This window comes from Dyella kyungheensis (assembly GCF_016905005.1).
Classification (GTDB): domain Bacteria; phylum Pseudomonadota; class Gammaproteobacteria; order Xanthomonadales; family Rhodanobacteraceae; genus Dyella; species Dyella kyungheensis.
This window is the reverse complement of sequence record NZ_JADIKC010000002.1, coordinates 1-54728: the sequence shown is the minus strand read 5'-3', so window position 1 is coordinate 54728 and position 54728 is coordinate 1. Positions and strand designations below refer to the sequence as shown.

Here is a 54728-nt window from a genome sequence, read left to right as displayed (position 1 = left end):
CGCCGGGCAACCGTCTGCGCGTGGCGCTGACCGGCCTGACCATGGCCGAGTACTTCCGCGACGAGAAGGACGCCTCGGGCAAGGGCAAGGACGTGCTGCTGTTCGTGGACAACATCTACCGCTACACGCTGGCCGGTACCGAAGTGTCCGCATTGCTCGGCCGCATGCCGTCCGCCGTGGGTTACCAGCCGACGCTGGCCGCGGAAATGGGCGTGCTGCAGGAGCGCATCACCTCGACCAAGACCGGTTCGATCACCTCCATCCAGGCCGTGTACGTGCCCGCGGATGACCTTACCGATCCGTCGCCGGCGACTACCTTTGCTCACCTTGATGCGACCGTGGTGCTGAGTCGTAACATCGCCTCGCTGGGTATCTACCCGGCCGTCGATCCGCTGGACTCGACCAGCCGCCAGCTCGATCCGGATATCGTGGGTGCCGAGCACTACGACGTGGCCCGCCGCGTGCAGGGCACGCTGCAGCGCTACAAGGAGCTCAAGGACATCATCGCGATCCTGGGCATGGACGAGCTCTCGGAAGACGACAAGCAGGCCGTGTCGCGCGCCCGCAAGATCGAGCGCTTCTTCTCGCAGCCGTTCCACGTGGCCGAAGTGTTCACCGGCTCGCCGGGCAAGTACGTGCCGCTGAAGGAAACCATCCGCGGCTTCAAGATGATCGTGGACGGCGACGTGGACCACCTGCCGGAGCAGGCGTTCTACATGGTCGGCGGCATCGACGAGGCCATCAAGAAGGCCGAGGAAATGGGCGCCAAGAAGGCCGCCTAAGCGGCCTCTGGGAAATAGAGAAGAGTGAAGGGTGAATAGGGAATAGCAACTGCACAGTGCGCTAGCGCGCCTGCTCTCCCCATTCACCATTCACCACTCCCCCTTTACTCGAGCGTAGCGAGAAAACCATGAGTCATACCCTCCGTGTCGACATCGTCAGCGCCGAAGCCGAGATCTTCTCCGGCGACGCGCAGCTCGTGGTCGCCACCGGCGAGATGGGCGAACTGGGCATTGCGCCCCGCCATGCGCCGCTGATCACCCGCCTGAAGCCCGGCCACGTGGACGTGGTGCTGGCCAATGGCGAGCGTCAGCAGTTCTGGGTGTCCGGCGGCATCCTGGAAGTGCAGCCGCAGGTCGTCACCGTGCTGGCCGATACCGCCGCACGCGCCTCCGACCTGGACGAAGCGGCCGCCCAGCGCGCCAAGCAGGAAGCGGAAGACGCCCTGGCCAATCGTACCGACGCGGTCGAGATCGCCGAGGCGCAGGCCAAGCTGGCCGAGGCCATCACCCAGCTGCAGGCGTTGGAGCGTCTGCGCAAGACGCTCAAGCACTGAGCGAACTGCCCGGGCAGCACCCCGCAGAACGCCGGCCCTGGGTCGGCGTTTTTGTTTATGCTGAGGCAAACAGCAAGGGGGCAACAGCATGGGTACGAGGCGTCAGCGCGGTGGATGGAAATGGTTGCCAGCGAGCCTCGGCATCGCGCTGGCTGGCTGTGCCAGCGTTCCGCCGACCGTTCCGGCCAAGCCGGCCGTCGAGGGCGACACCTCCTATCGCGCTGCGCAGAAGGACGATCTGCAGCACTACCAGCTTGCCCTGGGCCAGGTCTCGACCGGTGCCGTTCCCTCGCATCACCCGGCACCGGTCTACCCCGACGCATTGCTCGACCAGCGATTGCCGCCGGAGGAAGTGGAGGCACGCCTGGTGGTCAACGAAGAAGGCAAAGTGGCCGAGGTGCGCATCGCCGACGAAGAGCGCGCGGATGCGCACACCAGGCTCTTCGATGATGCTGTGCGCGCCGCCGCCATGCAGTGGACGTTCGAGCCCTTGCGCATCAATCAGTGGGCGTCCGACGCCAACGGCAACACGCACGAAGTCAGCAGCGAGGCACGTCCTTTCAGCCTGGACTACGTGTTCCGCTTCGCCTGGAAAGACGGCAAGCCGGTCACCGACGCCGGCGTGTCGCCCCGTGCCACACCATAGCCATACGGTCTACATCATCAGGCCCCTGGGGCCGCGTGCACCGGCTGTTATGCTCCGCCGCTAGTCGAAAACAGGTCCGTCCCATGCTCAAGACCACGCCACTGCACGTCATCGTTCTCGCCGCCGGCGAGGGCAAGCGCATGAAGTCGAAGAAGGCCAAGGTGCTGATGCCGCTGGCCGGGCGGCCGTTGCTTGCGCATGTGCTGGAAGCGGCGCGCGCCTTGCGGCCGCAGGCGATCCATCTGGTGTACGGGCACTGCGGCGAGCAGGTGCGCGCGGCGTTCGACGGCCAGGACGATCTGCGCTGGGTACTGCAATCGCAGCGTCTCGGCACCGGCCACGCGGTGCGCGAAGCCTTGCTGGACGTGCCGGACAACGTGACCGTGCTGGTGCTGTATGGCGACGTGCCGCTGACCCGTGCGCAGACGCTGGAGAAGCTGGTGCAGGCCGAAGGCACGGTAAGCCTGCTGGCCACGCGCGTGGCCAACCCCACCGGCTATGGCCGCGTGTTGCGCGACGGCAACTGCTTCGTGCGTGCCGTGGTGGAGGAGAAGGACGCCGACGACTCGCAGCGTGCGATCAACCTGATCAACACGGGAATCGTCGCCGCCGACGCGGTCGCGCTGAAGCGATGGACGTCCAAACTCGATCGCAACAACGCCCAGGGCGAGTACTACCTCACCGACATCTTCGCCATGGCCGCGGAAGAAAATCGCGCCGCCGCCTGCGTGGAATGCGATGACGAATACGAAGCGGCCGGCGCCAACAATCCATGGCAACTGGCCGAACTCGAGGCGCAGTACCGCTCGCGCGCGGCCAAGGCGTTGGCGCTCGATGGCGTGCGCATCGCCGATCCGTTGCGCATCGACGTGCGCGGCAAGGTCAGCGCCGGCATGGATGTCGAGATCGACATCGACGTGATCCTCGAAGGCCATGTCACCCTGGGCGACGACGTGCAGATCGGTGCGTTCACGCGTTTGAAGGATGTCTCGCTGGCGGCCGGCACCGTGGTGCAGGCCCATTGCGACCTGGAAGGCGTGGTCACGCACGGTCCGTGCACCATCGGTCCGTTCGCGCGCCTGCGGCCGGGCACGGAGCTGGCGGCGGGCGTGCACATCGGCAATTTCGTCGAGACCAAGAAAGCGAGCCTCGGCGAGGGCAGCAAGGCCAATCACCTGAGCTATCTCGGCGATACCGTGATCGGCAGCGGCGTGAACATCGGCGCCGGCACCATCACCTGCAATTACGACGGTGCCAACAAACACCTCACCGTCATTGGCGACCGCGCCTTCATCGGTTCCAACAGCGCCCTGGTCGCACCGGTGACGGTGGGCATGGATGCGACGATCGGCGCCGGTTCGGTGATTGGCAAGGACGCGCCCGACGGCGAACTCACCCTCGCACGTGCCAAGCAGGTGACCTTGCACGGGTGGAAGCGACCGCAGAAGAACAAATAGAAGCTGCGCTGGAACGCGGCGCATGGCAGTGACCGTCCGACAGGAGCGTCAAACGTATGCACAGAGCAAAAGCCCTGGCCGTTTTCCTCGGTACGCTGTTGTTGCATGGATGCGCCAGCGCCCCCGGCGATGCGGGCACGGTGTCGTTGTTCGATGCCGATGGTGCGCCGCGCTTCCATGCCTACCTTGCCTGCGTCAGCAAGACGGTGAATTGCGCCATCGTGGAAAACGCCTTCGACCGCTGGGCCGAAGCGCGCCATGTGACGCTGGATGCGGTGCCGCCGGAGAACGAAGCATTCGCGGCCAGGCCCTCGCCCGCCGCCGAACGGAACCTGCCCTATCGCGTGACGCTGCGCTACGCACCGGATCTTTCGGCACCGGATAACCCCCTGGGCGGGGGCAGCATGAAGCCGGAGATCAGTTACACCGCGACGATCCATGTGTTCGATGCGGTGACGGGCCGCCTGCTCAAGAGCGGGTCATACAAGGACCGTCAGATCATCGATGCATCGCAGGGATCGGCCAACCCATACATCGATGCCGGCGTGCGCAGTTTTATCGGACAGGTGGACCGTGCCTACGCGAAGGTCGCTTCACGCTAGCGCGCCATTTCCGCCTGTGCAAAGGCCAGTGGGACGGGGCTGCGCCACACGACTTTCGTTCGATTCGCATCGGCCCGATCTGCCTGTATAAGCTGCGTTCTTGCACAGAAGACAGGGGCGGGCGTATGCGCATTCGATGCCGTGGCGTTGTCTTGGTGGCCTTCGTGGCCGTGTTGAGCATGTTCGGTTCGCGGACGCGCGCTGGTGAAGGAGTGCGTGAGCTGCCTGCCGTGCCAGAGGGAGCGTCGGCGGCTGGTACGGACTACGCGCTGCGCACGGTCGCCTTTGGCGGCGCCAGCGTCACCCTGGTCGACGTGCACGGTGGCCTGGGCGATTGGACCAGGCCCCAGCTGGCTGACTTGTCGCCTCTGCCCGCCGCCACGCCACCCGGCAAGGATGCGGTGCAGTGGTTCTATGGCGGCGTGGCCGGCTGGATGGCCGTGCCGACGGGTTGGCGCCTGCAGCGGGCAGCCATCGGTGCCGACGCCAATGCGCGCTACACCTTTGTCGCGCCCGAGGGTGCGGCATCTGGGTGGGTAACCTACTCGGTGATACCGGCCTGCGAAGAATGCCTGCTGCAGGAGGCGGACGGCCTGCTGCCGAACGCGGGCGAGCAACTGGCCTCGCGGCATGATGCCTCGCCGGTACTGCTAGGACAGACCAATCCGGTGATGAGCTGGCAGTCGCGTCCGGACGATTGCACCGCGTTGTTCCGTTATCGCGCCAACGGCTTGACCGTGCACGCCGCGGTGCTCAGCAGTGTGCCCGTTTCTGCGCTGGAAACAGGCAAGGGCGACCTTGCGCTGGCCGATGTCTACGCCGCGCTGCCAGCGTCGAAGTCCGCGCTGGCCGACTTCATGGTGAACGGCTTCCGGCAGACGTTTCATGCCTGCCAGTCGCCGCAAGGCTGGTCGGGCTGATCAGGCGTAACGCCAGCCGTCGATTTCCACCAACAGTTCGCTGCGGCAGATGTCGCCGTGCAGCAGCAGTACCGGCACGCCGGGCAGGCGGCTTTGCAGGAAGTCGCGCACAAGTGGCGCATCGGTCGGATGCCGTACGTAGGCCTTGAGCGGCGACTGCGTGTCGAAACCGGCCGGCATGTTGGCGCTGGCCAGCAAGGTCTCGAGGTTCACCAGCGTTTCGTCCAGCTGCGCGAGCAGATCGTCCTGGTGGGCGGAGGCATGGCCGACCACGGCAGCGGTACCGGAAATCGCCAGCGCGTCCTGACCCGGCAGCGTCATCGCCCGGGCAAAGCTGGGCGGCGTACGGCCGTATTGCCGCGGATAGCGCCAGGCGCTGACCTGGCGGGGATTCTCCACCCGCCCGCCGGGTTCGTCGCAGGCCAGCAGGTAAACCTGCAGGCGTGGCGTGCTGGCGTGATGTCCGATGGCGGTCGCGGCAGGAAAGCCTTCCGCGAAGAAGTTGCCCATGCCTTCGGCGCGGCCTTCGCAGAACTGCTTGTAGCGTTCCGTATCGCCTTCGCCCTGGTTGATGTCCGCCAGGTAGTTCCAGATGCGCTGTACGTGGCATTCGCGGCGCGCGGCCACGAACGCGCAGAGCTGGTCGTAAGCCGTCGCCGCCGTTGCGCGCGGGCCGCCGTGGGTGTGCTCGTCAACGGTGATCGCCGCGAACAGCCAGCCATCGCCGCTCGCCCATTGCAGTTCGCCCAGGCGCCCGTGCGTCACCGGGCCATCGACCTGCCAGATCTCCAGCGGCGTGGGCGCGTCGAAATCTTCCAGGTCGACGTTGAGCCAGCGCGGATCGGCATGGCGCGCGGCACCCGTACCGAAGCCGAACACGGCCAGCGTGCCTGCTTCCTGCAACACCGTCTCCGGGTCGACCCACCGGTAGGACACCTGCGGCGCGCGGTGCAGCGCAGGCCTTACGTTTTCACAACCCTGAACCATGGGCATCCAACCGGAGAAACTGGGACGCTATGTTACACTGGCCGGCCTGCGGCTCTGGGGGAGAGACGCAAGAATTCAGGTACGGAAACGGCATGGCCGAGCAGAGCACCGCACAACATGAACTGGCCACGTTGATCGTGGACAGCCTCAACCTGGAAACCGTCACGGCGGACCAGATTGACCCTGATGCACCGCTTTTCGGCGGCGATCTGGGCCTGGACTCCATCGACGCCCTGGAAATTGCCTTGGCGGTGTCCAAGCGCTACGGCTTCCAGCTGCGCTCGGACAATCCCGAGAATCGCAAGATCTTCACCAGCCTGCGCACGCTCTCCGAGCACATTGAACGGCAGCGTGCCGTTTAACCAACATCGGGCATGATGCATTGCGCACGCGGCAGACTTGACGTCGTGCCGTCCCGTTGTCACGCAGGCTGAGCCACCCATGTCGTCCTTCCATCCAGCTTCACCGAAATCGACGTCGCGGCGCTGGATGCCGCTGATGTTCGGCTACCCGGTGCTGGCCATGGCCGGTGTGCTGACCCATCGCCAGGGCTTCTCGCTGGCGGCGTGCGCGTTGCTGCTCACGGTATTGATGATTCCCGCGCTGGCGACGCGTCGCCTCACGCCGTGGCTGGTCTGGACCGGCACCCTGGCGGGGATGGCGTGGCTGTGGCTGCACGGCATGGTCGGCCTGTTGCTGGAATGCGTGCCGATTGCCGTCAACGCGTTGCTGTCGTGGTTGTTCGGCCGCACCCTGCGCGCAGGCCGCACGCCGCTGATCGCCCGTTTCATCGAGGCGCTGGAAGGACCCGAACGATTGACCATGCCGGGCATCGCGCCTTATGCACGCCACCTCACCTGGTTCTGGGCGCTGCTTACGGCGGCGCAGGCGCTGGTGCTGGCCGTGCTGCTGCTGTGCGCGGAGCCGGGCGGCCTGCTCAGCTCGCTCGGCCTGGCCTCGCCGTGGCCGGTGCATGCAGGACTGGCGCAGTCGTACGTGCATGTGGGCGGCTATGTGTTGATCGCCAGCGCCTTCCTGCTGGAAAACGCGTTCCGCCGTTGGCATCTGCGGCATGTGCATCACCTTCGCCTGCATGAACTTGCGATGGGCCTGGCGGCACGCTGGCCGGCGCTGGTGCGCGGCGAGGATCCGGCATCGCGATGAATCACCAGGCTTTCCAGCGAGAATTTCGCGTGGGCGCGGATCACCCGAGCCTGCCCGGACACTTTCCCGGCTCGCCGCTGGTGCCCGGCGTGATCCTGCTCGAACAAGTCGCCCTGGCGCTGCGCGACTGGCGCGGCGAACGACTGGCACGCGTGCTGGAGGCCAAGTTCGTGGCGCCGCTGTTGCCGGAGCAGCAGGCGCAGGTCGCGCTGACCGAAGCAAACGGCCGCGTGCGTTTCGAGATTCGTCGAGGGGACGATCTGCTCGCGCGCGGTTCCATCGAGGGAACGACATGACTGAGCACTGGCAGAGTCGGCCAGAGGGCGGCGGGCGTTTTGCGCTGTGGCTGATTCGCAGCATCGCGTTGTACGGCGGCCGTCCGTTGGGCCGCCTGATCCTGTATCCCGTCACGCTGTACTTCTATCTGCGCCGCGGACCCGAGCGCGAAGCCTCGCGTCGTTTTCTCGAACGCGTGCTCGACAAGCCGGTCACGCCCTGGCATGTGATGAAACATATCCACTGCTTTGCGGCGACGCTGCTCGATCGCGTGTTCCTGCTCGCGCGTGGCGAGAAGGATTTCGATGTCACCGTCGAAGGCCTCGAAGAGCTCGAAGCCAGCTTCGCGCAGGGGCAAGGCGTGCTCCTGCTGGGCACGCATCAAGGTAGTTTCGAGGCCTTGCGCGCGCTCAGTTCGCGTCGCCCCGACACGCGCCTGCGGGTGGTGCTGGACAAGCAGAAGACACCGGCGATGACCCAGCTGCTCGAATCGCTGGCGCCGGATGTCGGCAACAGCGTCATCGATGCCTCCAAGGGCGGCCCGTCGATCACGCTCGCCATGGCCGAAGCCTGCCAACAGGGCGCGATGGTGGCGTTGCTGGCCGACCGCGGGCGCGAACACGAAGTGCTGCGCCGTACCGCCTTCCTCGGCGAGCCTGCGCCGTTCCCGGTCGGCCCCTGGCTGCTCGCGCACAGCCTGCGCGTGCCGGTGGTGTTGTGCTTTGGTCTGTACGAAGGCGGCAACCGCTATCGCCTGATCTTCGAGCCGTTCGCGGAACGCATCGAGATTCCGCGCCAGGATCGCGCCCAGGCACTGGACGCGGTGATCGCCCGCTTCGCCCGTCGCGTGGAACACTATATCCACGTCGCTCCCTACAACTGGTTCAACTTCTATGACTTCTGGCAGCAAGACGTGGACACTGCTGTGCGGCCTGATGCTGTCGCTGTGCGCGAACGCGTCGGCGCCTGAAGACGCGGCGACCGCGCGCGCCCTGGTCGCCTCGCTGGGGCGCCCTGCTCCGGCGCGCACGCCTTTTGCCGAAGCGCGCTTCATGAAGATGCTGGACAAGCCGCTGGTCGTGTCCGGACAGCTTGCCTGGCTGGGTGGCGACAAGCTCGAGCGCACGGTGGAACATCCCACGCGCGAAGTGTCGACCATCGGCGACGGCGAAGTGACACAGCAGCGCGAAGGCCGTTCGTCGCGAAGCTTTTCGCTCAAGCGCGCGCCGCAGTTGCAGCTGCTGCTCGACAGCTTCGTGGCGTTGCTGGGCGGCGATGCATCGCGCCTCGAGCAGGCCTTCACCGTGCAGCACAGCGCCGATGGCGCCGATCACTGGACGCTGACTTTGACCCCGCGCGACGCGAAACTCGCGCAGACGGTGAGCCGCATCGACATCGACGGCAGCGGCAACGAACCGCACTGCATGCGCATGCAGGAAGCCGATGGCGACGTCGCCATCGACCTGCTCGGCGCGTATGCCGCCAAGATGCCGGCGACGCCCACGCGGGACGCGCTAGCCGCTCTTTGCCAGGGCGGTTGAAGGTGCGTCGTGGCCGCCTGACGCTGCTGGTGTTGTGGCTGGCGACGCTGGCCGTGCTCGGCCTGTTCGTGACGCGGCACCTCACCGTCAGCACCGACCTGCGCAGCTTCATGCCGGCGCCCACCACGCCCGACCAGCGTCTGCTGATGGAGCAGGTGGGCGAGGGACCGGGCTCGCGCCTGCTGTTGCTGGCGATCAGCGGCAAGTCCGACGAACAAGCCGCCGCCTTGAGCCAACAGCTCGCTGCCGCCCTGCGCAAGGACGAGCGCTACGCGCAGGTGCTCAATGGCAGCTTCGACATCGGCGCGCTCGACGATGCCCTGTTGCCCTATCGCTATCTGCTCTCGCCCACGCTGGATCATCAAGCGCTGGACGCCGCGTATCTGCGCGACGAACTGGAGCAACGGCTGGACGATCTGTCGTCGCCTGCGGCGAGCATGCTGAAGGGCTTGCTGCCCCGCGATCCGACCCTGGAAGTGCTCAAGCTGGCGGAGCGCTGGTCGCCGCCCAAGTCGCCGGAGATCGTGCAGGGCGTGTGGTTTTCGCCGCAGCACGAAGCCTTGTTGCTGGTGCTGACGCACGCGGCGGGTTTCGATCCGGACGCCCAGGCGCAGGCCATCGACGGCATTCAGCGCGACTTCGACGCGTTGCCGGCGCATGCAGGCGCGTCGGTGGTGGTCAGCGGTCCAGGCTATTTCAGCGTGGTGGCAAACACGCAGACGCGCGGGCAGGCGGAATGGATCGGCCGCATCTCGACCGTGGGTTTCATCGTGTTGTTGCTGCTGGCGTACCGAAGCATCGGCTCGCTGCTGTTCTCCGCCCTGCCCATCGCCAGCGCGGCGCTGGCCGGCATCGGCGCGCTGGTGCTGCTGTTTCCGCAGGTGCATGGGATCACGCTCGCGTTCGGCTTCACCTTGCTCGGCGTGGCGCAGGAGTATCCGATCCGCGTGCTGAGCCATCGTCGCGCGGGCGAAAGTGCCGTGCAGAGCGTGCGCGACCTGTGGCCGCTGCTGCTCACCGCGATTGCCTCGGCTTGCATTGCCTATGCGGCGTTCTTCGCTTCCGGCGTGAGCGGCCTGCAGCAACTGGCGGTGTTCACCGTGACGGGCTTGCTGGTGGCGGGCTTCAGCACACGCTATCTGCTGCCGTACTTGTTGCCGGATCGTGTGCGCGACGTCGCCAACATGGGCTGGCTGATCCGTGCCCGCCGATTCGTCGACCGTCTGCCGCGACCACGCTGGATTCCCCTGCTGGTCGCCGTGGCGACGGTGCTCATGCTGGTGTTCGCGCAAGGCCCGTTCTGGCAGAACGACCTGTCGGCGTTGACGCCACTGCCGCGCGATCTGTTGCTGCGCGATGCGCGACTGCGCGAAGCGCTGGGCGCTCCCGACGTGCGTTACCTGCTGGTGCTGCAGGCGCCGGACGAGCAAGGCGTGCTGGCCCTGTCGGAGAAACTGGAGCCCGCCGTCGATGCATTGGTCGCGCGCCACGCCGTCGATGCGGTGGAGCTGCCGTCGCGCTATCTGCCCAGTGAAGCCGTGCAGCGTGCGCGGCAGCAGGCCTTGCCCGACCGCGCTGCGCTGACCCGCGCATTGGCCGAAGCGGAGCAGGGCATGCCATTTCAGTCCGGCCTGTTCTCGCCTTTCCTCGACGACGTGGAGAAGGCGCGCAGCCTGCCGTTGCTGACGCCACAGCAATTCGGGTCGTCACCGCTGGGACAGCGGGTCTCGGCGATGCTGATGCAGCGAGACGGCCATTGGCTTGGCCTTGGCACACTCAGCGGCGTGCACGATGTGGACGCGCTGCAGGCACTGGCCCGCGACAGCGGTGGCGATGTGCGCCTGTTGGACCTCAAGGGCGCCGCCGAATCGCTGGTGGTGGACTACCGGGCGCGCATTCTCCATGCCTTGCTCGGCGCCACCGCGCTGCTGGTCATCGCCATCGTGGTGGCGCTGCGCAGCGTGCGGCGCGCATGGCACGTGCTGGCGCCGATGACCCTGGCCACGTTCCTGGTGCTCGCCGTCGAGCGTGTATCGGGCGTGGAAATATCGCTCTTTCATCTGGTCGCGCTGATCCTGGCCGCGGGCCTGGGCCTGCATTACGCGCTGTTCTTCGAGCGCGATACGGGCGATGCGGCCGAACAACGGCGCACGCTGCACGCTACGCTGGTGTGTGTGCTGTCCGCCCTGCTGGTGTTCGGCATGCTGGCCTGGAGCACCATTCCGGTCTTGCGCGCGATCGGCCTCACGGTCGGCCTTGGCGTGGCGTTCCATTTCTGTCTTTCGATCCTGATGGCACCGCATGCTCGCCAAGACTGACTGGGCTCATCTGATTCCTCACCAGGATGCGATGTCGCTGCTGGATGCGGTGCTGTCGTGGGACGACACGCGCATTCACGCCATCAGCGAAAGCCACACCCTGGCTGAGCATCCCCTGCGCGGCGCATCGGGATTGCATGCGGTCCATCTTGCCGAATACGGTGCGCAGGCCATGGCAGTGCACGGCGCCTTGCTGGCGCGGTCGCGTGGCGTCGAACACGCGCGCCCCGGCCGCCTGGTGAGCCTGCGCGACATCGCGCTGGCCGTCGAATATGTGGACCCATCGCAAGGACGTTTGGACGTCCATGCGGAAAGCCTTTACGCCGATGATGCCGGCGCGCAGTATGCGTTTCGTGTCGAACAGGGCGGCCGCGTGCTGGCAAGCGGCCGTGCTGCCGTGATCCATCCCCTTTCCTGACACCGAGGTTGCCATGTCACAGGCCCACACTCCTCGCCGCGCGCTGGTGACCGGCGGCAGCGGTGATCTCGGCGGCGCCATCGCACAGGCACTGGCCCTGGGCGGCTATCACGTGATCGTGCATGCGAACGCCGGCCTGGCGCGTGCCGACGATGTTGCCGCAGGCATTCGCGATGCCGGCGGTACGGCGCAGTCGGTGACGTTCGACGTGACCGATGCAGCCGCGACACGACATGCACTGGAGTCCCTGCTGGCCGACGGCCCGATCCACGCCGTGATCAACAACGCCGGCGTGCACGAGGACAGCCCGATGGCAGGCATGTCCGAGGAAGCGTGGCGGCGTGTGATCGACGTGTCGCTGCACGGCTTCTTCCACGTCACGCAGCCCTTGCTGTTGCCGATGGCGCGCGCGCGCTTCGGGCGCATCGTGTCGGTCAGTTCGGTGGCGGCGCAGCTGGGCAATCGCGGCCAGGCGAACTACGCGGCGGCCAAATCCGCGCTGCATGGCGCCACGCGCTCGCTGGCGCGCGAGATGGCCTCGCGTGGCATTACCGCGAACGTGGTGGCGCCCGGCGTGATCGAAGGGCGCATGATCGGCGAGGAATTCCCGCCCGAACGCATCCGCGAGATCGTGCCCGCGCAACGCGCAGGCAAACCCGAAGAAGTGGCGGCGCTGGTGGCGTTTCTTTGTTCCGACGCGGCGGGCTACATCAACGGCCAGGTGATCGGCGTCAACGGCGGCATGGTTTGATGCCGGATGACGCTCAGGTCACTGCAGCGTCGAACACGATCGGACGCGAAGCACGCGAGCGGCGGTAACTTGCCAGCACGTCGCCGTGGCGAACCACCTGTCCGATGGTGTACACGGTGATGCGTGTCACGTCGCGCACCGGGCTGAAATGGCTGATGCGGAATTCGCCCTGGTAACGCGAGGCGATCGGCACCGATACCACGCCCAGGCCCTTCTCGCGTGACGCCGCAATCAGGATGGCCGCCTCGAACACGAAGTTCTCCGCCGGCAGGTCGACCAGGTCGAGCGCGGCGCGCGGATACCAGCGCTGCCCGCTCTGCGTGTCGGCCACCGGCTGCGCGCAAGCCCACGAGATGCCCCAGTCGGCCACCGCGTTGGCACGGCGGCGTCCCTTGGGTTGCTGTTCGCGTTCGAGCAGGCGCGCGCCGATCACGATGTGCTTGGGATAGCGCTGCGCCGCTGCGGCGATGCGCGGAATGTCGCTGGCCAGATGCTGGCCGTCGCCATCCATGGTGAGCACGGCATCGAAGCCCTGGCGCAATGCCTCGCGAAACCCCGTGCGCAAGCCTTCGCCCTTGCCCATGCGTTGCGGGTGGCGCAGCAGCGTCACCGGCATCTGGGCCACGATCTCGGGCGTGCGGTCGTCCGAACCGTCGTCGACCACGATGACCGGCACGCCCAGCGACAGGACGGACTGCACCACTTCGCCGATCGCCGCCTCTTCATTGAGGCAGGGAATCAGCACGCACCAGCGGACATCGGACGTATTCAAACAGCGGTCTCCAACGCAACCCTCAAGGCCAGGGTTTCGGCAGCGGCAAGGGTGCAGGCCCCTTCGCCCTTAGCGAGATTCTGCATCAGCGGCCATGCCGATGCGGCGATCGGATTGCTTTCGTACCATGCGCCGACCGCAGGCGCCGGACGTAGATCATGGCGGGCGTGCGGCGTCAGTTCGATGCCGAGGCTGACCAGCGTTCGCGGCGTCCGCATTGGCGAAAGCACCAGCGCAAAGCCGAACGAGCTGCGCGTGCCGCTCATTTCCCCGACCGGGCCGGTGCCCGCGATATCGCTGCACACCAGCAGCACCGGCCGCTGCTCGGTCATGCTCAGCGTGGCCGCTTCCAGCAGGCCGGCGCCCACCGTGGCGGCACCGGCCGAGATGGCGCTCGAGGTCGCATGGCAGCCGATGGCGATGGTCCAGTAGCCGGCGGGCGCGTTGTGCACGGAATTGTGGAAGCGCGTGGGCGAGAGTTCGGCGGGTGCGCTCGCCAGCGTGGCGCACATGTAGTCGGAAATCAGCTGATCGCCAAAGGAGGAGCCGAACACGCAGGGCAAGTCGCTCGCCGCGTGGCCGCTCATGGCCACCGCCTGGCCCGCGATCTCCACCGCCAGCAGCACGCTTTCCGGCGCGCGGCGCCGTTCGTTCGCCGGCAGGCTGGCGGCCGGCGGACGCGCGGTCGCAGCGGCCGGAGGCGCGCCATCGAGTTGCGCCTGCAGCGCGCCGAAATCGGCCAGTGCGGGCGACCACAGGCCGATGCCTTCGACGTGGATCTGCAACCTGCTCATGCCGGTGCCCTCCCGAAGGCAAGACAGGCGTTGTTGCCACCGAAGCCGAACGAATTGCTCAAGGCCACGTTGACCACGCGCTGCTCGCTCTGCAGCGCCAGTTGCGGGCCGCAGGCTTCATCGGGATGGGTGCAGCCCAGGTTGCCGGGAACGAGGTTGTGGCGAATCGCCAGCAAGGCAATCGCCGCTTCGAGGATGCCGGCGGCACCCAGGGTGTGGCCGGTGAAACCCTTGGTGGAACTGGCCCGCGTGGTGACAGGGAAGGCGCGGGCGATCAAGGCGGCCTCCACTTCATCGTTCTTCTGGCTCGCGGTGCCGTGCAGGTTGATGTAGTCCACCTGTTCGGCGTGCAGTCCGGCCCGTGCCAGCGCGTCGCGCAGCGCCAGCTCGGCGCCGAGCCCTTCGGGATGGGGCGTGGACATATGGTGGGCATCGCTGGATTCGCCATAGCCGAGCAGGCGGGGCGCGCCCGGCGCGCTATCCACGCGCTCGAGCAAGGCAAAACCCGCCGCTTCGCCGATGGAAATGCCGCAACGGGCCTGGTCGAACGGCCGGCATGGTTGGGGCGATACCAGCTCCAGCGCGTTGAAGCCGAACAGCACGCTGTCGCACAGCGTGTCCACGCCACCGACCACGGCCGCATCCGCCAGGCCGAGGCGAATCAGACGCTCGGCGCTGGCAAACACCTTGGCGCTGGAGGAGCAGGCGGTGGAAACGGTCAGGCAAGGGCCTTCCAGCCCCAGCGCCTCGGCCACGAAACCGGCCAGCGAGTGCGGCGCGTGGATCGGCGGGCGACGCAGCTCGGCCGGCATGCGGCCGTCGCTGTCGAGGTGGCGGTAGCCTTCCTCGGTCGCGCCAATGCTCGCGGTGGACGTGCCCAACACCAGCGCCACACGCGCCGCGCCGTAGCGCTGGCGTGCATCCAGTGCGCGCTCGAGGAAACCGTCCTGCTGCAGTCCCAGCCAGGCAAGGCGGTTGTTGCGGCTTTCCCAGGCTGCATGGGCGGCGGGCAGCGCGGCATCTTCGACGCCTTCGACACGGCCGATCCAGCACGCCAACGGTGCGCTGCTGAAGTCATTTTCACGTAGGCCGCCGTGGCTGGAAGACAAGGCGGCGAGATGGCTTTCGAGACCTTGGCCCAGCGCTGAAGTAACCGTATAGGCGCTGACGGCAAGGGGTTGGATCGGTCCTGACATCGCGCGAGCCTAACGAGCGACTGAAACATTTCCTAGTCTGGACAGGCCGTACGCTTTACGGCGTTCATGTTTGTCAGCAACGCTTTGACTCCCGCTTGCGCCTGGCGTGACGGCTGCGCGCGACGCGAAGCGGGCCCCGTGGGAAACTGCGCCTTCGCTTCCACCCTGCCCCGACCCGCCGTGCCGCCTATCACCGCCCCCCTCAAGCGTGGCCCCTGGCGCTATCTGAGCGACCGGGATGTATTGCACGCCGCCGCGGTGATGGTGGCCGCGGTCAGCTTGAGCCTGGGCCTGGTGTGGGTGGGCTATCTCGTTCATGTATGGCGGGTGGCGGCACGCAGTCCGGTGGTGCCGGCCCGGCCCATGACCGTGCTGGTATTCGGTCGCCGACTGGTACAGGACGCCCCCGAGAAGGACTACCAGGCACGCCTGCTGCGCGCGCTGGCGCTGATGCGCTCGCACGACACCGAGCATGTCCTGCTGCTGGGCGGTCGCAGCGGAGGCGCCATCAGCGAGGCGGCGGCCGGCCGCCGCTGGCTGGAACAGCACGAGCTGCCGCCGGGCGTGGTGATGCAGCTGGAACAGGCCTCGGTCGACTCGCTGGAGAACCTGCGCCATGCCCGCAGCCTGCTGCAGGAAGACGGGCCGGTGATGCGCGTGCTGCCGCCGGTGGCGCTGGTGACCAGCCGTTATCACCTGGCGCGCTGCCAATTGCTGGCACGGCGGCTGGGTTTTCCCAGCGTGCCGGTCGCGGCCGAAGCCAGGCTCGTGCTCAGCCGCCGCTATGTGGTGCGATTGCTGGCCGAGTCGGGTTATCTGATGTGGATCGATATCGGCGTGCGCTGGGCGCGCCTGATCGGGCACCAGCGCATCAGTGCACGCCTTAGCTGAAGACCCGGTGCGCCGCCGCAGCGGCGCATGCGCAGCGCTTGCTAAGCTTGGGATCTTCGAACGACGACGGACCGCCCGATGAGCCAGCAAGCCGACCAAGCCGAATTGTTCCTGCGCGAGCTGCAGGATCGCATTTGCGCGGCGATCGAACAGCTCGATGGCAAGGCGCGTTTCGAAGAAGACGCATGGACGCGCCCTGCCGGCGGCGGTGGCCGCACGCGCGTGCTGCGCGATGGCGCCCTGTTCGAGCAGGCCGGCGTGAATTTCTCCCGCGTGTACGGCAACCAGCTGCCGCCCAGCGCCACGGCGCATCGTCCGGATCTGGCGGGCGGCGGTTTCGTGGCCACGGGCGTGTCGCTGGTACTGCATCCGCGCAATCCGCACGTGCCGACCACGCACGCCAATGTGCGCTATTTCGAAGCGAGCAAAGAGGGCGTGGATCCGGTCTGGTGGTTCGGCGGCGGCTTCGATCTCACGCCGTTCTATCCGCGCGATGAAGACGTGCGCCATTGGCATACGGTGGCGCGCGATCTGTGCGCGCCGTATGGCGACGACGTGTATGCGCGCTACAAGCAATGGTGCGACGAATATTTCTATCTCAAGCACCGCGGCGAAACGCGCGGCGTCGGCGGGCTGTTCTACGACGATCTCAACGAAGGCGGCTTCGAGCGCTGTTTCGCCTTCACCCGTGACGTGGGCCAGGGTTTCCTCGACGCCTACCTGCCCATCGTCGAGCGCCGCAAGAACGATGCCTACGGCGAGCGCGAGCGCGAATTCCAGCTGTATCGGCGCGGCCGCTACGTGGAGTTCAACCTCGTCTACGACCGCGGCACGCTGTTCGGCCTGCAATCGGGCGGACGCACCGAATCGATCCTGATGAGCCTGCCGCCGCGCGTGCGTTTCGAATACAACTTCCAGCCCGAGGCGGAGTCGCCGGAAGCGCGGCTTGCGGATTACCTCAAGCCGCGCGACTGGGTGTAACGCGCGCCGATTGCCGGTTTATTCCGTCGGCATCTCGCCGCTGAACTTCACCGGCGTGGCGCCCTTCACCGGGCCGATCTGCGCGCTGTCGCTCACCTGAAGCACCACGTCGCGGCGAAATTCCAGCGTGCCCTGCACCACCGCATGCGGACCGATCACCACGTGCGGCAGACGGTTGCTGCTGCTCCAGCTCCAGCCGCCCGGCTTCTCGACCAGGATGCCGCCTTCGATGCGCGAATTGGCGCCCACGGTGACATCGCCGTTGGTGGTCTGCAGGCCGCCGCCCACGTGCGCGGCGTCGAGCTTGATGCTGCCGTTGACGTTGCCCACCTTGCCGGCGACGTCGGCGCCCTTCTCCAGATGGATGCCGCCGTTGGTGGTGCTCACCGTGCCGGTCACGCGCGAGCCCGAGCCGAGGTTGACGCCGCCGTTCACGGTATCGACCGTGGTGGCCTGCGCACGATCGCCGAGATCGACCGAACCGTTGACCGTACTGGCCTTCTGCACCACCGCGTTGTCGCCCACGCGCACCGCGCCGTTGACCGTGCTGATGTTGCCGGCGTGCTGGCCTGCTTCCACCTGGGCGGTGCCGTTGACCTTGTCGATATCGTTGTCGCTGGCCTGGGCCACGACGGGCAGGGCCAGGGCCAGGGCGAGTGCTAGCAGATGACGACGCATGATGAACTCCGTAAATGTGATGACCACCCTAGGATGCACCGCCTGGACCCAGGGTTTAGCATGACCTTCGACAGGGGCGCCGTGATTTGACGAGACCGGGGCGGGGCCTCACCATCGTGCGTTTCCCGCCACGAATTCCCGCCATGTACAAGCTCGTACTCATTCGTCACGGCCAATCCCAGTGGAACCTGGACAACCGCTTCAGCGGCTGGGCCGATGTGGACCTCACCGAACAAGGCATGGCCGAGGCCGCCGAGGCCGGTCGCCTGCTGAAGGCCGGCGGATTCCGTTTCGATGTCGCGCACACCTCCGTGCTCAAGCGCGCCGTGCGGACGCTGTGGGGCGTGCTGGATGCGATGGAGCAGATGTACCTGCCGGTGGTCACCGACTGGCGTCTCAACGAGCGTCACTATGGCGGTCTCACCGGCCTCAACAAAGCCGAAACCGCGGCCAAGTACGGCGAGGACCAGGTGAAGGTGTGGCGTCGCAGCTACGACATTCCGCCGCCGCCGCTGGACCGCGCAAATAACGAGTCGGTGAACGATCCGCGCTACGCCAACCTCGATCCCTCGATGATTCCCGACACCGAGTGCCTCAAGGACACCGTCGACCGCGTGGTGCCGTACTGGCACGACGTGCTGGCACCGGCGATCGCCTCCGGCCAGAACGTGGTGGTGGCCGCGCACGGCAATTCGCTGCGCGCGCTGGTGAAGTACCTGGACAACATCTCCGAAGAGGAGATCGTCGAACTCAACATCCCCAACGGCGTGCCGCTGGTGTACGAGTTCGACCAGGACCTCAAGCCGATACGCCACTACTACCTGGGCGATGCCGACGCCATCGCTGCGAAGATGGCGGCCGTGGCCAATCAGGGCAAGGCGAAGTAGATCCTGGCGCCATCGCGGGTGACAGGCGTCATCCGCGATGACTGCGTCTCGTCAGTCGTGCGGGCGGCCGCGGGCCGATAAGCTGCGTCGCATCCCATCCACAGGTGCCTGCGATGTCCCAGAACATGATCTATGCGCTGATGATCCCGCTGATCGCGTTCAGCGTATGGCGCCGCGTGCGCGGCAGCTTCGGGCGGCAACCGATCCGCCGCAAGCGGATGATCGGGCGCATCGTCTTCCTGGCCGTGATCATGGGCTTGTTCGGCCTGGGCGGCCTGCACAACCCGCGCTTGCTGGAAGGGCTGCTGGGCGGTGCGCTGGCCGGTGCGGCGCTGGGCGCGGTGGGGATCAAGCTGACCCGCTTCGAGCGCGATGCCGCCGGCAACGATCTCTATATTCCCAACCCCTGGATCGGCGGGCTGCTCACCGCGCTGCTGCTCGGCCGCCTGGCCTGGCGCTTCATGGTGCTGTCGCCGCTGCAGGAGACGGCCGTGGCACACAGTGGCCCTGCCATGGGCAACAGCCCGCTGACCCTGGCCATCCTCGGCCTGACGTTCGGTTACTACATCAGCTACTTCGCCGGCCTGCTGGTGCACCATCGCCGCTTCGAGCGGGCGCAGCTGGCCTGACGCTCAGAGTGCGTCGCCGTCCATCTCGCCGGTGCGGATGCGGATGACCTGCTCGAGCGAGCTGACGAAAATCTTGCCGTCGCCGATCTTGCCGGTCTTGGCCGAGGCCTGGATGGCCTCCACCACGCGGTCCACCTGTTCGTCGCTGACGGCCACTTCCAGCTTGATCTTGGGCAGGAAGTCGACCACGTACTCGGCGCCGCGATAGAGTTCGGTGTGGCCCTTCTGGCGGCCAAAGCCCTTCACCTCGGTGACCGTGATGCCCTGCACGCCCACTTCCGCCAGGGCTTCGCGCACATCGTCCAGCTTGAACGGCTTGATGACCGCAACCACCAGCTTCATGGGTTTTCCTCTTGATCGACCGAATGCCCGTCGCGGGCCAGGGAGCGGCATTTTGCCTGGAGTGGCGTGCCGCTGTCGTCTCGGAGCTCTCTGTAGGAAAATCCCTACACACACAAGTGGAGCATGCCGATAGTGGCATTTAAAGACATGAACCTAAACTCCACCCTGACGAGCTCGAGGTGCTATCCATGATGGATAGGCAGGATATCGATCAACTTGCCCAGCGTCTTGTTTCGTTGGTTCCATCTGGACTGGCTCAGGCGCAACAGGATTTGCGCACCAACTTCGGCGATGTTCTGGCGCAGGGATTGCGCCGCCTTGATCTAGTCACGCGCGAGGAGTTTGAAGTCCAGAGCCAGCTGTTGGCGCGCACCCGCGCCAAGGTCGAGGCCCTGGAGAAGCGAATCGCAGATCTCGAGGCTGGTGCGGGCACCTGACTGAAGGTGCGGCACGGGCCCATGTCCCGGGAGCCGTCCCCGATCCGTCACCCTCACCCCGAGAACGATCGGGGGCGGCTATTTTCTCTGCAGGCCGCTTGAGGGAGTTGCTCCGTGTTTCAACCTGGCAGCCACTCCCGCGCCGTACGGATCGTGCGAGCGCCATGAGTCTTGCCGTCACCCTCAGCCGAGCCCAGGAAGGCGTGGCGGCGCCCCAGGTCATGGTGGAAGTCCACCTCTCCGGAGGCCTGCCGGGCACCAATATCGTGGGTCTGCCCGAGGCGGCCGTACGCGAGGCCCGTGACCGGGTTCGCGTGGCCATCCAGAACACGGCGTTCGAGTATCCCAACCGCAAGGTCACCGTGAACCTCGCGCCGGCCGAGCTGCCCAAGGATGGCGGCCGTTTCGACCTGGCCATTGCCCTGGGCATCCTGGCCGCTGGCGGTCAGGTCCCGCGCGAGAAGCTGGACGATTGCGAATTCCTCGGCGAGCTGGCGCTGTCGGGCGCGCTGCGCGGCGTGTCCGGCGTCCTGCCCGCCCTGCTGCGCGCGCGCGCGCGCGGCCGGCGTGTGGTGGTGCCGCGGGCGAACGCGGCCGAGGCGGCGCTGGTATCGGACGCCGAGGTGCTGGTCGCCGATACGTTGGCCGATGTCTGCGGCTGGCTGCGCGGCGCGCAGGAGCTGGCGCCGCCCGGCGAAGCCGCCGGCATCTTCGACGAAGTGACCGGTCCCGATCTTTCCGACGTGCGTGGCCAGCTGCAGGCGCGGCGCGCGCTGGAAATCGCGGCAGCCGGCGGCCATCACCTGTTGTTGCTGGGACCGCCGGGTACCGGCAAGACCATGCTGGCCGAGCGCCTGCCGGGCATCCTGCCCCCGCTGAGCGAATCGGAAGCGCTGGAAACCTGCGCGGTGCTGTCCGTGGCCGGGCAGGAGGTCGATCCGAAGTTCTGGCGCCGACGCCCTTTTCGGGCTCCGCACCATACGAGTTCGGCCGTCGCGCTGGTCGGCGGTGGCGCGTTGCCGCGGCCGGGCGAGATCTCGCTGGCCCATAACGGCGTGTTGTTCCTGGATGAACTGCCGGAGTTCGGCCGCCACGTGCTGGACGTGCTGCGCGAGCCGATGGAGTCGGGCCACATCGTGATCTCACGGGCGGCACGCCAGTCGACCTTTCCCGCCCAGTTCCAGCTGGTGGCGGCGATGAACCCCTGTCCCTGTGGCTATGCCGGCGATCCACGCCAGCGCTGCCAGTGCACGCCTGACCAGATCCAGCGCTATCGCAGTCGTATTTCCGGTCCGCTGATGGACCGCATCGACCTGGGGATCGAGGTGCCGCGCGTTCCGCTCAACGAGCTGGGTGCGTTGCGCGGGCCAAACGACGAGGACTCCTCCACCGTGCGGGCGCGCGTGATCAAGGCGCGCCACCACGGCCTGATGCGCGCGGGACGGGCGAATGCCGAGATCAGCACGCGCGAGCTGGAACGTGACTGTGCGCTCGGCCCCACAGAGCGTCGCTGGTTCGACGGCGCGCTGGAGCGGCTGGGACTGTCGGCGCGCGCCTACCACCGCACGCTGCGGGTGGCCCGTACGATTGCCGATCTGGACGGCGGCGCGGCCTTGCTGGACCGTACCCACCTTGCCGAAGCCTTGATGTATCGGCGCTTCTGAGACGCCGGCTCATCCCTTAGCAGCTCCCGTAATATTTGAACTGACGGGTATTGACTTGGATCGCCGTCGGCGTATTATCTGTACTCGCTGGTTCTGCATTGAACTATGCCTGCCACCCCGGTATCGGTACTCCCTCCCCCTCCCCCGTCCGATACCGGGGCTTGGCCCTCCCTCCCAAGTTCCCCGCCGATTCCGATAGAAATGCGTCATCGCACGATGGACGCTGGCGTCGCTTGCGTGCTCCGATAGCTCCACGGCTACCGCACGAAGGACCGCGCATGACGCTCGACCTTGGACTCCTGCTGGTGTGCATCCTGGGCGTCGGATTTCTCGCTCAATGGCTGGCGTGGCGAGTGAAGCTGCCAGCGATCCTGTTCCTGCTGCTGGCCGGCATCCTGATGGGTCCGGTGATCGGTGTGCTGGCGCCCGACAAACTGCTCGGCCCGCTGCTGTTTCCCATCGTCTCGCTGGCCGTGTCGGTGATTCTTTTCGAAGGCAGCCTCACGCTGCGTTTCAGCGAGTTGCCGGATATCGGTCGCGCGGTGCGGGGACTGGTGACCTATGGTGCGGTGATCGCGGTGTTGATGCTTGCCGTCGCCGCGCACTACTTCGCCGGACTGAGCTGGGAGGTGGCGTTGTTGTTTGGCGCGCTGACCTGCGTGACCGGGCCGACGGTGATCGCGCCGATGCTGCGCACGGTGCGTCCGAATGCGCGCATCGCCAACACCTTGCGCTGGGAAGGCATCGTGATCGATCCGCTCGGCGCACTGTTCGCCGTGCTGGTGTACGAGGCCATCGTGTCGCGCCAGCAGGGCCACACGCTGGGCATCTTCCTCGCGGTGATCGCCAGCGGCGTGGTGATCGGCCTGTTGGCGGCGTGGACGCTGGCGTTCCTGCTGCGCCGGCAATTGATTCCGGAATATCTGCAGAACTATGGCGCGCTGGTCACCGTGTTGCTGGCGTTCTCGCTGTCCAATGCCATCACGCACGAGTCGGGCCTGTTGACCGTCACGGTGATGGGCATCGCGCTGGGCAACATGCGCGGCGTGCACATCGACGACATCCTCGATTTCAAGGAAAACCTCACCACCTTGCTGGTCTCGAGCCTGTTCATCCTGCTGGCGGCACGACTGAGCTGGCCGTTGCCGGACGGCATGTTGTGGGCGGGTATCGCCATCTTCATCGTGGCCCAGCTGATCGTGCGACCCGTCACCGCAACGATCGCCAGCATCGGCAGCACGCTGAACTGGCGCGAGCGCGCGCTGATCGCGTGGGTCGCGCCACGCGGCATCGTGGCGGCGGCGGTATCGGCGCTGTTTGCGCTGAAGCTCGATGCGCTGGGCATGGAAGGCGCAAAAGCGTTGGTGCCGCTGGTCTTCATCCTGATCATCGGCACCGTAGTGTTGCAGAGCGCGACGGCTCGTCCGCTCGCGCGCTGGCTGAAGGTGGCCGAGCCCGATCCCACGGGCGTGCTGATCTATGGCGCCGATCAGGCCGCGCGCGTGGTCGCACGCGCCCTGGCCGATGCGGGTTTCCAGGTGATCGTGGCCGATGAACATTGGGACGGCATCAAGCACGCGCGCATGGAAGGCCTGCCGACGTTCTTCGGCTATCCCGCGTCGGCGTACGCGGAACGCCATCTCGATCTCACGGGCATCGGCCGCTTGCTGGCCATGTCGACCAACCGCGAACGCAACGCGCTGGCCTGCGTGTACTACCGGCAGGAATTCGGGCGCGGCAAGGTCTATCGGTTGAGCAACGACAACGGCGACGCCACCGGCAGCCGCCTGCAAATGGGCGGCGATTTGTCCGCGCCCGCCTTGTTTGGCGACGGCATGACGCATGAGCGCTTTCTGGAGCGCCTCGCCGAGGGATGGCGGATCAAATCGACGCGTCTCACCAGCACCTTCGATTGGCCCAACTTCATCGAGCAATATGGTTCGCCCACGGTGCTGCTATTCGGCGTCGAAGAGAAAGGCGCGTTGCGCGTATCTTCGGCGAAGCGCGAACTCGAACCGCGTCCGGGCTGGACGGTGATCGCCCTGGTGCCGCCGCAGAGCGCATCGTGACGAAGGCGATACGCAGCGCACTCCTTGCGTGCATGCGTGGGGGCGCTGGACAGGGCCGCGCTCCCCACGCACGCGCCGACGTCCTTGTCGGCCTACGCGAGGCAGGCAAGGTCAGGCGGCGCTGGCCTGACGCGAGGCTTGGAACTGCGCCTCTTCGGTAGAACCCTTGAGCGCGGTGGTGGACGACTGTCCTTGCTGGATCGCCTGGGTTACGGCATCGAAGTAACCCGTGCCGACTTCACGCTGATGCTTCACGGCGGTGAAGCCCCGGTCGGCGGCGGCGAATTCCCTTTCCTGCAATTCCACGAATGCGCTCATCTGGCGACGGGCATAACCATAGGCCAGATCGAACATGCCGTAGTTAAGGCTGTGGAAACCGGCCAGCGTGATGAACTGGAACTTGTAACCCATCGCGCCCAGTTCCTTCTGGAAGGTGGCGATGGTGGCGTCGTCGAGGTTCTTCCTCCAATTGAAGCTGGGCGAGCAGTTGTAGGCCAGCAGCTTGCCCGGGTATTTCGCATGGATCGCCTCGGCGAACTTGCGCGCTTCGTCCAGATTCGGCTTGCTCGTTTCGCACCACACGAGATCGGCGTACGGCGCATACGCAAGACCGCGGCTGATCGCCTGGTCCAGGCCGGGACGCACGCGGAAGAAACCCTCCACGGTGCGCTCGCCGGTGATGAACGGCTTGTCGTTGTCGTCGATGTCGGAGGTAAGCAAGTCGGCGGCATCGGCATCGGTGCGTGCCACGATCAGGGTGGGCACGCCGAGCACGTCGGCGGCGAGACGTGCCGCGTTGAGTTTGTCGACGGCCTCGCGCGTGGGCACCAGTACCTTGCCGCCCATGTGACCGCACTTCTTCACCGACGCGAGCTGGTCCTCGAAATGCACACCCGCGGCGCCTGCTTCGATCATTGCCTTCATCAGTTCGAACGCATTGAGCACGCCGCCGAAGCCCGCTTCCGCGTCGGCCACGATGGGCACCATCCAGTCGATATCGTTCTGGCCTTCCGCATGATGCAGCTGATCGGCGCGCAGCAGCGTGTTGTTGATGCGCTTGACCACCGACGGCACCGAATTGGCGGGATACAGCGACTGGTCGGGATACATTTCGCCGGCGAGATTCGCATCCGCGGCCACCTGCCAGCCGCTCAGATAGATTGCCTGCAGCCCAGCCTTCACCTGTTGCATGGCCTGGTTGCCGGTGAGCGCGCCGAGCGCGTTGACGAAATCTTCCTTGTGCAACGACTTCCACAAGCGCTCGGCGCCGCGACGGGCGAGCGAGTGTTCCACATTCACGGTGCCCCGCAGGCGCGCCACGTCTTCCGCGCCGTAGTTGCGCTGGATGCCGTTCCAGCGAGCGTTGTTCTTCCATTCGAGGGCGATCTGATCGGCGGTGGGCAATGTGTTTTTCATGAGGTGACTCCGTTGCGTTGGATGTCTTCGACTGTGGGAGCGCACCCTGTGCGCGACAGCGGCCTTTCGGCATGGCGCTCCGTTGGTTTGTCGCGCACAGGGTGCGCTCCCACAGCGAGGGTTACCGGTCAGTCGAGACGCGCGTAAGCAGCCAGCGTCAGGAAATCGCCGAGTTCTTCGCCGTGCGTGAGTTGCTTGAGCAACGCCGCCGCTTGTTCCGCACGGTGTGCGACGGGACTCTTGCTCTCGATCAAGCGATGCGTGTGCTTCGCCAGTGCATGGTCGAACAGCGCAAAATCGATCGGCGCGTGATCGGTGAATTCAAGCGGCCCTCGATGCAGCCATTGCCAGATCTGCGAGCGCGCGATTTCCGCGGTGGCCGCATCTTCCATCAGGTGATGGATGGGCACGCAGCCCTGGCCGTCCAGCCACGAGGCGGTGTAGCGCAGCGCCACTTCCACGTTGTTGTCGAAGCCGGCGCGCGTGATGGTGCCGCTGCACGGCGCGATCAGCTGGTTGCGGCACACGTTGACGTCGCTGCGCATGACGTTGAGCTGGTTGGGCGAGGGCATGTACTTGTCGAACACTTCCTGCGCCACCGGCACCAGTGCGGGATGCGCCACCCAGGTGCCGTCGTGACCGGCCTGCACTTCGCGCAGCTTGTCCGCGCGCACCTTGGCGAGCGCGGCGTCGTTCGCAACATCGTCGCCCTTGATCGGAATCTGCGCGGCCATGCCGCCCATGGCGAACGCGCCACGGCGATGGCAGGTCTGGATCAGCAGTTCCGAATACGACTTCAGGAACGGCACCGTCATCAGCACCTGACTGCGATCGGGCAGCAGGCGATCACGATGCGCCCGGAACGTCTTGAGGTAGGAAAAGATGTAATCCCAGCGGCCGCAATTGAGGCCGACTGCACGCCCGCGCAAGGCGTGCAGGATCTCGTGCATCTGGAACACGGCGGGCAGCGTTTCGATCAATACCGTGGCTTTCATGCAATCGGGCGGCAGGTCGAGCGCCGCTTCGGCGGTGGCCATCACCTCGTCCCACAACGCCGCCTCTTCCATCGCCTGCAGCTTGGGCAGGTAGAAGTAGGGGCCGCGGTCGCGTGCCTGCAGCGTGCGTGCGTTGTGGAAGGCGAACAGGCCGAAGTCCACCAGGGCGCCGGACATCGGTTCGCCATCGACGGTGATATGGCGCTCCGGCAGGTGCCAGCCGCGCGGACGCACCACCAGCACGGCGGGATTGCCGTTGACGCGGTAATGCTTGCCCTCGGGCGAGGTGTATTCGATCGCGCCGTTCACCGCATCGCGCAGGTTGATCTGGCCGTCGATCTGGTTGGCCAGGGTCGGCGCCGAGGAGTCCTCGAAGTCGGCCATGAACACCTTTGCGCCGGAATTGAGCGCGTTGATGATCATCTTCCGCTCGACCGGCCCGGTGATCTCCACCCGGCGGTCGCGCAGCGCGAGCGGAATCGGCGCAACCGTCCAGTTGCCCTCGCGGATGGCGGCGGTATCGGTACGGAAGTCCGGCAGTTCGCCCGCGTCGTAGCGGGCCTGGCGGGCTTCACGGGCCGCCAGCAGTTCCAGGCGGCGTCCGTCGAACTGGCGGTGCAGCTCGGCCAGGAAGGCCAGCGCCTCCGGTGTGAGGATCGCGGCGTGTTCCGGGCGGACTCCGCCAGAGACCTGGGCCGGGGAAAGGGTGAGGCGTTCCTTGGGGACGGCCATGGCGAATCTCCGTGATGACGATGGGATGACACTAGGTCACGGAAATTAGGTTTGACAAAGCAAATGTTTCAATTTTTGCTATTGTCATTCTTAATGATCAATGCAACTCACTGAGTTGTAAGAGGCAAATATGGCCAAGAAGCCCCCGGTCGGGCCTAGAAAAACGCATTCCGGCATGTCCCGGCGACGTACGGATACGTATGGAAGTGGCAGCGAAGAGGGGCGTTTCTACTACAAGGGGAACCGCCAGAAGCAGATGCGGGCCTTCGTCTACACGGTGAAGCTGGGCACGCTGACCCGCGCGGCCGAGGCGCTGTTTCTGTCTCAACCCACAGTGAGCCTCCAACTTCAGGCGCTGGAGCGGGAGCTTGGCGTGCGGCTGCTGGAACGCAGGCGACGCCGCATCAACCTCACCGACGCGGGAGAGGCGCTGTACGAATTGGCGCGTCCGCTGGTGGAAGGCTGGGAGAATCTGGACCGCGACTTCCAGACCAAGGTAAAAGGCCTGCAGGGCGGCCGCCTGACCATCGCGGCGGGCAGTTCGACCATCCAATACCTGCTGCCCGATCTGGTGCGTCGCTACCGCGAGCACTTTCCCGAGGTGCAACTGCAGCTGGCCAATGTCACCGGCAAGGACGGCCTGGCGCTGTTGCGCGCCGATGAGGCGGATTTCGCCGTGGGCTCGATGCTCGACGTGCCCAACGACATCGCCTGGGCGCCCGTGCATCACTACGACCCGATGCTGATCATGCCGCCCGATCACCCGCTGGCCGCCAAGACCGCGGTGACGTTGCAGGACTTGTCGCCCTACGGCCTGATCCTGCCGCCGCAACGACTATCGACCTACCGCCTGGTCGACCTGGTGTTCCAGCAACGGCAGGTGCCTTTCCGGGTCGCGATCGAAGTGGGCGGTTGGGACGTGATCAAGGAATACGTCGCGATGGGACTGGGCATCTCCATCGTCACCGGCATCTGCATCACCGAAGCGGACCGCACGCGTTTGGCCGTCCGAAACATGAAGCAGTATTTCCCGCAGCGCAGCTACGGCGTGGTGATGCGCAAGGGCAAGTTCCTCAGCGCGGAGGCGAGGGCGTTCATCGATCTGGTGAAGCCGGGCTTGCTGACCCATCGCGATTACGATGAGTCGGGGCACTCGGAGCGTTAAGGGAACAACGTGCTATCCGAATTCTAGGGGGTGGCGGCCGATTGAAGCTGCTTTGCCCGCGCCTCCCAATAGAACGCTTTCCACGACGCCATGGCCGAGCGGAAGTGTGCTATCTTGCTTTCGTCCTGACCGTAGCTTTGCGAGCGCTCCATTTCCATAATGGTGAGAGGATCGTTAGCCACCTCGACTATGCCGGCCATATCAGATGCATACCGGGAAAAGAGCGCATTCCATTCGGCTGGAGCTGCACCTGCCACCATTGCTATGGCCATACGCTGCTTCGTGAGCCCCATGGGAGACGTTCGAATGCCGCCCCCTCCTGATACGAGATAACGTGTCCCAGCGGCCAAAAGAAAACGTTGGTCCGTAGATAAGGGCTGCCTTAAGGCGTTGGCCATGGCCTCGCGCAAAGGGCCGTGATCACCTTCATTTCGGGCCCTGGTCATAACGTCGAGATAAAGATTGAAAACATCCGCGGAAAAGGCGAGATACTTCTGGCCGTGCTCAGACAGATAAAGCCTGGCGATATCCTTTGACTGCCCGGGGCTAAGTCCCAACTGATAGCTGCGCGCGTAGCCGTCAATCGCTGCTTCTCGGCGATCCCGAAGAAATTGATCGAGGTGCTGAACCACGTCTGTCCGTACTCGAGCGGTCACCTCGCTCCATAGGGGATCTTTGACAGTCCAGTCGTGCTCGCCTCCGACTAAGCGGACGAGTACGTAAACATAGCTATCGATCTGGACATCGGATGTCCAAGACTTTGCTTCCTCGTCGACAACGATCCGGGCGAGCGCAGTAAAAGGGGCGGCTGTCGGGGCCTGGGGGCTGTTTGTGATATCGCTAATGTCCGTAGCGAGGAGAACGCTAGGAACAAGGAAGAGTACGCTAAAAAGGCGTGGCATCCAGGCCATGAAAATTCCTCACTCAGTATTGCGATGCTTGCCCCGATACGGCGTAAACAGCGCACGGATCTTCGCCATGTCCGCGTCCGGATCATCCGTGGCGCGCACCACCGGGCCGAACCTGAAAGTCTTGCTCGGGTAATCGAGAAACAGCGTCTGGATCGGCACGTTGGCGTCGTGGGCGATGCGCAGGAAGCCCGACTTCCACTGCTTGACCTTTTTGCGCGTGCCTTCGGGCGTGATGCCCAGCCACATGCGTTCCTTTTCCTGGAAACGCTGCACCATTTGGCCCACCACGTTGAGCGCGGCGCTGCGGTTGATCGCGATCATGCCGATCGGGCGCAGGATGATGCCCAGTGGGCCGTCCAGCACTTCGCGCTTGATCATGATGTTGATGTCCACGCCCAGGCCGATCTTCATCAGCAGGCCGTAGTAGCCATCCCAATACGAGGAATGCGGCGCGCCGATGATGATCAGCTTGGGCTCGTTCGGCAGCTCGCCGAGCAGCTTCCAGCCGGACAGGCGCAGCAGGCAGCGCGCCAGCCATGGCCAGAACCTGCTATTGAGTTTGGGAGCTTCGGGCGGGGCAGGGGGGAGCATCGGGGTGCTCATTCACGACTCCAGTCACGCGACCGTGTTTGCTTGATCTGGCCGCGCTGCTGCTTGCCGGCGAGCCGGCGCTCCTTGGAGCCGCGGGTGGGTTTGGTGGCGATGCGTGCCTTGGGCACCACGAGCGCCGCGCGGATGATCTCCACCAGGCGGTCGCGGGCGTCCTCGCGGTTGCGGCCCTGATCGCGGAAACGCCGCGCCTGGATCACCAGCACGCCCTCATCGGTGAGGCGGCGATCGCGGCGGGCCAGCAGGCGCGCGCGCAGCGGTTCGGGCAGCGAGGGTGAGTGCGCCACGTCGAAGCGCAGTTCGACGGCGCTTTCGGTGCGATTGACGTGCTGGCCGCCGGGACCGTCTGCGCGGAGGAAACGCTCAGTCAACTCGGTCTCGGGCAGGACGATGGAACGGCTGATCGTGAGCATGCGCAAAGTTTAGCGGGCCTGCGTGACATACCGCCACGACGCGGTGCGTCACAACGCGGGCAGGTCCCAGCCAAAGCGCTCGAGCAGGCCCTGGTAAGCGGCGTCCAGCGGCGCTTCCAGGCGCATCGGCTCGCCGCTGAGCGGGTGCGCGAAACTCAGGCGCCAGGCATGCAGCAGCATGCGGTGGCAGCGGAAATATTGCTTGTAGAGGCGGTTGTGATCGCTGCGGCCGTGCTGGCAATCGCCGATGATCGGATGGTGGATGTGCGCCATGTGCTTGCGGATTTGTCTGAACCGCCCCGTCTGCGGCTCGGCCAGCACCATGGCGTACCGCTGCTGGGGATAGCGCCCCAGTTCGATCGGCACTTCCACCGTGGCCAGGCGCCGGTAGCCGGTGCGGGCCTCGCGCCGCGGCCCATTGTCGCGGGAGCCGGGCAGGGCATAGTCGATCAACGCTTCTTCCGGCTCCGGCCAGCCGCGCACCACGGCCAGGTACTGCTTGTGCACGTCGCGCCCCATGAACTGCTCGCCGAGCGCAGCGGCGATTTCCGAAGATCGGGCGACCAGCAGCACGCCGCTGGTGGCGCGGTCGAGTCGATGGGCGAGATAGGTGATACCGCCCACCTGTTCGCGCAGCAGGTCGATCAGGAACTCCTCGGCGTTGCCGACCATCTTGGAGCGATGCACGGCGAGGCCGGCAGGCTTGTTCACCGCGATGAGGGCGTCGTCTTGGTAGAGGATGTCGAGCATGAACGATCCAGGCAGCACGAGATTCCCGTGCCTTTCATCAAAGACGTCATTCCGGCGCAGGCCGGAATCCAGTGGCGATCACTTTAGGTTCTCGCGATCACGCCTACCGGTCGAGACCGAAGCGACAACCGCGAACTGCGGCCACTGGATTCCGGCCTGCGCCGGAATGACGGTGAGGGGGAATTAGCGCTTAGGCCAGCCTGCCACAAAGGCGAGCAAACCGATCACGGCAGCGACGGGAGCCTGCCATAGGCTGTGCTCGCTCGCCTGCGTCCAAAGTACAGCGCTGCCCACCAACAAGCTCGAACCCAACAGTCCGAACGACAAAGCCCGCCGCGTGCGCTGCGCCTCGTCGCGCTGCTGCGAGAGCTCCGCCGGATCGCTTAGCGTGTGCCGCTCGCCCTTGGCCACCTGCCGCAAGGCATCGCGGACCAGTTCGGGGAACTGCGGAGCGGCGTGGAACCATTCGGGCAGGCGCTTGCGCACTTCCCGCAAGGTCCGGCGCGGGCTGTAGCGCTCACGCAGGATGCGCTTGAGCACCGGATGCGCCACCGCCCAGATGTCGATCTCCGGATCGAGCATGCGGCCGACGCCTTCGATATTGAGCAGGGTCTTCTGCAGCAGGATCAGCTGCGGCTGCAGCGTAAGTTCGTAGCGGCGGGCGGTCTGGAACAGCTTCACCACCAGTTCGGCCAGCGAGATCTGCGATAGCGGACGGGTGAAGTAGGGCTCGCACACCGTGCGCACGGCGGCGGTGAGTTCGTCGATGCGCACGGTGGACGGCATCCAGCCGGCATCCACGTGCAGCTGCGCGATGCGCGCGTAGTCGCGCTCGAACAGCGCGATGAAGTTCTGCGCCAGCCAGTACTGGTCCTGCTCCGGCAACGACCCCATGATGCCGAAATCGAGCGCGATGAAACGCGCATCGTTGACGCGCGAGGTGTCGACCCAGATGTTGCCCGGATGCGCATCGGCGTGGAAGAAGTTGTCGCGGAACACCTGCTCGTAGAACAGCCGCACGCCTTTCACGGCGAGTGCCTTGCGGTCGATGCCGGCGGCGTCGATGGTGGCGATGTCGTCGCAGCTCACCCCGTAGACACGCTCCAGCGTCAGCACGCGCGCGCTGGTGAAATCCCAGAACACCGCCGGTACGTAGAGATCCTGGCCGCTCTCGAAGTTGCGGCGGAGCAGGCTGGCACTGGCGCCTTCGCGCTGCAGGTCCAGCTCGTTCTCCAGCATCTTCTCGACTTCGGCGACCACGTCGAGTGGACGGATCTTGTCGGCATTGGGGTGCCAGCGTTGCGCCAATTCACCGAGTGAGCGCAGCAGCTTGATGTCGCGTTCGATCTGCTGGTCGATGCCCGGGCGCAGCACCTTCACCACCACGGCGCTGCCGTCCTGCAAGGTGGCCGCGTGGACCTGTGCGATGGATGCGGAGGCCAAAGGCGTTTCGTCGAAGCTGGTGTAGAGCGCGGTAATCGGCGCCTTCAGTTCCTGCTCGATGATCGCGCGCGCTTCGCTGCCCGGGAACGGCGGCACCTGGTCCTGCAGCTGCGCCAGTTCGTCGGCGATATCCGCCGGCACCAGGTCGCGGCGGGTGGACAGCACCTGGCCGGCCTTGACGAAGATCGGACCCAGTTCGGTCAGCGCGAGGCGCAAGCGTGCGCCGCGCGAGAGATGCGTGACGTCGGTACGTGGGCGCGCCACGAACGGACGGATCAGCTTGAGCGGGCGAAACAGATGCGCCGCATCGACCAGTTCGTCGAGGCGGTAGGCGAGCAGCACCGAAGCGACGCGCATCACGCGCGGTACCACCTTCAGGGGCATCGTCACGCGGCAGGTCCCTTCTTCAGGCGTTGCTCCAGGCGCGCGAGTCGCGCTTCGAGGCGTTCGCTGCGTTCGCGCAGATCGTCGACGCCATCGAGAAAACCTTCCACTTCGCCGGGCGCCGCTGCGACGCGGGCTTCGTCGCGCAACCAGTCGGCCGTATCGGTGGTGAGATGGCTGGCGGTTTCCTTGGCATGCGCGAGCCCGTTGCGCACGGCCTTGGCGAGCGGCACGCCGAGCACGTCGCCGAACGTGCGGGCGAACGCCTCTTCGAAATCGGGCGCGAACTTGCTGGCGAGTTTCTCCAGGCGGCGGGCGAGATCCGCGTCGCCGGCAATCTCCACCTTGCCCGGTGCCACCCCTTCGTCGTCGCGCTTCACCAGCATGGCGAGCAGGCTGCCCGGGGTGGCGGCGACGCGCAGGTGGTTGTCGTCCTGCGCCGGACCGACTTTCAGTCGTTCGCCTTCCACCGTCACCGACAGGGCAATCTCCGGACCGCGCAAATGCAGCTGCACGCTGCGGCCGTCGAGCGCGGATAGGCGCGCGGCCGTTTCAGGGTCGAGCGACAGCGTGTGATTGAGCGCGGTTTCCAAGGCGCGGCCAGCGAGGGTGCGCATCGGGCGGGGCAGCAGGGACATGAGGGATGGGGCAGTCATGTCGTCGATTGTAGCGGGTCGGGTCGTGGGGCTGATGTTGAGCTGCTTCATTTGCAGCGTTCGCGCGAGCACCCGCCCCTCACCCCGGCCCTCTCCCCGGTGGGGAGAGTGAGAAGTGACGTGCACCGCAAAAAAGCGAGACGACTAAAGAAAGCACGCTACGGCGCGGCGCCGACAAACCCCATTTGCCGCCACGCCTCATACACCGCGATGGCGACGGTATTGGACAGATTGAGGCTTCGACTGTCGGGGCGCATCGGCAGTCGCAGGCGCTGAGCTTTGGGTAGCGCGTCGAGGACGTCGGAAGGCAGTCCCGCCGTCTCGCAACCAAACAACAACGCATCCCCTTCGACGAAGCGCGCATCCACATGCGCGACACGTCCGCGCGTGGAAAACGCAAACACGCGTGGCTGGCCGATGCTTTCGAGGCAGCTGGCGAGGTCGTCATGCACGGCCAGCTGCGCGTATTCGTGATAGTCCAGGCCTGCGCGGCGCAGGCGGGCATCGTCCAGCTCGAAGCCCAAGGGGCGGATCAGGTGCAGCGAGGCGCCGGTGTTGGCGCACAACCTGATGGCGTTGCCCGTATTGGGCGGTATTTCCGGTCGGTAGAGTATGACGTGCAGCATCCAGCCATTATCGGGTCTATCCGTAGGCCCGTAAAACGGTGAGCGTCCGTGCTCAACCGTTGGAGAGGCGCGGGCACACCACGCCGTCGGGCGGCAGGGCGCAAGCGGTCGGGGCGATCAACTGGCCCGCGCTGCCGGCTGCGGCGAGGCGGATGGCTTCGGGCGAGGCGTTCACCATGGCGCTCAACACGAGTCCACACACCAGCAGGCAAGCGACGAACAGGCTGCGCAGCATCAAGGCTTCGAATTTCATGATCATGTCTCCGATGAAGGTGGGGTAGTCCTGCGATATACCTTTGGCAAGCCCCGTGCCAAGCCTTCGATCGTCCGCAAATCACTGTCTTTGTTGAGAATTATCCGGTATGGCTGGCGCGGTCTGGCTGTCCGCGGACAGCGGCCGGGCGTGGCCGGACAGCTGCGGACACCTGTCCGGACGATGTGTCGTCCCGGTTACATGTTCTTGCGTCGAACGAAGCGCCGTGGCGGTTGTCCACCATGCCATTGGTCATTTGCCAAGGTTTCGGGCCGTGGCTAGCCTCGGAACGTTCATTCGTCAAAGAAAACAGGAGTGTCGTGATGGCAAGAAAGCCCCTCGCCCTACTCGTCGCCGGAGTGCTCAGCATGTCGGCCGGTTTGCCAGCGATCGCGCTGCCCCAGGCTGCCGCTGCCGAAGCCACCCAGGCCATTCCGGACATCGCCTTTACCCGCTTCACGCTGCCCAACGGCCTGACCGTGGTGGTGCATGAGGATCACAAGGCGCCGGTGGTAGCCGTGAGCATCTGGTACCACGTGGGTTCGGGCGATGAGCCCAAGGGCAAGACCGGCTTCGCGCACCTGTTCGAGCACCTGATGTTCTCCGGCTCGGAGAATCACAAGGGCACGTACTTCCAGCCGTTCGAGCTGGCCGGTGCCACCGACATGAACGGCACCACCTGGTTCGACCGCACCAACTATTTCGAAACCGTGCCGACCACCGCGCTCGACATGGCACTGTGGATGGAGTCGGATCGCATGGGCCACCTGCTCGGCGCGATCGGCCAGAAGGAACTCGACACCCAGCGCGGCGTGGTGCAGAACGAGAAGCGCCAGGGCGAAAACCGCCCGTACGGCCGGGTGGACCAGAACATCCTGTCCAACACCTATCCGAGCAACCATCCGTACCAGCACGACACCATCGGTTCGATGGAAGACCTCAACGCCGCCTCGCTCGGCGATGTGAAGCAGTGGTTCCACGATTACTACGGCGCGGCCAACACCACCCTGGTGCTGGCCGGCGACATCACCGTGGCGGAAGCCAGGGCCAAGGCCGAGAAGTATTTCGGTGACATCCCGGCCGGTCCGCCGGTGCCGCGTCAGCAGGCGTGGATCACCCCGCTGGGCAAATCCACGCGTGGCGTGCAGCACGATCACGTGGCGCAGCCACGCGTTTACCGCACCTGGGTGGTGCCGCAGCTGGGCACCGACGATGCCATCCAGCTCGACCTCGCCTCCACCGTGCTCGGCGGTGGCAAGACTTCGCGGCTGTACCAGCGCCTGGTCTACCAGGACAAATTGGTCGATGACGTCTCGGCCAGCATTTCGCCGTTCGCGCTGGCCAGCCAGTTCCAGATCCAGGCCGACATCAAGGAAGGCGTGGATCAGGCCAAGGTCGAAGCGGTGATTGCCGAAGAGGTGAAGAAATTCCTCGCCGACGGCCCCACCGCCGATGAGCTGGAACGCGCCAAGATCGGCAATCGCGCGGGCTTCGTGCGCGGCCTGGAAAAGGACGGTGGCAAGGCCGTGATCCTGGCCGAAGGTCAGGTCTATCGCGGCGATCCGGGTGCCTACAAGAAGGACCTGGAGCGCGCCGACGCCGCCACGCCGGCGAGCGTCAAGGCCGCTGCCGACAAGTGGCTCAGCAAGGGCGACTATGTGCTGACCGTGCTGCCTGCCGGCGCCGACTTCAATCCGGACACCGAGGACGCCAAGGTGGTGGCGCTGGGTCCGCAGGAAGGCCGCCCTGCCGCCAAGCTGCCGGCCAAGCATGAGTACACCGTGGCCAAGAGCGCGGTGGACCGCAGCAGCGGCGTGCCGAAGGTGACGCAGTTCCCCGACCTGAAATTCCCCGAACTGGAGCGCGGCAAGCTCAAGAACGGCATCGAAGTGATCCTGGCGCAGCGCCACACCATTCCGGTGACGCATGTGCAGCTGATGTTCGACGCCGGTTACGCCGCCGACCAGGGCCGCAAGCTCGGCACCGCCAGCTTCACCACCACGCTGATGAACGAGAGCACCAAGGAGCTCGATTCGGTGGAAGTCTCCAAGCGCAAGCAGCGCCTGGGCGCGGTCACCCGCATCGGTTGCGGCCTGGACGCCTGCTCGGCCTCGCTCAATGCCTTGAACGATCAGTTGCAGCCCTCGCTGGCGCTGTTTGCCGACATCGTGCGCAACCCGGCGTTCAAGTCCGAGGACATCGAACGTATCCGCGGCCAGTGGCTGGCCGGCATCGCGCAGGAAAAGACCCAACCCACCGCGCTGGCGCTGCGTACCTTGCCGCCGCTGCTGTACGGCGCCAACCACGCCTACGGCATCCCGTTCACCGGCTCGGGTACGGAAGCGGCGATCAAGTCGATGCAGGCGTCGGATCTCGCCAACTTCCAGCGTGACTGGCTGCGTCCGGACAACGTGAAGATCCTGGTGGCCGGCGACACCACGCTGCAGCAGATCATCCCGCAACTCGATGCCGCCTTCGGCGATTGGAAGGCGCCGTCCAGTGCCGTGCCGAAGAAGAACATCGCCAGCGTGGCCGCCCAGGCCAAGCCGCGCGTGTTCCTGATCGACAAGCCCGATGCGCCGCAGTCGCTGATCCTGGCGGGTCTGTTGGCGCCTTCCAGCAAGGCGCCGAACGAACTGGCCATCGATGTGGCGAACGGCGCGTTCGGTGGCAGCTTCACCTCGCGCCTCAACATGAACCTGCGCGAGGACAAGCGCTGGGCCTATGGTGCCTTCAGCTTCATGCGCGATGCGATCGGCCAGCGTCCGTTCCTGATGTACGCCCCGGTGCAGACCGACAAGACCGCCGAGTCCGCGCACGAAGTGGCCAAGGAAGCGAACGAAGTGATCGCCGCCCGTCCGCTCACCGAGCAGGAAGTGAACAAGATCAAGGACTCCAATGTCCGCGGTCTGCCGGGCAGCTTCGAGACGGCGGCCGAGGTGCTCAGCGCGATGAACGAGATCGTCCAGTACAACCGCCCGGACGACTACGTGCAGACGCTCAAGGCCCGCACCGAAGCCGTGACCCAGCCCGATGCCGAAAGCGCGATCAAGGAGATCGTCCAGCCCAAGGCGCTCACCTGGGTGATCGTGGGCGACCTGAAGAAGATCGAGCAGCCGGTGCGCGCGCTGAATCTCGGCGACGTGCAGGTGATCGACGGCGACGGCAAGCCGGTGGCGGCCAAACCGTCGAAGTAAACGTGAGATTATGTGGGGAGCTGTTCACGTCCCCGGGTTAGGATGGAGGCCGGGCGGGAGACCGCCCGGCTTCTTCATTTCCACATCGCGGAGCTATCCATGCGCAAGACCCTGCTGTTGCTCGTTCCCATCGCTTTGCTCGGCGCCTGCACCTACGGCATCACGCTGGACGATGCCGGTAAGAACGTCCGCACGGCCTGGAGCGGCGATGTGTCCTCCTGCCGCGACCTGGGCAAGGTCACGGTGTCGGTGATGGATCATGTCGGCCCGATCGATCGCAACGACATCAAGGTGCGCGACGAGCTGGAAGTGATGGCGCGCAACGAAGCCGCCAAGATGCACGCCGACACCATCAAGCCGCTGGGCGAACCCACCGACGGCTCGCAGCCGTGGGGCGCCTACCAGTGCGGCAATGCCCAGCTGGCACCGGCGGGTCGGCCGGCGAATCCGGCCAACCCGAACCCGGCGGCGCCCGGGAGTGCCACGCCGAGTGGGTTCGAGACCTACCCGGTGAAGAACAACTAAGCGGACGCCGCCAACGCGTGCCGCTCCCGTCCCGGCCGATGACCGGGGCGACGGGCGAGCCACCCGGCTAAAGCAGCCCGAAAGGCGCCCTCGTGGCGCCTTTTTCACGTGCGCAGGTCGACGCTCTTGCATGCCGCCCGGGGCCGGCATAAAATTCACATGTATATATTACATATATGTACTAATTAAGGCGTGCGCCGTGAGCAGCTTCCTTCCGACCGAGCAACGCCTGACGGTGACCCGCCAGCGCTATCCCGCCTTTCCGCGGGACCCGGCCGTGCTCATTCGCCTGATCCGCCACATCTACAAGCGCGTGCACGACGACGCCAATGCGATGTTGCGGCCGTACGGCATCAATCATCCGGAATACAACCTGCTGATGATGCTCTACGGCACCGAGGGCAACACGATGCATCCCACCGAACTGGCCGACGCCGCCGGTGAGAAGCTCGCCAACATCACGCGACTTACCAACGAGCTGGCCGACAAAGGTCTGATTGCACGCAATGCGAGCGACGAGGATCGTCGCAAGGTCGCGCTCACGCTGACCGACGACGGCGTGGCGCTGATCGAAAGCTTCCTGCCCGATGTATGCGCGCTGCTGGAAGAGCAGGTGGAAGGCATCGCTCAGCGCGACATCGCGCAACTGGAACGCCTGCTCAAGAAGTTCCTCGATCGACTGGACCGAAGGGAGAGCGTTTGACCATGTCGGCGGTGCCTACTGAACTTGCGTCATGGAGCCACCCGCCGTGGTTGCGCGAGTTCGCCGTGGAGGAGGGGCACGCCTGGATCTTCGTGCTGAAAAGCCTGCTGGCGTTCTATCTCGCCGCCTGGCTGACCATGGTGTTCCAGCTCGAACAGCCGGCGACCACGATGATCACCGTCGCCATCGTGATGCATCCGCAAAGCGGCACGGTGCTGGCGAAGAGTTTCTATCGCGCCCTGGGCACCTGCACCGGCAGTCTGTTCGGCGTGTTGCTGATGGCGGCGTTTCCGCAGCAGCGCGAACTGTTCCTGCTCAGCATGTCGATCTGGGTCGCGCTGTGTGCCGGCGGCGCCGTGCTGTACCGCAACTTCACCTCGTACGGCTTCGTGCTGGCCGGCTATACCGCCTTCATCGTGGTGCTGCCGGCGATCGACCATCCCACGGCGGTGTTCGATTCGGCGGTGGCGCGCGTGAGCGAGGTGATGCTCGGCATCATCGTCTCCGGCCTGGTCAGCGATGTGGTGTTGCCGATGCGTTTGCGCGACCTGCTCCGGCGCATTTCGCGCGAGCACTACCAGCACTTCATCGACTTCGCGCGCGGCAGCCTCGGCGGTGCCATTCCGCGGGCGGACATGGAGAAGGCGCATCTGCGCTTCGTGCGTGCGGCGGTGCAGATCGAGGATCTTCGCTCGTCGGTGATCTTCGAGGATCCCGAGGTGCGCGCGCGCAGCAGCCGCATGCAGTTGCTCAACCTGCGCTACATGGCGGCCGCGACCAGCTTCCAGTCGCTGCACCATCTGATCAATCGACTCCAGCGCAGCAACCATCCGCGCACGGCAGCGGCGCTGATCAAACTGTATGCGCCCATTGGCGAAGCGCTCAGTCCCGCGCCCACCGAGAAGCCGATCCCGCGCTTGCTGGCCACGCGCCTGGAAGCCTGCGAAGCGAAGCTGCCGGCGCTCGCCGCCGAGTTGCGCGAGGATCTCCGGCAGGATCCGAACCTGCTGCTCGAGTTCGATAGCGGTACCACCCTGGTGCGTCGCTTTGCGGCCGAGCTGCGCGACTTCACCTCGCTGGAAGCGAGCCTGCGCGAAACCCAGGGCGTGGCCGGCGGATCGGTCGAGCGCGTGGATTTCAAGCGCGCCAACGACTACGCCTCACCGCTGATTGCCATCGTGCGCACGTTCTTCACCATGGCCACGCTGAGCATCTTCTGGATCGAAACCGGCTGGACCTTCGGCCTTAGCGCGCTGCTGCTGGCCACGGTCTTCAGCGGGCTGTTGGCCACGTCGCCATCGCCGCTGGTGGCCACCGCCAATACCTGGGTCGCCTACGCGGTGGGATTGGTGGCGGCGTATTTCGTGGTGTTCGAATTGATGCCGGGCAGCGACGGCTTCGTCATGCTGATCCTGGTGACCGCACCGTTGCTCGCCCTGGGGCCGTATCTCACCACGCGCAACGCGACCTTGCCGGGTGTGGGCGCGGGTTACTCGCTGGGCTTCGCCTATATCCTCGCGTTGAAGAACCCGATGGTCTATGCGCCCGAGCGCTTCCTCAACGACAGCATCGCCGCACTGTTCGGCCTGATGATGAGTGGCGCGGCCTTCATGATCATCCCCACCGTGATCGGCACGCAGTGGTTGCGTCGCCGCCAGCTGGTGCAGTTGCGTCGACAGGTGGTGTTTGCCGCTACCGCGCCGATGGACGGCATTCTCTATCGCTTCGAAAGCGTGAATCGCGATCTCTACCAGCAGATCGTGCAGTTCACCCGGCCAGGCAGCGAGGAATCGCGCGTGCTGTTTGCATGGGCGCTCGCCGTGCACGATGGCGGTCGCGCGGTGATCGAATTGCGCCAGGACATGTTGCATGAAGGACTGCCACCGCCGGTGAGGGAATCCATGCAACACGCGGTCAATGCGTTGGCCGATCTTTACGACGCACCCGACAGCGCGCGCTGGACGGCCGCCGACAGCGCCGTTGACCAGGCCATCACGCTCACCACGCAGACACTGCCGCAAGCGCGGGCCAGCTGCCAGCCGGCGCTGGCGGACCTGCTGCAGTTGCGCACGGCGTTGCGCGACGACGAGTCCGCGCTCGCTCCCTACATCGTCAAGACCGCGGAGATCGCCCATGCCCCGTGAAATCGCCCTTGCCGATGCCCTGGTACCGGGCCTGTTGCTGATCTACCTGGGCTGTCTGCTGGTGCTGTGGCTCATCGATACCATCATCGGCCGCTACGGCCTGTATCGCTACGTGTGGCATCCCTCCCTGTTTCGCGTGGCCGTGTTCTTCCTGCTGTTCGGCGCCGCTGGCCTACTCCTCTATCCCTGACCTATGAAACTCGAACCTCAAGCTGTGCTTCGTTTCGCCCTTACGGCCGTGGTGGTCATCGTGGCGATGGTGCTGTGCCATGCGCTGTGGCGGCACTACCTGTATGCGCCATGGACACGCGATGGCCGCGTGCGCGCCGAGGTGGTGCGCATCGCCCCGGACGTCTCCGGCCTGGTCACGCGCGTGCCGGTGATCGACAACCAGGAAGTGAAGAAGGGCGACGTGCTGTTCGAGATCGATCCGCAGCGCTTCCGGATCGCCGAGCAGCAGGCCGAAGCGAATCTCAACGCCGCCAAGGCCGCCGCGCGCGCCGCCGGTGCGAACATCGATGCCGTGCTGGCCAGCGCCGCCGCGCGCAAGGCCGAGTACGACATGCGCCAGGAACAGGCGCAGCGACGCCAGGAACTGGCCGAGGTGGTGCCGAAGGAAGAACGCACCGACGCCAAATCCGCCGCGATGACGGCGCGCGCCGTGTGGGAGCAGGCGCAGGCCAGCGGCCATCAGGCCAATGCCGCGCGCGAGCAGGCCGAGGCGGCGGTGGTGCAGGCGCAGGTGGCGCTGGATCGCGCCAAGCTCGATCTCGATCGCACCGAAGTGCGCGCGCCGGTGGATGGCTACGTCACCAACCTCGACGTGCGCGTGGGCGACTATGCGGCGACCGGCAGTCCGCGCCTGGCGCTGATCGATCGCCACAGCTTCTACATTTACGGCTATTTCGAGGAAACTAAGCTGCCGAATCTGCGCGTGGGCGATCCGGTGACCATCCGCATGCTCAGCGGCGGCGTCCATCTCAAGGGGCGCATTACCGGCGTGGCGCGCGGCATCACCGACCGCGACAATCCGACCGGGCGCGACCTGCTGGCCGACGTCAATCCCACCTTCAACTGGGTACGCCTGGCGCAGCGCGTGCCGGTGCGCGTGGATATCGACGAAGCCAGCGAACCGAAGGGCTTGATTCTCTCGGCGGGCATGACGGTGAGCATCGATGTGCAGCCGCGGCGTGTGCTCGATGACGAGCGAACGTCGCGATAGCAGTGCCATGGGTGCGCACGTGCGTGACGTTTGACATAAAAGTCACGAAACACTGCGGCCGCGCAGGCGAATGCTCCTCCATCATGGGGCTGGATTGATACCATGCCCCACTATGAATCGACCGCTGCCCTCGCCACGAAGCCTTGCCCGCCGATTGCTGTCCCTGCGGCGTCGCCCTGAGCTCGATCTGTCCGGACATGTGAGCTTCGCCGCGCCTGCCGAGGCGATCACCACGCTGGCGGGTCCGGCGGCGTTCCGCGAAACCCTGCTTGCGCTGATTGCCAAGGCACAGCGCCGCATCGTGCTGGTGGCGCTCTACCTGCAGGACGACGATGCAGGCCGCGAAGTGATCGAGGCGCTGCATGCGGCCCGCGCCGCGCATCCGGCCCTTTCCATCGAGGTCTATGTCGACTGGCATCGCGCCCGCCGTGGCCTGATCGGCAAGGGCAACAGCGAAGGCAATGCGACGATGTACCGCGACTACGCGCAGCGCCTGGGCGAGGGCGTAGTGGTACGCGGCGTGCCGGTGCAGACGCGCGAGTTGTTCGGCGTGCTGCATCTGAAGGGTTTCATCATCGACGATGCCGTGCTTTACAGCGGCGCCAGCATCAACGATGTCTATCTCGCCAGGCATGGCCGTTACCGGCTCGACCGTTATCACCTGATCCGTCACAAGGCGCTGGCCGACAGCATGGCCGCCTACGTGGACGGCCAGTTCCGCGATAGCGATGCGGTGCCGCGACTCGATCGCATGCCGCAGCCGCGCTCGCGCGATTTGCAGGAGCCGATCCGCCGCCTGCGCCAGTCGCTGCAACAGGCGCAGTACACCGGCACCGACGAGTTGCCGCGGCAGGGCGACGTCACGGTGATTCCGCTCGCCGGCTTCGGGCGCAACGACAATGCGCTCAATGAAACGCTGCTGGGCTTGCTACGCGGCGCGCAGAAGCGGGTGATCCTGCTCACGCCGTACTTCAACCTGCCGCGCCAGGTGCGCGTGGTGATCGGTCACCTGCTGCGGCGTGGCTGCCAGCTCGACATCATGGTCGGCGACAAGACCGCCAACGATTTCTATATTCCGCCCGAGCAGCCGTTCAGCCGCATCGGCTTGTTGCCGTACCTGTACGAAGCGAACCTGCGTCGCTTCGCGCGCACGCACCAGGGCGCCATCGACAGCGGACAGTTGAACCTGTGGCTGTGGCGCGACGGCGACAACACCTATCACCTGAAGGGCCTGTTCGTGGACGAGGAGACGGCCGTACTCACCGGCAACAACCTCAATCCGCGCGCCTGGGCGCTGGACCTGGAAAACGGCCTGCTGCTGCGTGACCCGTGGCGCAAGCTGGTGGCACAACACGAGGCCGAGTGGCAGGCGCTGCGAAGCCATGCGACACGGCTTGCGCACTACCGCGATCTTCCCGGTGCGCGCGGTTATCCGCCGGAGGTGCGCAAGTTGCTGCGTCGGCTGCGGCGCGTGCGGTTGGATCGCCTGGTCAATCGGCTGCTTTGACGGCCGCGGATTTTCTGTGGGAGCGCACCCTGTGCGCGACAACCTGACGAAGCGGGAGCGGCATGGCGCCGCGGTCGCGCACAGGGTGCGCTCCTACAGATTCAAGCATGGGGTATGTTGAAGCCGTGGGGGCCCTTTTGTGGGAGCGCACTTGTGCGCGACGGCCTGACGAAGCGGAAACGGCATGGCGCCGCAGTCGCGCACAAGTGCGCTCCCACAAGGGGATGGCGATTAGTTCGCCAGCCGCTCCAGGCGCATCGCCAGCCAGCGCGACACATCCGGCCACTCGCTGTCGATCACGCTGAAGCACACGGTGTCGCGCAGCGTGCCGTCCGGACGGCGCTTGTGTTGGCGCAGTACGCCTTCGCGGCGCGCGCCGAGGCGTTCGATGGCGCGCTGGGAGTCGAGGTTGCGGTGATCGGTATGGAATTCCACCGCCACGCAGCCCAGCGTTTCGAAGGCGTGCTGGAGCAACAGCCGCTTGCAGGCGGTGTTGAGGTGGCTCTTCTGCCAGCGCCTGGCATACCAGGTGTAGCCGATGGCGATGCGGCGCGGATCGGGCACGGAGTCGTAGAAGCGCGTGGTGCCGACGATCTGGCCGCTGCTCTTTTCGCGCACCGCGAACGGCAGCATCAGGCCGGCCTTTTGACCGTCCAGCGCCTTGGCGATGTACGCCGCCGCTTCGCCGGGCGCGGGTGCGCTGGTGAACCAGAGCGTCCACAGTTCGCCGTCGGCCGCGGCGGCTTCGAGGGCCGGGGCGTGGTCTGGCGTGAGGGGTTCGAGGGCGACGAAGGCGTCTTCCAGCAGGACAGGCGTCAGCGCGGACATCGGTACTCCGGAGAAGGGACGCTCAGGCGTCCAGGTCGGGGATGAGCTTGCTTTCCAGCCGCGCGATATGGTCCTTCAGCAGCAGCTTGCGCTTCTTCAGGCGGGTGATCTGCAGTTCGTCGCGGCTGAGCGACACGGCCAGGTGCTCGATGGCCACATCGAGGTCGCGGTGTTCGACGCGCAACTCGGCCAGCAAATGGGCTATCTCGGCTTGGTCCTGGACCTGCATGACGGGCGACTGGCTGGGGAAAACACTCTCAGTGTAACGCCGCCGGACCCCGGGCGGTCAGATCGCTACAATGGGAGGCCGTCCCGTTCCCGACCGACCATGTCCGCCCAGCCCGACGCCACCCGCAAGCAGCACTACGAGGCCGCCAAGCTGGCCAAGCGCCTGCGCCATCAGGTGGGCCAGGCGATTGCCGACTTCAACATGATCGAAGAGGGCGACAAGGTGATGGTGTGCCTGTCCGGCGGCAAGGACTCGTACACGCTGCTGGACGTGCTGCTGTCGCTGCAGGCCAAGGCGCCGGTGCGCTTCGAGCTGGTCGCGGTGAACCTGGACCAGAAGCAGCCGGGCTTTCCCGCGCATGTGCTCCCGGAATACCTCACCGCGCGCGCCGTGCCGTTCCATATCATCGAGCAGGACACCTACAGCACGGTCACCCGGGTGATCCCCGAAGGCAAGACCATGTGCAGCCTGTGCTCGCGCCTGCGGCGCGGCGCGCTGTATCAGTGGGCGGCCGCCAACGGGATCAGCAAGATCGCGCTGGGTCACCATCGCGACGACATCCTGGGCACGTTTTTCCTGAACCTGTTCTATCAGGCGCAGCTCAAGGCCATGCCGCCCAAGCTGCGCTCGGACGATGGCCGCCATGTGGTGATCCGTCCGCTGGCGTATTGCCGGGAAAGCGATATCGCCGAGTACGCGCAGGAGCGGCAGTTCCCCATCATTCCGTGCAATCTCTGCGGTTCGCAGGAAAACCTGCAACGCAAGGCAGTTAGGCGCATGATGGAGGACTGGGAGAAAACCCAACCCGGCCGCGCCGAGAATATTTTCCGCGCGCTGGGCAGTGTGCAGCCCTCCCAGCTCGCCGATCGAAACCTGTTCGACTTCGCCACGCTCGGCGCGCGCGAAGGTGTCGCCCGCGCTGATGCGCACGAGTGGCTTGCCGGTGCGCCGGACGAGTCTTGAATCCACAGTCAATCGAGTAACGCCGTGTTCGAGAGTCTGACTTCATGTGTTGAGTGCTCCGCGTTGCGCCTGAATTGCCATCAGACAGCCACCCGTGGCGAAGCGCTTGACTGGGTGTCAAGTCGAGCCATGGGTGGCTGTCTGATGGCAATTCAGACGCAACCCTCCGGGCAGGGGCTGTTTGCCCGCATGGCGGCGTCATCACTCAGTCGTGTATCGACATACACTCCTTCATTCTTCCTTGCCATGCGCGCAAACAGCTCCCTGCGCGGAGTACTCAACACATGAAGTCAGACTCTTTGTTTGCATCCGTTGAAATGACCCCGGGCGATCCGATCCTGGGACTCACCGAGGCCTTCGTGGCCGACACCCGTCCGGGCAAGGTCAACCTGGGCGTGGGCATCTATTACGACGAGCAGGGCCGCATTCCGCTGCTGCGCGCCGTGCAGCAGGTGGAGCAGAAGCTGGCGCAGGAAGCCAAGCCGCGCGGCTATATCCCCATCGACGGCCTGCCGGCGTACAACCTCACCACGCAGAAACTGGTGTTTGGCGAAGACTCGCCGCTGCTGGCCGCTGGCCGCGTGGCCACCTCGCAGACCGTGGGCGGCAGCGGTGCGCTGCGCATCGGCGCCGACCTGCTGAAGAAGGTGCTGCCGAACGCCAAGATTGCGATCAGCAGCCCGAGCTGGGAAAACCATCGCGTGGTGTTCAGCTCGGCCGGTTTCGACGTGGTCGATTACGCCTATTACGACGCCGCCACGCACGGCCTGGATTTCCCCGGCATGCTGGCCGACCTGGGCAAGCTGGAACCGGGCACGGTGGTGTTGCTGCACGCGTGCTGCCATAACCCGACCGGTGTGGATCTCAACGCCGAGCAGTGGCAGCAGGTGGTGGACCTGGTGAAGGAGCGCGGCCTGTTGCCCTTCATCGACATGGCCTACCAGGGCTTCGACGAAGGCATCGACGCCGACGCCACCGCGGTGCGCCTGTTCGCCGCCTCCGGCATCGACGCCTTCGTGGTCGCCAACTCGTATTCCAAGTCGTTCTCGCTGTACGGCGAGCGCGTGGGCGCGTTGTCCGTCGTGGGCAAGACACGCGACGAAGCGCTGCGCGTGCAGTCGCTGGTCAAGCGCACCATCCGCTCCAACTACTCCAGCCCGGCCACCCACGGCGGCCTGCTGGTGTCCACGGTGCTCGGCAGCGCCGAGCTGAAGGCCATGTGGGAGCAGGAGCTGGGCGAGATGCGCGAGCGCATCCACGCGATGCGTGCCGGCATGGTGGAGAAGCTGGCCGCGGCGGGTGCGCCGCATTTCGGCTTCATCCAGCAGCAGGCTGGCATGTTCTCCTACTCGGGCCTCAGCAAGGCCCAGGTGGACCGCCTGCGCGAGGAGTACGCCATTTACGCCATCGGCACCGGCCGTATCTGCGTGGCGGCGTTGAACCGCGCGAATCTTGATACGGTGGTGAACGCGGTGGCCGCGGTCAGCCGCTGAGCACCAGCCAAGCCAGACCCTACACGCTCGTCATTCCGGCGGAGGCCGGAATCCAGTAACGGGGCGCATATCGATGCGACGCCGTTGGGACCTCGCTAAATGAGGCGCTGGATTCCGGCCTACGCCGGAATGACGACATAAAGCACGGATACCGAATGTTCTTTCGCAATCTCACGCTGTTCCGCTTTTCTCCCGCCATCTCCAACGACCTCGACCGCCTGGACGAAGCCCTGGGCGACCATCGCCTGCGCCCGTGCGGTCCGCTCGAAATGGGCACCAAGGGTTTCGTGCCGCCGGTGGGCCGGGGCGATGAGGCCCCGCTCACCCATGCAGTAAAGGCCTGCACCATGGTCACCGTGGGTGGTGAGGACAAACTCCTCCCCGGTTCCGTGGTGAACGACGAACTTCAGCGCCGCGTGCAGAAGATCGCCGAAGAAGAGGGCCGCAAGGTTGGCGGCCGCGAGCGCAAGCGCATCAAGGAAGACGTGCTCAACGAGCTGGTGCCACGCGCCTTCATCCGCAGCTCGCGCCAGCGCGCCTACGTGGACAAGAAGAACGGCTGGCTGGTGCTCGACACATCCAGCCGCAAGTCCGCCGAGAACACGCTGACGCAGATCCGCGAAGCGCTGGGCAGCTTCCCGGCTGTGCCGCTGGCGCCGGAAGAGGGCCCGCGGGTGCTCATGACCGACTGGCTGGCCAACGGCAACCTGCCGGCCGGGCTGGCGCTGGGCGACGAGGTGGAGCTGCGCGACCCGGCCTCCGCCACCGGCGCCATCGCCAAGTGCCGCCGCCAGGACCTGGACGGCGAGGAAGTGAAGGAGCACCTGCGCAATGGCAAGCAGGTATTCCAGCTGGGTCTCACCTTCGATGAGCGCATGAGCTTCGTGCTCGGCGAGGACTTGATCGTGCGCAAGCTCAAGTTCCTCGACGTGGTCACCGAGGAGCTGGGCGACAGCCATCCGGACGCCGCCGCCGAGGCCGACGCCACCTTCACCCTGCTCACGCTCGAGGTCGAGCGCCTGCTGGGCAAGCTGGAAGAATGGTTCGGCCTGCCGCGTCCCGCCGAGGCCTGAGCCGGCCCGTTCAGGCTCCGCCGTCCTGACCGTATGGTCGGGACGGACATCGCCCTGCCTTGCGAAGCCTGCATGCTCTCCCCACATTTCCTTTGGGACACTGAGTCCCTTTCGGACATCGGTCGGCCTGGACGCCATGCAGTTAAGGCGGGGATATGACGCAGCATCTTGAAGGCGATTGGCTGGAACTGGCCACCGCGAGCGGCAGCACCATCCGTGTGCTCAAAGCCGCCCATCCGCGTGCGCGCCGGTTGCGGCTCACGGTGACGCCCAAGGGTGCGCGCGTGTCGTATCCGCACGGCACGCACCCGGCTCAGGTGAGTGCATTCCTGCGTCATCACGCCGACTGGCTCGAGCGCAAGCTCGACGAGTTGCATCTGATCGTGAAGCCGTTGCCGCCGCTGCGCGTCGGCACGCCCACGGAATTTCCGTTGCGCGGGGAAACCGTTCAGCTCGATTGGGCGGAAGGTCCGTACCCGCGCGTCGAAGCCGGCGAGGGCACGCTCACTTTGGTGATTCCTCGTCCGCATACGCGTGCAGTGCCGGTGGCGCGCGGCTTGCTCGCGTCGTATTTCGAAGCGCAGATCCGTCGCGATGTGTCGCGCTGGCTGGCCGGCTACGTGCCGCAGCTCGGGCTGGCGCCGACGGCGCTGCGCGTGCGTCCGATGAAGAGCCTGTGGGGCAGCCTCGATACGCGTGACCGCATCAATCTCGATCTCGCGCTGGCGCTCGCGCCGCCCAACGCCTTGAAGTACGTGCTCGCCCACGAGCTATGCCATCTGAAGGTGCGCAGCCATGCGCCGCGCTTCTGGGCGCAGGTGGAAATCCTGTTTCCCGACTGGCGCGAACAGCGCGACTGGCTGCGCCTCAACGGCGCGTGGCTGAAGACCGAACTCGACCGGCTGATTGCCGACGTCGCGGATTGAGCCTTCGCTTTAACCCCATTCGGGCGTTCCCGGCGATCATGGAAGTATCGCCAAAGGAAAGGACGCCATGTCGGCCGTCATCGCCCCACCCATGGATTGGACGCATGCCTGCGCGCAAGCGCTTGAGCCTCTGCGTCGACTGCTGTCGCAACCGCACCTCGAGCAGATAGCCGAAACGTCGGCGCTAAGCGACGCGCAATGCATGGAGCGCTATCGCAACGGCGACGTGCATGCCTTTCGCGTCCTCTACGCACGCTATCGCGAGAAGCTGCACCGCTACACGTTGCGCCTGGCCGGCAAGGCCAGCGAGGCGGAGGAAATCTTCCAGGACGTGTGGATGGCCGTGGTGAACGGCAAGGCCGGCTATCAGCCGAACGCGCCGTTCGCCGCGTGGCTGTTCGGCATCGCGCATCGCCGCGCCGCCGATCGCTGGCGCGTACTGGGCAGGCATGCGCCCGATGCGATCGAGCCCCATGAGAACGCAGACGATGCGATCGAGCATCACGCGGCGTCGCCCCTGTATGCACCCGACCGGCATCTCGACAACGACGCGCTGGGCAGGGCGCTGGTCGAAGCGGTGAACGGATTGCCATTGCCGCAACGCGAAGCCTTCCTGATGAAAGCCGAGGGCGAACTCAGCCTGGAAGACATCGCTTTCGCCACCGGTACCACGCGCGAAACGGTGAAGAGCCGCTTGCGCTATGCGCAGCAGAAACTGCGCGAGGCGTTGCAGGCATGGCGATGAACGACGACATGGATGAACTGCTGCGGTTGTACCGGCATGCCTCGAACGAGGCGCCTGCCGCGCGGCTCGATGCACGCATTCTCGGCGCCGCGGACCGTGCCGCATCGATGCGCCGCTGGTCCCGGCGCATCGCATGGCCGGCAGCCATCGCCGCTTCGTTGCTGTTGTGGACGATGTGGCCGGCACCCGGTCATCGCTCACCCCTCACCACCGATCCCATGGCGGCCCACGATGCGGGCCGGGTCCGCAGCGAGCTCCAGCAGATGGACGTCACGCCGCCACGCAACGACGTGGATCGGTTCCTGCTGTCCACCAACCTTCACCCCCAACCCGAGACAGGGAATGCCCTATGAAGAAGATCTTCGCCACCGCCGTTCTCATCGCCAGCTGCATCGCGTCCAGTGCGCACGCGGCGGCGCCGCGTGGCTGGTTCATCACCGGATCCGCCCAGAATGATTTCGAGACCGGCACGGAAGCGTCGACCCGCGTGCCCAAGAGCACCAGCGCCTACCTGCGTGCCAAGAGCGAAAGCAACGGCTTCGCCACCCTGATGCAGACCATCGACGCGGCCGCCTACAAGGGCAAGCGCGTGCGCCTTTCGGGCTATCTGCGCACGAAGGATGCCGGCAAGGGCGCGCTGTGGATGCGCGTCGACGATACCGACAAGAAGTCGGTGGCATTCGACAACATGGATGACCGCGCACAACAGGGCGACAAGCCGTGGCAGTCATTCGATGTCGTGCTGGACGTGCCCGACAACGCGCGCGACATCGCTTTCGGCGTGCTGCTGCAGAACAAGGGCGAAGTGTGGGCCGATGGCCTGAAGTTCGAAGTCGTCGGCAAGGATGTGCCGTTGACGGGCGGCGCGCACCCCTTGTCGCCCGCGCCGGTGAATCTCGGCTTCGTCGAGTGAGTCTCGCCTCCCCGCGCCAGGGAAGGTGAGGGGAGGCACTCTTGCGTTAAGCCGCGCATACGCAGAACCTTGGCGCCTACCGGGGACAAGGGGGAGCGTCATGGAACTGCCGATCGGCCCTTTCATCAAGGCCATGTGGTTGATCTTCGCGCTGTACTGGCTGTGGGGATGGCGGCGCGTCAAGGGCGCGCAGCGCAAGGAAGCGATCCTTCCGCGCCTGGTGAAGTACTGGTTGCCGCTGGTCATCGCGATTGCGCTGATCGGCCCCGGCGACTGGTTCGGCAGCAGCTGGCTGCATGCGCGCATGTATCCGGCCAGCGCCGCGATCGCCGTGCTGGGCGCGCTGCTCACCCTGTTTGGCGTCGCGTTCGCCTGCTGGGCGCGTTACGTACTGGGACGCAACTGGAGTTCCGTGGTGCAGGTCAAGCAGGATCACGAACTGATCCAGAGCGGCCCCTATCGCTGGGTGCGCCACCCGATCTATACGGGCCTGCTGCTGGCTTTCCTCGGCACGGCGATGGCCATCGGCGAGTGGCGAGGGCTGATCTGCGTCGTTATCGTCGCCGTGTCGTTCTGGTTCAAGCTGAAACTCGAAGAGCGCTGGATGCGCGACAACTTCGGTGTGGCCTACGAAAGCTATATGCAGCGCACGAAGGCGCTGATTCCGGGCCTGCTCTAGCGAACGTCACCGGATGGCGATGAGGCCATCCGGCGCGTCGGGATCAATGCGACAAGGTGAACTGCGTGAGGATGCGCGCGGTCTCGTCCGGCTTTTCCATGATCGGCATGTGATTGCAGCCGGTCATCATGCTGGTGTTGATCGCGGCGGCGTTCTTCAGGCCGTTGCGCAGGCTGTCCAGGGCGGAGATGTCGATGATCTTGTCGTCGTGGCACCACAGGCCGAGCACCGGCATGCCGAGCTTGTCGAGGCGATTCTGCAGCGACAGGTACTGCGAGGGGTCGCGCAGCTCGTTGAAGGTGCGATCGATGAAGGCGCGGTTTTCCTGGTTGCGCTTGATCAACACGTCCTGAAAACGGCCGGGAATGTTCAGCGGCTTGGCGAACGCCCAGGCGGTGGCCTTGGCGAACTGCTCGCGGTTGTCGAATGCGAACACGTTCTTGCCCGACATCGCTTCGCGCGAGAATGCGTTTTCGTTGGCCTTCAGGCCGAACGAATCGAGCAGGGCGAGTTCCGCCACGTGCTCCGGATGTTCAGCCGCGAACACGCCGGCAATGGCGCCGCCCATCGAGTGGCCGATCAGCACCACCTTGGGCAGATGCAGCGCTTCCATGAAGTCCTGCAGGCGTGCGACCTGCGCATCGATGTTGTAGCTGGCGCCGTCGACGCGGGTGGATTCACCCCAGCCCGGCAGATCCGGTGCGATCACGTGAAAATGCGGGGTCAGCAGTTCCATCTGCTTGAGCCACACTTCCTTGGTGGCGGCAAAGCCGTGCAGCAGCACCAGCGTGGGGCCTTCGCCACCTTCGTAGTAGACCCAGGTGGTATCGCCGACCTGCACGGAATGCTTCTCGACGTGGGCGGCCATGGCCTGGCGCTTGACGTCGGCGGCCATCAGCCACTGCGGCGCAAACAGATACGAGCCGCCCAGCACGACGGCCAGCAGGATGGCGACGAAGCCGAGGAACTTGAGGCGTCGCAGGGCGAGCCGTTGCCATAGCGGGCGCGTCGAGGCAGGCGTGGAAGGCATCGTTTTTTTGGTGGCCATGGGGAAACCAGTAGGAGGAAACGCAGCTATCGATGGCGTCGCGCGCCTCCTTTTGCAAGGAGGCGCGCGCAGAGCTTACTTGCCGGTGCCCTTCTTCGCCTTGGCGAACACGGCTTCCACCGCCTGCTGCGTGAGCGGGTGGTAGCCGCTCTTCGCCTTCGCATAAACCTGCTGTGCGTACGCCAGGCCTTCCGGCGATTTCACGAAGGCCTTATACAACGGCATGGTGAGGTACAGGCGACCGATGCGCGTCATGTGCTCGGCGGCGGCTGGCCACACGTCCTTGTCGCCCGCGGCGATGGCATGGCTGTACCAGCGCATGCCGATCTCCGCGTTAGGCGTGCCGGTGAGGTGCCAGGCGGCGTCGATCTGCTTGATCTTGTCCAGCGGCGCCACGTCCGGCAGGCCGTCGAGGAAGTACATCCATTCCTGCGTGTTCCAGCTCTTCGCGTCGAGCTTGTCGGCAGCGAGCGAGCCGGCGAGGAACGACGCGCGCTCCTTGTCGATGGCGTTGAAGCGCGGCGAATCCGGCAGCGGCGCATCCTTGGGAATGCCCGGCTCGTACACCCACTGCTGCACTTCGTCCCAGCTCATCTTGCCCGGGTTCTTGTCGAACAGATTGGCCTTGAGGTAAGCGAGCATCTGTTCGGTGTCGATGCTCTGGAACGCGAAGTGCGCGAAATAGCCCTTCAGGTAGGCATCGAAGGTGTCGCGGCCAAAGCGCTGCTCCAGCGTGCGCAGGAACCAGCTGCCCTTGTCGTACGGCACTTCGGAAATCGAATCGTCGGCGCCGATGCCGGGCTTGGGCGCGAGGCGCTGCGCATTCGGGGCGATGGTCTTGTCCCTGATGGACTTCTCGAGGCCGCGGGCGGAGATCAGCGCTTCTTCGTCGGCCAGCGTCTTGCCGTATACCGCTTCAGTGATACGGCCCTGCACGTAGGTGGTGAAACCTTCATTGAGCCAGATGTCGCGCCATGCGGCGCTGGTGACCAGGTTGCCCGACCACGAGTGGGCGAGTTCGTGCGAAATCACCGAGACCAGGCTCTTGTCGCCCACCAGCAGCGTCGGCGTGGCGAACGTCATGTTCGGGTTTTCCATGCCGCCGAACGGGAACGAGGGCGGCAGCACCAGCAGGTCGTAGCGGCCCCAGGCGTACGGGCCGTACAGCGACTCGGCGGTCTTGATCAGCTTCTCGGTGTCTTCGAATTCCTTGGCGGCCTTGCCGACCACGCTGGGCTCGGCATAGACGGCCGAACGCGGACCGGTTTCCTTCGCGGCAATGTCGCCCGCTGCAATGGCGAGCAAGTACGACGGAATCGGATGCGGCTGGCTGAAGGCGAAGTTGCCATCGAGTGGGTGGTTCGCCTCGTTGAGCGCGCTCATCACCACTCGCACGTCCTTCGGTGCGGTGACGTGGGCGTCGTAGGTGAAGCGAATCGCCGGCGAGTCCTGCAGCGGCACCCAGGAGCGCGCGTGGATGGATTCGGACTGCGAGAACATGAAGGGCAGCTTCTTGTCGGCCGTCTGTTCCGGCGGCAGCCACTGCAGGCCCGAAGCGGTCGGCACGGTCGAATAGACGATACGCACCTGGGCGGGATGCTGCGGCGTGGCGATGGTGAGCTTGCTGCCCAGTTCCTTGTCGCTCGGCGCCAGCGCGTACTTCAGTGCGCTGGTCTTGCCCGCGGCGTCGACGGCTTCGATGCTGGCGATCTTCAGATCGCGCGTATCGAGCACCAGCGACTGCGCCTTCGGATCCTTCCAGTCCAGCTTCAGCGTGGCCTTGCCGTCGAGCTGCTTGTGCGGGAAATCGACCTTCAGGTCCAGATCCAGGTGGGTCACGCGAACCTGGTCGGGCTGCGCGTAGGAATGCGGGTCGGCGGCGAAGGCGCTCAGCGGCAGCGCGAGGGCGCCGAAGGCTAGGGCATGGAACGGGCGCATCGGGGAAACTCCAGTTGCAGGAATCCCGAGTATGCCATTGGTGGGTGGTGGGTCGCGGGTGTGGGGGGCATCTTGGGGGGGGCGGTGCCTTGCTACTTTTTAATCGTCATTCCTGCGAAGGCAGGAATCCAGTGCCTTTGCGCTGAGTTGTCGCTTTGACGCGATCTGGCTCGCCTGCCGCGGGCTTCCGTCCCGCTGCCGCGGGCCGAGTCACTTTTCTTTGCTTGCCCAAAGAAAAGTAAGGCAGTCTCTAATATCAAGTGCAACGCCCTTTGGGAGGTGATGCATGGGTCGGCACTACAACCATCTAAGCGCCGAAGAGCGGGGCGCGATCATGGTGGGCAAGGCACGTGGAGAGAGCGCCCGGCAGCTGGCGATGCTGCTGGGCCGGTCGCCCAGTACGATCTCACGGGAGCTGGCGCGTAACGGGCACCGCGAGCCGTCAGGCAGCCCTCGTCTGGGGCGCCCGACGCTCGGCTATGACGC

General features: G+C 65.6%; 58 protein-coding genes (1 of these 58 running past the window's edge). 38 read left to right on the top strand and 20 right to left on the bottom strand.

Features of this window, described 5'->3' with window-relative positions:
* From atpD to ISP20_RS03380, 6 genes are all read left to right on the top strand, one after another.
* Positions 1-782: the 3' portion of a F0F1 ATP synthase subunit beta gene (gene atpD / locus ISP20_RS03405; RefSeq protein WP_204634669.1), read on the top strand. It extends 631 nt beyond the left edge of the window; only the last 782 of its 1413 coding nucleotides appear in the window; the start codon falls outside the window, past its left edge; the stop codon is at positions 780-782.
* A gap of 128 nt (positions 783-910) precedes the next feature.
* On the top strand, positions 911-1336 hold the full coding sequence (locus ISP20_RS03400) for a F0F1 ATP synthase subunit epsilon (RefSeq protein WP_204634668.1): 426 nt from the start codon (positions 911-913) through the stop codon (positions 1334-1336).
* A gap of 88 nt (positions 1337-1424) precedes the next feature.
* A complete protein-coding gene (locus tag ISP20_RS03395) occupies positions 1425-1982 on the top strand; it encodes an energy transducer TonB (RefSeq protein WP_239535296.1) in 558 nt (185 codons plus the stop codon).
* Positions 1983-2065: 83 nt separating this feature from the next.
* On the top strand, positions 2066-3439 hold the full coding sequence (gene glmU / locus ISP20_RS03390) for a bifunctional UDP-N-acetylglucosamine diphosphorylase/glucosamine-1-phosphate N-acetyltransferase GlmU (RefSeq protein WP_204634667.1): 1374 nt from the start codon (positions 2066-2068) through the stop codon (positions 3437-3439).
* 56 nt (positions 3440-3495) lie between these two features.
* Entirely contained in the window at positions 3496-4041 is a 546-nt protein-coding gene (locus ISP20_RS03385; protein ID WP_204634666.1) for a hypothetical protein, read from the top strand.
* A gap of 125 nt (positions 4042-4166) precedes the next feature.
* Complete coding sequence (locus ISP20_RS03380) at positions 4167-4961, top strand: DUF4850 domain-containing protein (RefSeq protein ID WP_204634665.1); 795 nt, start codon at positions 4167-4169, stop codon at positions 4959-4961.
* Here ISP20_RS03380 and ISP20_RS03375 read toward each other — a convergent pair whose 3' ends face one another.
* Entirely contained in the window at positions 4962-5948 is a 987-nt protein-coding gene (locus tag ISP20_RS03375; RefSeq protein ID WP_204634664.1) for a chorismate transformation FkbO/Hyg5 family protein, read from the bottom strand.
* A 92-nt stretch (positions 5949-6040) separates the two neighbouring features.
* On the opposite strand from ISP20_RS03375, the gene ISP20_RS03370 reads away from it, so the two are divergent.
* The 8 genes from ISP20_RS03370 (at position 6041) to fabG (ending at position 12416) form a co-directional block, all read left to right on the top strand.
* A complete protein-coding gene (locus ISP20_RS03370) occupies positions 6041-6310 on the top strand; it encodes a phosphopantetheine-binding protein (RefSeq protein ID WP_046971235.1) in 270 nt (89 codons plus the stop codon).
* Positions 6311-6389: 79 nt separating this feature from the next.
* Positions 6390-7112, top strand: a complete 723-nt coding sequence (locus ISP20_RS03365) for a COG4648 family protein (RefSeq protein ID WP_239535294.1) — start codon at positions 6390-6392, stop codon at positions 7110-7112.
* Complete coding sequence (locus tag ISP20_RS03360) at positions 7109-7408, top strand: ApeI family dehydratase (RefSeq protein ID WP_204634663.1); 300 nt, start codon at positions 7109-7111, stop codon at positions 7406-7408. The genes ISP20_RS03365 and ISP20_RS03360 overlap by 4 nt, the downstream gene beginning before the upstream one ends.
* Entirely contained in the window at positions 7405-8358 is a 954-nt protein-coding gene (locus ISP20_RS03355) for a lysophospholipid acyltransferase family protein (protein ID WP_204634662.1), read from the top strand. Before ISP20_RS03360 ends, ISP20_RS03355 begins: the two co-directional genes overlap by 4 nt.
* On the top strand, positions 8282-8929 hold the full coding sequence (locus ISP20_RS03350; RefSeq protein ID WP_239535292.1) for a LolA-related protein: 648 nt from the start codon (positions 8282-8284) through the stop codon (positions 8927-8929). The genes ISP20_RS03355 and ISP20_RS03350 overlap by 77 nt, the downstream gene beginning before the upstream one ends.
* A 2-nt stretch (positions 8930-8931) precedes the next feature.
* On the top strand, positions 8932-11247 hold the full coding sequence (locus ISP20_RS03345) for an MMPL family transporter (RefSeq protein WP_204634661.1): 2316 nt from the start codon (positions 8932-8934) through the stop codon (positions 11245-11247).
* Positions 11231-11665: a hotdog family protein gene (locus ISP20_RS03340; protein WP_204634660.1), complete on the top strand. Its 435-nt coding sequence runs from the start codon at positions 11231-11233 to the stop codon at positions 11663-11665. The genes ISP20_RS03345 and ISP20_RS03340 overlap by 17 nt, the downstream gene beginning before the upstream one ends.
* Positions 11666-11678: 13 nt before the next feature.
* Complete coding sequence (fabG, locus tag ISP20_RS03335; RefSeq protein ID WP_204634659.1) at positions 11679-12416, top strand: 3-oxoacyl-ACP reductase FabG; 738 nt, start codon at positions 11679-11681, stop codon at positions 12414-12416.
* 13 nt (positions 12417-12429) lie between these two features.
* Here the strand turns inward: fabG and ISP20_RS03330 are convergent, their stop codons facing one another.
* Genes ISP20_RS03330 through ISP20_RS03320 form a run of 3 tightly spaced genes read right to left on the bottom strand, consistent with a single transcriptional unit; the run spans position 12430 to position 15178 of the window.
* A complete protein-coding gene (locus tag ISP20_RS03330) occupies positions 12430-13188 on the bottom strand; it encodes a glycosyltransferase family 2 protein (protein ID WP_204634658.1) in 759 nt (252 codons plus the stop codon).
* Entirely contained in the window at positions 13185-13982 is a 798-nt protein-coding gene (locus ISP20_RS03325; protein WP_204634657.1) for a beta-ketoacyl synthase chain length factor, read from the bottom strand. Before ISP20_RS03325 ends, ISP20_RS03330 begins: the two co-directional genes overlap by 4 nt.
* A complete protein-coding gene (locus tag ISP20_RS03320) occupies positions 13979-15178 on the bottom strand; it encodes a beta-ketoacyl-[acyl-carrier-protein] synthase family protein (protein WP_204634656.1) in 1200 nt (399 codons plus the stop codon). Before ISP20_RS03320 ends, ISP20_RS03325 begins: the two co-directional genes overlap by 4 nt.
* Positions 15179-15358: 180 nt before the next feature.
* Here ISP20_RS03320 and ISP20_RS03315 point away from each other — a divergent pair, with 180 nt between their 5' ends.
* Positions 15359-16069: an ElyC/SanA/YdcF family protein gene (locus tag ISP20_RS03315; protein WP_338030958.1), complete on the top strand. Its 711-nt coding sequence runs from the start codon at positions 15359-15361 to the stop codon at positions 16067-16069.
* A 78-nt stretch (positions 16070-16147) separates the two neighbouring features.
* Complete coding sequence (gene hemF / locus ISP20_RS03310; protein ID WP_204634654.1) at positions 16148-17050, top strand: oxygen-dependent coproporphyrinogen oxidase; 903 nt, start codon at positions 16148-16150, stop codon at positions 17048-17050.
* A gap of 18 nt (positions 17051-17068) precedes the next feature.
* On the opposite strand, the gene ISP20_RS03305 is transcribed toward hemF, so the two are convergent.
* The gene (locus tag ISP20_RS03305; RefSeq protein WP_204634653.1) at positions 17069-17728 is read right to left on the bottom strand and encodes a DUF4097 family beta strand repeat-containing protein; all 660 of its coding nucleotides are present in this window, start codon (positions 17726-17728) and stop codon (positions 17069-17071) included.
* Positions 17729-17871: 143 nt separating this feature from the next.
* Between ISP20_RS03305 and gpmA the strand changes: the two genes are divergently transcribed.
* The gene (gene gpmA, locus ISP20_RS03300; protein WP_204634652.1) at positions 17872-18615 is read left to right on the top strand and encodes a 2,3-diphosphoglycerate-dependent phosphoglycerate mutase; all 744 of its coding nucleotides are present in this window, start codon (positions 17872-17874) and stop codon (positions 18613-18615) included.
* Between the two features lie 113 nt (positions 18616-18728).
* Positions 18729-19244: a CcdC protein domain-containing protein gene (locus tag ISP20_RS03295; RefSeq protein WP_204634651.1), complete on the top strand. Its 516-nt coding sequence runs from the start codon at positions 18729-18731 to the stop codon at positions 19242-19244.
* Between the two features lie 3 nt (positions 19245-19247).
* On the opposite strand, the gene glnK is transcribed toward ISP20_RS03295, so the two are convergent.
* Entirely contained in the window at positions 19248-19586 is a 339-nt protein-coding gene (gene glnK, locus ISP20_RS03290) for a P-II family nitrogen regulator (RefSeq protein ID WP_046971250.1), read from the bottom strand.
* 188 nt (positions 19587-19774) lie between these two features.
* On the opposite strand from glnK, the gene ISP20_RS03285 reads away from it, so the two are divergent.
* The 3 genes from ISP20_RS03285 (at position 19775) to ISP20_RS03275 (ending at position 23756) form a co-directional block, all read left to right on the top strand.
* Entirely contained in the window at positions 19775-20023 is a 249-nt protein-coding gene (locus ISP20_RS03285) for an accessory factor UbiK family protein (RefSeq protein ID WP_046971251.1), read from the top strand.
* A gap of 164 nt (positions 20024-20187) precedes the next feature.
* On the top strand, positions 20188-21687 hold the full coding sequence (locus tag ISP20_RS03280) for a YifB family Mg chelatase-like AAA ATPase (RefSeq protein ID WP_204634650.1): 1500 nt from the start codon (positions 20188-20190) through the stop codon (positions 21685-21687).
* Positions 21688-21965: 278 nt separating this feature from the next.
* Positions 21966-23756 (top strand): cation:proton antiporter, encoded by a 1791-nt coding sequence (locus ISP20_RS03275; protein WP_204634649.1) that lies wholly within the window; start codon positions 21966-21968, stop codon positions 23754-23756.
* Positions 23757-23867: 111 nt separating this feature from the next.
* Here the strand turns inward: ISP20_RS03275 and aceA are convergent, their stop codons facing one another.
* Positions 23868-25172, bottom strand: a complete 1305-nt coding sequence (aceA, locus tag ISP20_RS03270) for an isocitrate lyase (protein ID WP_204634648.1) — start codon at positions 25170-25172, stop codon at positions 23868-23870.
* A 128-nt stretch (positions 25173-25300) separates the two neighbouring features.
* Positions 25301-26899, bottom strand: a complete 1599-nt coding sequence (gene aceB / locus ISP20_RS03265) for a malate synthase A (protein ID WP_204634647.1) — start codon at positions 26897-26899, stop codon at positions 25301-25303.
* Positions 26900-27074: 175 nt separating this feature from the next.
* Here aceB and ISP20_RS03260 point away from each other — a divergent pair, with 175 nt between their 5' ends.
* The gene (locus ISP20_RS03260) at positions 27075-28064 is read left to right on the top strand and encodes a LysR family transcriptional regulator (RefSeq protein ID WP_204634646.1); all 990 of its coding nucleotides are present in this window, start codon (positions 27075-27077) and stop codon (positions 28062-28064) included.
* Between the two features lie 23 nt (positions 28065-28087).
* Here ISP20_RS03260 and ISP20_RS03255 read toward each other — a convergent pair whose 3' ends face one another.
* From ISP20_RS03255 to ISP20_RS03220, 8 genes are all read right to left on the bottom strand, one after another.
* On the bottom strand, positions 28088-28975 hold the full coding sequence (locus tag ISP20_RS03255; protein WP_204634645.1) for a hypothetical protein: 888 nt from the start codon (positions 28973-28975) through the stop codon (positions 28088-28090).
* Positions 28976-28984: 9 nt separating this feature from the next.
* Positions 28985-29566, bottom strand: a complete 582-nt coding sequence (locus ISP20_RS03250) for a 1-acyl-sn-glycerol-3-phosphate acyltransferase (protein WP_239535288.1) — start codon at positions 29564-29566, stop codon at positions 28985-28987.
* Between the two features lie 8 nt (positions 29567-29574).
* Positions 29575-29997 carry an alternative ribosome rescue aminoacyl-tRNA hydrolase ArfB gene (arfB, locus tag ISP20_RS03245; protein WP_204634643.1) on the bottom strand — a complete coding sequence of 141 codons (423 nt, stop codon included), beginning with the start codon at positions 29995-29997 and terminating at the stop codon, positions 29575-29577.
* Between the two features lie 48 nt (positions 29998-30045).
* A complete protein-coding gene (locus ISP20_RS03240; protein ID WP_204634642.1) occupies positions 30046-30747 on the bottom strand; it encodes a pseudouridine synthase in 702 nt (233 codons plus the stop codon).
* Positions 30748-30930: 183 nt separating this feature from the next.
* Positions 30931-32574, bottom strand: coding sequence for a ubiquinone biosynthesis regulatory protein kinase UbiB (gene ubiB, locus ISP20_RS03235; protein WP_204634920.1), 1644 nt, complete (start codon positions 32572-32574; stop codon positions 30931-30933).
* 2 nt (positions 32575-32576) lie between these two features.
* Positions 32577-33212, bottom strand: a complete 636-nt coding sequence (locus ISP20_RS03230) for a ubiquinone biosynthesis accessory factor UbiJ (protein WP_425490764.1) — start codon at positions 33210-33212, stop codon at positions 32577-32579.
* Between the two features lie 176 nt (positions 33213-33388).
* Positions 33389-33856, bottom strand: a complete 468-nt coding sequence (gene trmL, locus ISP20_RS03225; protein WP_204634640.1) for a tRNA (uridine(34)/cytosine(34)/5-carboxymethylaminomethyluridine(34)-2'-O)-methyltransferase TrmL — start codon at positions 33854-33856, stop codon at positions 33389-33391.
* Between the two features lie 52 nt (positions 33857-33908).
* Positions 33909-34109 carry a hypothetical protein gene (locus ISP20_RS03220; protein ID WP_204634639.1) on the bottom strand — a complete coding sequence of 67 codons (201 nt, stop codon included), beginning with the start codon at positions 34107-34109 and terminating at the stop codon, positions 33909-33911.
* 323 nt (positions 34110-34432) lie between these two features.
* Between ISP20_RS03220 and ISP20_RS03215 the strand changes: the two genes are divergently transcribed.
* The 7 genes from ISP20_RS03215 (at position 34433) to pssA (ending at position 43407) form a co-directional block, all read left to right on the top strand.
* Positions 34433-37306 (top strand): M16 family metallopeptidase, encoded by a 2874-nt coding sequence (locus ISP20_RS03215; RefSeq protein WP_204634638.1) that lies wholly within the window; start codon positions 34433-34435, stop codon positions 37304-37306.
* A 99-nt stretch (positions 37307-37405) separates the two neighbouring features.
* Positions 37406-37831, top strand: a complete 426-nt coding sequence (locus ISP20_RS03210) for a DUF4156 domain-containing protein (RefSeq protein ID WP_204634637.1) — start codon at positions 37406-37408, stop codon at positions 37829-37831.
* Positions 37832-38030: 199 nt separating this feature from the next.
* Positions 38031-38534, top strand: coding sequence for a MarR family transcriptional regulator (locus tag ISP20_RS03205; RefSeq protein WP_204634636.1), 504 nt, complete (start codon positions 38031-38033; stop codon positions 38532-38534).
* 2 nt (positions 38535-38536) lie between these two features.
* Positions 38537-40678 (top strand): FUSC family protein, encoded by a 2142-nt coding sequence (locus ISP20_RS03200; RefSeq protein WP_204634635.1) that lies wholly within the window; start codon positions 38537-38539, stop codon positions 40676-40678.
* Positions 40668-40868: a DUF1656 domain-containing protein gene (locus ISP20_RS03195; RefSeq protein ID WP_204634634.1), complete on the top strand. Its 201-nt coding sequence runs from the start codon at positions 40668-40670 to the stop codon at positions 40866-40868. Before ISP20_RS03200 ends, ISP20_RS03195 begins: the two co-directional genes overlap by 11 nt.
* Positions 40869-40871: 3 nt before the next feature.
* The gene (locus ISP20_RS03190) at positions 40872-41900 is read left to right on the top strand and encodes an HlyD family secretion protein (RefSeq protein ID WP_204634633.1); all 1029 of its coding nucleotides are present in this window, start codon (positions 40872-40874) and stop codon (positions 41898-41900) included.
* Positions 41901-42012: 112 nt separating this feature from the next.
* Complete coding sequence (gene pssA, locus ISP20_RS03185; protein WP_204634632.1) at positions 42013-43407, top strand: CDP-diacylglycerol--serine O-phosphatidyltransferase; 1395 nt, start codon at positions 42013-42015, stop codon at positions 43405-43407.
* Positions 43408-43638: 231 nt separating this feature from the next.
* Here the strand turns inward: pssA and ISP20_RS03180 are convergent, their stop codons facing one another.
* Entirely contained in the window at positions 43639-44235 is a 597-nt protein-coding gene (locus tag ISP20_RS03180; RefSeq protein ID WP_204634631.1) for a GNAT family N-acetyltransferase, read from the bottom strand.
* 22 nt (positions 44236-44257) lie between these two features.
* Positions 44258-44464, bottom strand: coding sequence for a YdcH family protein (locus tag ISP20_RS03175; protein ID WP_204634630.1), 207 nt, complete (start codon positions 44462-44464; stop codon positions 44258-44260).
* A gap of 99 nt (positions 44465-44563) precedes the next feature.
* On the opposite strand from ISP20_RS03175, the gene ttcA reads away from it, so the two are divergent.
* The 8 genes from ttcA (at position 44564) to ISP20_RS03135 (ending at position 51256) form a co-directional block, all read left to right on the top strand.
* Positions 44564-45427, top strand: coding sequence for a tRNA 2-thiocytidine(32) synthetase TtcA (ttcA, locus tag ISP20_RS03170; RefSeq protein ID WP_204634629.1), 864 nt, complete (start codon positions 44564-44566; stop codon positions 45425-45427).
* 284 nt (positions 45428-45711) lie between these two features.
* Entirely contained in the window at positions 45712-46920 is a 1209-nt protein-coding gene (locus ISP20_RS03165; RefSeq protein ID WP_204634628.1) for an amino acid aminotransferase, read from the top strand.
* A 155-nt stretch (positions 46921-47075) separates the two neighbouring features.
* On the top strand, positions 47076-47993 hold the full coding sequence (locus tag ISP20_RS03160) for a recombination-associated protein RdgC (protein WP_204634627.1): 918 nt from the start codon (positions 47076-47078) through the stop codon (positions 47991-47993).
* Between the two features lie 155 nt (positions 47994-48148).
* Positions 48149-48919 (top strand): M48 family metallopeptidase, encoded by a 771-nt coding sequence (locus ISP20_RS03155; RefSeq protein ID WP_204634626.1) that lies wholly within the window; start codon positions 48149-48151, stop codon positions 48917-48919.
* Between the two features lie 67 nt (positions 48920-48986).
* A complete protein-coding gene (locus tag ISP20_RS03150) occupies positions 48987-49664 on the top strand; it encodes a sigma-70 family RNA polymerase sigma factor (protein ID WP_204634625.1) in 678 nt (225 codons plus the stop codon).
* Positions 49655-50017 (top strand): hypothetical protein, encoded by a 363-nt coding sequence (locus ISP20_RS03145; RefSeq protein ID WP_204634624.1) that lies wholly within the window; start codon positions 49655-49657, stop codon positions 50015-50017. The genes ISP20_RS03150 and ISP20_RS03145 overlap by 10 nt, the downstream gene beginning before the upstream one ends.
* Positions 50014-50577 (top strand): hypothetical protein, encoded by a 564-nt coding sequence (locus ISP20_RS03140; protein WP_204634623.1) that lies wholly within the window; start codon positions 50014-50016, stop codon positions 50575-50577. Before ISP20_RS03145 ends, ISP20_RS03140 begins: the two co-directional genes overlap by 4 nt.
* Before the next feature lie 100 nt (positions 50578-50677).
* Positions 50678-51256 (top strand): methyltransferase family protein, encoded by a 579-nt coding sequence (locus ISP20_RS03135; protein WP_204634622.1) that lies wholly within the window; start codon positions 50678-50680, stop codon positions 51254-51256.
* A 43-nt stretch (positions 51257-51299) separates the two neighbouring features.
* On the opposite strand, the gene ISP20_RS03130 is transcribed toward ISP20_RS03135, so the two are convergent.
* Both ISP20_RS03130 and ISP20_RS03125 read right to left on the bottom strand, forming a co-directional pair.
* Positions 51300-52304: an alpha/beta fold hydrolase gene (locus tag ISP20_RS03130; RefSeq protein ID WP_204634621.1), complete on the bottom strand. Its 1005-nt coding sequence runs from the start codon at positions 52302-52304 to the stop codon at positions 51300-51302.
* 75 nt (positions 52305-52379) lie between these two features.
* The gene (locus ISP20_RS03125; protein WP_204634620.1) at positions 52380-54242 is read right to left on the bottom strand and encodes a M1 family metallopeptidase; all 1863 of its coding nucleotides are present in this window, start codon (positions 54240-54242) and stop codon (positions 52380-52382) included.
* A 286-nt stretch (positions 54243-54528) separates the two neighbouring features.
* Here ISP20_RS03125 and ISP20_RS03120 point away from each other — a divergent pair.
* On the top strand, positions 54529-54728 hold a 200-nt coding region (locus ISP20_RS03120), incomplete at its 3' end, for a helix-turn-helix domain-containing protein (RefSeq protein WP_204634619.1).

Excerpts from the sequence above, each read along its gene's own strand:
- ISP20_RS03400 (WP_204634668.1), top strand. The coding sequence starts at position 911 with ATGAGTCATACCCTCCGTGTCGACATCGTCAGCGCCGAAGCCGAGATC.
- ISP20_RS03395 (WP_239535296.1), top strand. The coding sequence starts at position 1,425 with ATGGGTACGAGGCGTCAGCGCGGTGGATGGAAATGGTTGCCAGCGAGC.
- glmU (WP_204634667.1), top strand. The coding sequence starts at position 2,066 with ATGCTCAAGACCACGCCACTGCACGTCATCGTTCTCGCCGCCGGCGAG.
- ISP20_RS03385 (WP_204634666.1), top strand. The coding sequence starts at position 3,496 with ATGCACAGAGCAAAAGCCCTGGCCGTTTTCCTCGGTACGCTGTTGTTG.
- ISP20_RS03380 (WP_204634665.1), top strand. The coding sequence starts at position 4,167 with ATGCGCATTCGATGCCGTGGCGTTGTCTTGGTGGCCTTCGTGGCCGTG.
- ISP20_RS03375 (WP_204634664.1), bottom strand. The coding sequence starts at position 5,948 with ATGGTTCAGGGTTGTGAAAACGTAAGGCCTGCGCTGCACCGCGCGCCG.
- ISP20_RS03370 (WP_046971235.1), top strand. The coding sequence starts at position 6,041 with ATGGCCGAGCAGAGCACCGCACAACATGAACTGGCCACGTTGATCGTG.
- ISP20_RS03365 (WP_239535294.1), top strand. The coding sequence starts at position 6,390 with ATGTCGTCCTTCCATCCAGCTTCACCGAAATCGACGTCGCGGCGCTGG.
- ISP20_RS03360 (WP_204634663.1), top strand. The coding sequence starts at position 7,109 with ATGAATCACCAGGCTTTCCAGCGAGAATTTCGCGTGGGCGCGGATCAC.
- ISP20_RS03355 (WP_204634662.1), top strand. The coding sequence starts at position 7,405 with ATGACTGAGCACTGGCAGAGTCGGCCAGAGGGCGGCGGGCGTTTTGCG.
- ISP20_RS03350 (WP_239535292.1), top strand. The coding sequence starts at position 8,282 with ATGACTTCTGGCAGCAAGACGTGGACACTGCTGTGCGGCCTGATGCTG.
- ISP20_RS03340 (WP_204634660.1), top strand. The coding sequence starts at position 11,231 with ATGCTCGCCAAGACTGACTGGGCTCATCTGATTCCTCACCAGGATGCG.
- fabG (WP_204634659.1), top strand. The coding sequence starts at position 11,679 with ATGTCACAGGCCCACACTCCTCGCCGCGCGCTGGTGACCGGCGGCAGC.
- ISP20_RS03325 (WP_204634657.1), bottom strand. The coding sequence starts at position 13,982 with ATGAGCAGGTTGCAGATCCACGTCGAAGGCATCGGCCTGTGGTCGCCC.
- ISP20_RS03320 (WP_204634656.1), bottom strand. The coding sequence starts at position 15,178 with ATGTCAGGACCGATCCAACCCCTTGCCGTCAGCGCCTATACGGTTACT.
- hemF (WP_204634654.1), top strand. The coding sequence starts at position 16,148 with ATGAGCCAGCAAGCCGACCAAGCCGAATTGTTCCTGCGCGAGCTGCAG.
- ISP20_RS03305 (WP_204634653.1), bottom strand. The coding sequence starts at position 17,728 with ATGCGTCGTCATCTGCTAGCACTCGCCCTGGCCCTGGCCCTGCCCGTC.
- gpmA (WP_204634652.1), top strand. The coding sequence starts at position 17,872 with ATGTACAAGCTCGTACTCATTCGTCACGGCCAATCCCAGTGGAACCTG.
- ISP20_RS03295 (WP_204634651.1), top strand. The coding sequence starts at position 18,729 with ATGTCCCAGAACATGATCTATGCGCTGATGATCCCGCTGATCGCGTTC.
- glnK (WP_046971250.1), bottom strand. The coding sequence starts at position 19,586 with ATGAAGCTGGTGGTTGCGGTCATCAAGCCGTTCAAGCTGGACGATGTG.
- ISP20_RS03285 (WP_046971251.1), top strand. The coding sequence starts at position 19,775 with ATGATGGATAGGCAGGATATCGATCAACTTGCCCAGCGTCTTGTTTCG.
- ISP20_RS03280 (WP_204634650.1), top strand. The coding sequence starts at position 20,188 with ATGAGTCTTGCCGTCACCCTCAGCCGAGCCCAGGAAGGCGTGGCGGCG.
- ISP20_RS03275 (WP_204634649.1), top strand. The coding sequence starts at position 21,966 with ATGACGCTCGACCTTGGACTCCTGCTGGTGTGCATCCTGGGCGTCGGA.
- aceA (WP_204634648.1), bottom strand. The coding sequence starts at position 25,172 with ATGAAAAACACATTGCCCACCGCCGATCAGATCGCCCTCGAATGGAAG.
- aceB (WP_204634647.1), bottom strand. The coding sequence starts at position 26,899 with ATGGCCGTCCCCAAGGAACGCCTCACCCTTTCCCCGGCCCAGGTCTCT.
- ISP20_RS03260 (WP_204634646.1), top strand. The coding sequence starts at position 27,075 with ATGTCCCGGCGACGTACGGATACGTATGGAAGTGGCAGCGAAGAGGGG.
- ISP20_RS03255 (WP_204634645.1), bottom strand. The coding sequence starts at position 28,975 with ATGGCCTGGATGCCACGCCTTTTTAGCGTACTCTTCCTTGTTCCTAGC.
- ISP20_RS03250 (WP_239535288.1), bottom strand. The coding sequence starts at position 29,566 with ATGCTCCCCCCTGCCCCGCCCGAAGCTCCCAAACTCAATAGCAGGTTC.
- arfB (WP_204634643.1), bottom strand. The coding sequence starts at position 29,997 with ATGCTCACGATCAGCCGTTCCATCGTCCTGCCCGAGACCGAGTTGACT.
- ISP20_RS03240 (WP_204634642.1), bottom strand. The coding sequence starts at position 30,747 with ATGCTCGACATCCTCTACCAAGACGACGCCCTCATCGCGGTGAACAAG.
- ubiB (WP_204634920.1), bottom strand. The coding sequence starts at position 32,574 with ATGCCCCTGAAGGTGGTACCGCGCGTGATGCGCGTCGCTTCGGTGCTG.
- ISP20_RS03230 (WP_425490764.1), bottom strand. The coding sequence starts at position 33,212 with ATGTCCCTGCTGCCCCGCCCGATGCGCACCCTCGCTGGCCGCGCCTTG.
- trmL (WP_204634640.1), bottom strand. The coding sequence starts at position 33,856 with ATGCTGCACGTCATACTCTACCGACCGGAAATACCGCCCAATACGGGC.
- ISP20_RS03220 (WP_204634639.1), bottom strand. The coding sequence starts at position 34,109 with ATGAAATTCGAAGCCTTGATGCTGCGCAGCCTGTTCGTCGCTTGCCTG.
- ISP20_RS03215 (WP_204634638.1), top strand. The coding sequence starts at position 34,433 with ATGGCAAGAAAGCCCCTCGCCCTACTCGTCGCCGGAGTGCTCAGCATG.
- ISP20_RS03210 (WP_204634637.1), top strand. The coding sequence starts at position 37,406 with ATGCGCAAGACCCTGCTGTTGCTCGTTCCCATCGCTTTGCTCGGCGCC.
- ISP20_RS03200 (WP_204634635.1), top strand. The coding sequence starts at position 38,537 with ATGTCGGCGGTGCCTACTGAACTTGCGTCATGGAGCCACCCGCCGTGG.
- ISP20_RS03195 (WP_204634634.1), top strand. The coding sequence starts at position 40,668 with ATGCCCCGTGAAATCGCCCTTGCCGATGCCCTGGTACCGGGCCTGTTG.
- ISP20_RS03190 (WP_204634633.1), top strand. The coding sequence starts at position 40,872 with ATGAAACTCGAACCTCAAGCTGTGCTTCGTTTCGCCCTTACGGCCGTG.
- pssA (WP_204634632.1), top strand. The coding sequence starts at position 42,013 with ATGAATCGACCGCTGCCCTCGCCACGAAGCCTTGCCCGCCGATTGCTG.
- ISP20_RS03180 (WP_204634631.1), bottom strand. The coding sequence starts at position 44,235 with ATGTCCGCGCTGACGCCTGTCCTGCTGGAAGACGCCTTCGTCGCCCTC.
- ISP20_RS03175 (WP_204634630.1), bottom strand. The coding sequence starts at position 44,464 with ATGCAGGTCCAGGACCAAGCCGAGATAGCCCATTTGCTGGCCGAGTTG.
- ttcA (WP_204634629.1), top strand. The coding sequence starts at position 44,564 with ATGTCCGCCCAGCCCGACGCCACCCGCAAGCAGCACTACGAGGCCGCC.
- ISP20_RS03165 (WP_204634628.1), top strand. The coding sequence starts at position 45,712 with ATGAAGTCAGACTCTTTGTTTGCATCCGTTGAAATGACCCCGGGCGAT.
- ISP20_RS03160 (WP_204634627.1), top strand. The coding sequence starts at position 47,076 with ATGTTCTTTCGCAATCTCACGCTGTTCCGCTTTTCTCCCGCCATCTCC.
- ISP20_RS03155 (WP_204634626.1), top strand. The coding sequence starts at position 48,149 with ATGACGCAGCATCTTGAAGGCGATTGGCTGGAACTGGCCACCGCGAGC.
- ISP20_RS03150 (WP_204634625.1), top strand. The coding sequence starts at position 48,987 with ATGTCGGCCGTCATCGCCCCACCCATGGATTGGACGCATGCCTGCGCG.
- ISP20_RS03145 (WP_204634624.1), top strand. The coding sequence starts at position 49,655 with ATGGCGATGAACGACGACATGGATGAACTGCTGCGGTTGTACCGGCAT.
- ISP20_RS03140 (WP_204634623.1), top strand. The coding sequence starts at position 50,014 with ATGAAGAAGATCTTCGCCACCGCCGTTCTCATCGCCAGCTGCATCGCG.
- ISP20_RS03135 (WP_204634622.1), top strand. The coding sequence starts at position 50,678 with ATGGAACTGCCGATCGGCCCTTTCATCAAGGCCATGTGGTTGATCTTC.
- ISP20_RS03130 (WP_204634621.1), bottom strand. The coding sequence starts at position 52,304 with ATGGCCACCAAAAAAACGATGCCTTCCACGCCTGCCTCGACGCGCCCG.
- ISP20_RS03125 (WP_204634620.1), bottom strand. The coding sequence starts at position 54,242 with ATGCGCCCGTTCCATGCCCTAGCCTTCGGCGCCCTCGCGCTGCCGCTG.